Below are 57,671 nucleotides of genomic sequence, written 5' to 3'. Positions count from 1 at the left end.
TGCTCGTCGGCCGCGTGATCCTGGGCATGTCCCTGGGGCTGGTCGGTACAGGTGCGATCAGTTGGGGCATCGGCCGTTTCGGCGCGGAGAATACCGCCCGGGTGATTTCCTGGAACGGCATCGCAGCCTATGGTGGCATCGCCCTGGGGGCGCCCCTGGGCGTACTGATGGTCGCCAACCTCGGCCTGTGGAGTCTTGGCAGCCTGGTCGCCCTGCTCGGTATAGGCGCCCTGTCGCTGGCCCGGGGCAAGACACCCGCGCCGCTCGTACAGGGCCTGCGCATGCCCTTTCGCAATGTATTCCTGACCGTCGCACCGAATGGCGTCGCACTGGGGTTCGGCTCGATCGGCTTCGGCACCCTGGCGACCTTCATCACCCTGTATTACGCCAGCCTCGGCTGGGAGCATGCCGCGTACTGCCTTTCGGCCTTCGGCCTGGCCTTCATCGGTGCCCGGCTGCTGTTGTCCGACGCCATCAAGCGCCACAGCGGCTACCGTGTCGCGGCGATCTGCCTGGCCATCGAGAGCAGCGGCCTGCTCCTGCTGTGGCTGGCCCCAGCCCCGTGGCTCGCGCTCTGCGGCGCGGCGCTGACCGGCGCCGGCCTGTCGCTGGTCTATCCGGCGCTCGGCGTCGAGGTGATCGCACGCATTCCCGCCGCCAGCCGCAGCTCGGCGCTCGGCGCCTATGCGCTGTTCTTCGACCTGGCGCTGGGGCTCGCCGGGCCCTTGATGGGGGTGGTCGCCAGCGCCTTCGGCTATGCCTCGATCTTCCTGGTGGCGGCCCTGCTGGCCTTGGCCGGCATGGCGCTCAGCCTGTACCTGCTGCGCAGGGCTCGCCCCTGAGAAACTGCAGCCAGGGTCGTCGCAGGGTACCGCACGGAAAGCCGGCCGATATGTTGCAAGCCGTGGCCCCCGGAAAGGGATGCCTCTCATTCCCGGCCAAAAATGCTAGATTGCCGCCTCTTCGTGCACAGAGGTGGTGATCATGGGTGAAAAAGACAGGTCCACGGCGCTCAGCCGGCGTGGTTGCCTCGGGCTGTTGCTGGCCGGGCTGGCCTTTATCGCGCTGGTCTATACCGCGATCATCTACATCATGACCAAGCCGCAGGATGAAGCGATCGAGGCCAACGAGCGCCAGGCGATCGAGCTGTGCTGGCAACGCGCCGAGGACACCGAGCGCAGCTTCACCCGCGACAGTTGCAAGGAAATGGAGAAGCAGTTCAAACGCAAGTTCGGACGTGAGCCATGAGCCTGCTGCGCAGTGCCGTGCAGCGGCTGACCTTCAAGCACCTGGTCATCGCGTTGATCCTGCTGATCCTGCTGGCCATCACACTGATCTGGTGGCGTACCGGCGCCGCCTACCTGCGCCCCTACAGCGAACAGGCGGTGTTCTTCCATGGCGAGACGCTGCGCCTGCCGCCCGAACTGGCCGGGCCGGGGCCGATCCGCGTGGTGCATTTCTGGGACCCGGCCTGCAAGCGCTGCAACAAGGAGCCCGATGCCCACCTGCGCTACCTGATCGGTATCTACCGCTTCGCCGGCATCGAGTTCTACAGCGTGCAGAGGCCGGGCAGCAGTGGCGAACTCGCGCCCTTCCTGCAAGGCCATATGAAGGCGCTGCCGGCCATCGAGGGGATGGAGGCGCTGCCAGCGAGCCCGGCGCTGGCGATCTGGGACAAGGACGGCGAGCTGGCCTATGCCGGCCCCTACAGCGAAGGGTTGGTGTGCAACTCCAGCAACAGTTTCGTCGAGCCGGTACTCGATGCGCTGACCTCGGGCCGCAAGCTGTCGCTGTCCAGCAACCTGGCCGTTGGCTGCTACTGCGACTGGGGAACATGATGCGGCACGGGGTCGCAAAGTGCGACGCATTGTCGCATTCGGTACCGCCCATGCAGTCCTACCGCCACCTGGATGACCTCGCCAGGCCCCTACAATTCTACGCCCACAGTCCCCAGGAGGCTTAATCCATTACATTTCAAATGGATATTTACAACTACCAACAATCGATATTGATTTGCACCCGGCGTTTTCCAACATCATCATGTTGCCCCTCGCATGACCCCGACAGGCTTTCAGGCTGACTCGCGTGCAGTCTCCAGGCCTCGACAGGCTTTTTTCACCGGATACCCCAGCGTGTGCCGTGCAAGCGGTCCGCATGAGTCCGGGGTGTGGGACATCACTTTGCTGAAGAGTCGTGAAATGAAAGAAGAGAAGTGCCATCGCTATCTACGCCTGCTCCTGATGACATTCGCCCTGGCTGCCCTGAGCGGTTGTGACTGGGCGCTGTTCGACTCCAAGGGGCAGGTCGGCGCCGAACAGGGCAGGCTGATCCTGATTGCCGTCGGACTGATGCTGATCGTGGTCATCCCCGTGATCATCATGACCTTCGTGTTCGGCTGGCGTTACCGCTCCACCAACAAGGATGCCAGCTACACGCCCGAATGGTCGCATTCGTACAAGATCGAGCTGGTCGTCTGGGGTGTTCCGCTGATCATCGTCGCCATCCTGGCGGTGCTCATCTGGAAGACTTCGCACTCCCTCGACCCCTACCGTCCGCTCGACTCCGACAAGCCGCCGCTGCATGTCGAAGTGGTGTCCCTCGACTGGAAGTGGCTGTTCATCTACCCGGAACAGGGCGTCGCGGTGGTCAATGAGCTGGTGATCCCGGAGAAGACCCCGGTGACCTTCCACATCACCTCCGACACCACCATGAACACCCTGTCGATCCCGCAACTGGGCGGCATGATCTACGCCATGGGCGGCCAGCGCACCCAGCTCAACCTGATCGCCAACGAGCAGGGCGAGTTCTTCGGCCAGTCCGGCAACTACAGCGGTATCGGCTTCTCGGCCATGCGCTTCACCACGCACTCGGTCAGCGACCAGGCCTTCGAAGAGTGGCTCGAGAAGGCCCGTGGCGCGGACGAGACCCTCGACTTCGCCGCCTTCAAGAAACTCGGCGAGCGCGGCGAGATGGTCAACCACCGCTACCCGATCCACCCGGTCAAGTACTACGGCCAGGTCGAACCCAATCTGTTCAAGACGGTCATCGGCCAGTACGTCGTCGGCCTGGACACGAAAGAACCTGAAAGTACGACTGCGCACAGCGAAGCCGGCGCGGAGGAATAGAGATGCTTGGAAAACTGACTCTGGATGCGGTGCCGTATCACGAGCCGATCGTCATGATCACCCTCGCAGTGATTGCGCTGGGTGGCCTGGCGGTGGTCGCGGCGCTGACCTACTTCAAGAAGTGGGGCTACCTGTGGAAAGAATGGTTCACCTCGGTGGACCACAAGAAGATCGGCGTGATGTACATCATCGTCGCCCTGGTCATGCTGGTGCGCGGCTTCGCCGACGCCATCATGATGCGTACCCACCTGGCCATGGCCCACGGTGACAACCAGGGCTACCTGCCGCCCGAGCACTACGACCAGATCTTCACCGCCCACGGCATCATCATGCTGATCTTCGTGGCGATGCCACTGGTCACCGGCCTGATGAACATCGTCGTGCCGCTGCAGATCGGCGCCCGCGACGTCGCCTTCCCCTACCTGAACTCGCTGAGCTTCTGGCTGTTCGTCGGCGGCGCGGTACTGATCAACCTGTCGCTGGGCCTGGGCGAGTTCGCCAAGACCGGCTGGGTCGCCTACCCGCCACTATCGGGGATCGAATACAGTCCCGGGGTGGGGATGGACTACTACATCTGGAGCATGCAGCTATCGGGGCTGGGAACGACCCTGACCGCCGTCAACTTCATCGCCACCATCATGAAGATGCGCGCCCCCGGCATGAGCCTGATGAAGATGCCGATCTTCACCTGGACCATCCTCATCACCTGCGTCCTCATCGCCGGCGCCTTCCCGCCGCTGACCGCTGCGCTGGCCATGCTGACCCTCGACCGCTACCTGGACTTCCACTTCTTCACCAATGAGCTTGGTGGGAATCCGATGATGTACGTCAACCTGTTCTGGATCTGGGGCCACCCCGAGGTGTACATCCTGATCCTGCCGGCGTTCGGCGTGTTCTCGGAAGTGGTCGCCACCTTCTCGCGCAAGAAACTGTTCGGCTACACCTCGATGGTCTGGGCCACCGCCGCCATCGGCGTGCTGTCCTTCGTGGTCTGGCTGCACCACTTCTTCACCATGGGCTCCGGCGCCAACGTCAACGCCTTCTTCGGCATCATGACCTCGATCATCGCCATCCCCACCGGGGTGAAGATCTTCACCTGGCTGTTCACCATCTACCGAGGTCGCTACGAGCTGAACTCGATGACCTGGATGGTGCTGGGCTTCCTGGTCACCTTCTCCATCGGCGGCATGACCGGCGTGTTGCTGGCGGTGCCGGCGGCGGACTTCGTGCTGCACAACAGCCTGTTCCTGATCGCGCACTTCCATAACGTGATCATCGGCGGCGCGGTGTTCGGCTACCTGGTGGGCATCACCTACTGGTTCCCGAAAGCCTTCGGCTTCAAGCTGATCGACCGTTTCGGCCGCTACTCCTTCTGGTGCTGGCTGATCGGCTTCTACTTCGCCTTCATGCCGATGTACGTGCTGGGCTTCATGGGCATGACCCGTCGCCTGAACCACTTCGACAACCCGGACTGGACCCCCTGGGTGCAGGTCGCCGTGGTCGGTGCGGTGCTGATCGGTATCGGTATCGTCTTCACTGTGGTGCAGATCCTCGCCAGTATCGTCAAGCGCAACGAGAACCGCGATGTCACCGGCGACCCGTGGGATGGCCGTACCCTGGAATGGTCGACCTCTTCGCCACCGCCGTTCTACAACTTCGCCGTGATCCCGACCGCCGACAAGATCGACGCCTTCCACGAGGCCAAGAAGGCCGGTGTGGCGCTGGCGCCGGTGCCCGAGCACTACGAGCCGATCCACATGCCGAAGAACACCGGCAATGGCCTGATCGTGGCGCTATTCTGCTCGGCCATGGGTTTCGCGCTGATCTGGCACATCTGGTGGCTGGCCATCGTCGGCCTGGCCGGCGCGGTAATCAGTTTCATCGTGCGTTCCTACGACGACGATATCGATTACTACGTCCAGCCCGACGAGATCGCCCGTATCGAACTGGCTCATCAACAAGCCAAAGCCAACGCAGTCGTAAAGGCATAACCGATGTCCTCTATCGAAACTACTCACAACCACGACGCTCATGGTCACGACCATGAGCATCACCACGACACCAGCGGGATAAAGCTGTTCGGCTTCTGGGTCTACCTGATGACCGACCTGCTGATCTTCGCCACGCTGTTCGCCACCTTCGCGGTGCTGAGCAATGCCTTCGCCGGTGGCCCCACCGCGAAGGAAATGCTCGGCCCGGGCCTGCACCTGGTACTGATCGAGACGTTCGCCCTGCTGTTCTCCAGTATCACCTACGGCATGGCGATGCTCGCCACCTACCGCGGTGACAAGGGAGCGGTACTGCGCTGGCTCGGCGTCACCTTCGTATTCGGGGCGATCTTCCTCAGCATCGAGCTGTACGAGTTCAGCCACCTGATCCACGAAGGCGCCGGTCCCACCACCAGCGCCTACTGGTCGGCGTTCTTCACCCTGGTCGGCACCCACGGCCTGCACGTGACCGCCGGCCTGCTGTGGATGATCGTACTGATGCTGCAAGTCAGCAGCCGTGGCCTGACCGACACCAACAAGGTACGCATCGGCCTGCTCAGCCTGTTCTGGCACTTCCTCGATGTGGTCTGGATCTGCGTATTTACCGTCGTTTACCTGCTGGGAGTGCTGTGATGGCTCACGAACACACCAATTCGGCTGGCGAAAGCCACGGCAGCGCCAAGGAATACCTGATCGGTTTCATCCTGTCGGTGATCCTCACGGTAATCCCGTTCGCGCTGATCATGTACCCGGAACTGCTGAACCTGAGCCGTGGTGCCACCCTGATCACCGTCGTGCTGTTCGGTATCGTGCAGATCCTCGTGCACCTGGTGTACTTCCTGCACATGAACACCGATTCGGAAGGGCGCTGGAACACCATTTCAATGATCTTCACCGTACTGCTCATCGTGTTCCTGGTCGGCCTGTCGATCTGGGTCATGTGGAGCATGCACTACCACATGATGATCAACTGAAGAATGTGGCACATGCTCAAGCGATACCTGCTCCTGGTGAAGCCCGGGATCGTCTTCGGGAACCTGATTTCCGTGGCCGGTGGCTTCTTCCTGGCTTCCCGGGGTGACATCGACCTGGCGCTGTTCATCGCAACCGCGCTGGGCGTGTCGCTGGTGATTGCATCGGGTTGCGTGTTCAACAACTACATCGACCGGGATATCGACCAGAAGATGGAGCGGACCCGCAACCGGGTCATGGTCAAGGGGCTGGTCTCGCCAGCCCATGCCATCGTCTACGCCTGTGTCCTGGGCATTGCCGGCGTCGCCCTGCTCTACCTGGCCACCAACCTGTTGGCGGTCATGCTGGTGCTGATGGGCTTCGTCGTCTATGTCGGTGTCTACAGCCTGTGGATGAAGCGCCACTCGGTCTACGGCACCCTGGTCGGCAGCCTGTCGGGCGCGGCCCCGCCGGTGGTCGGCTACTGCGCCGTCAGCAACGAGTTCGACATGGGCGCGGCGATCCTGCTGCTGATCTTCAGCCTGTGGCAGATGCCGCATTCCTATGCCATCGCGATCTTCCGCTTCAACGACTACCAGGCGGCCAACATCCCGGTACTGCCGGTGATCAAGGGCATCTCGGCGGCCAAGCGGCATATCGTGCTGTACATCGCCGCGTTCATCGTCGCCACCCTGATGCTGACCATCAGCGGCTACGCCGGCTACAATTACTTCGTGGTCGCCGCGCTGAGCGGCGCCTACTGGCTGTGGATGGGCGTGTCGGGCTACAAGGCGGTGGACGACCGGGTGTGGGCGCGCAAGCTGTTCGTGTTCTCCATCGTCACCATCACCATGCTCAGTGTGATGATGTCGGTGGATTTCCAGTCCTCCAACCCGCAACAGGTGCTGGTGACCTCCATCAACCACCTGTGCAACCAGTTCATGGATATCGAGAAAGGATTCTGCTCCGTGGTGGCGGCGCGCATCTGACGCGCAACCGCACGGCAGCACGAAAAAGCCCCGCTCTGGTTCGCCAGGCGGGGCTTTTTCGTCGGATCGCGGCATGCCAGTGCCTGCCCTACGCCCCAGGGCGATTGCGCTATACCGCTATTCACAGGAAAGGGCTTCGATAAAAGCGCTGGAGGCTGGAAAGCTGGACGAAAGACAGCGGTTGCCACGCGCTTTCGTCCAGCCTTCCAGCGCTGTTTTCGGCGTTTTGCCGCGCATAGCGCGATCGCCCTGCCCTACGCCCCTCCACGGTCGACGCCGGTCGGCGATCTGCGCTAGGCTCCCCGGGATTTTCCGGTGGCGCCGCAGGCATATCCCGTCGCGCCCTGCACATGGATTTGCCGAAGGTCTGTCAGCGCCCCCATGAACGACAACGCACTGAAGTTCGCAAGCTACTGGCGCAACAGCCTGGCCGATGCGGAGCGCAACAACGGCACCCTGAACGCCACGGAACTGAAGACATTCCTCCGCCAGCCCGGCAGCGCATTGCACAGCGGCATACTGGACGAACAGGCGGCGGCCCAGTGCTTCGCCGACGAACCGGAACATATCGAGCATGTGCAGGTGTCGCTGCGGCCCTGTCTCTTCTCCGCCAGCCTCGAACATGGTACCGGCTACACGGGGTTGCCACGGCATGTCACACCGGTCGTCACCGAGGCTCTGCTGAGCCGCGACGGCAGGCTCTGGCCCAGCGCCATGACGCACATTCCGCGGGACATCCTGGAGCCGCTCGAAAGCGGCAGCTTCGCGATTTCCACGGTGGCCGCCGTCGATGCCTTCATGGGGCATGAGCGGCAACTGGCCGACCCCGACTGGAGCGAGCCCGAGAACCACGCCAGGCACTGGGCGGACTACCGCGATTACCTGGCGCGCCTGCTGCGTGCCATCTGCGCCGACTGGCCCGGCGAGCACGACGCCTACCGGCACGTACCGGAGCTGCTGCTACAGAAGAAACAGGCAGTCACCGGTGCCAGCCGGCATATCCTCGCGCTGTACGACGACCTCCGCCACTCCCGCCCTGACGCGCCCCTCTTCGATCGCTATGCGGCCCTCGACCATGCCCCGCCGCAAGCTCGCCTGCCGTCCGCGGCCGGCTTCGCCGAGCGCCTGGCGCACAGCCATGCGCAATACCCCCTGGCGGATGCCCAGCGCGACGCGCTGAGCCACCTGCTGCTCTGCCCCGAGGGTGACATACTCGCCGTCAACGGCCCGCCCGGCACGGGCAAGACCACCCTGCTGCTGTCGGTGATCGCCACGCTCTGGGCTAAGGCCGCGCTGGCCGGCCCCGAGGCGGAGCCGCCGGTCATCGTCGCCAGTTCCACCAACAACCAGGCCGTGACCAATATCCTGGATGCCTTCGCCAAGGACTTTTCCAGCGGCAGCGGCCCCTTCGCCGGGCGCTGGCTACCCCAGCCGAAGAGCTTCGGCGCCTATCTGCCGGCCCAGGGCAAGGAAGCGGAAGCCTTCCCGAAATACCAGACCGCCCAGTTCTTCAACGCACTGGAAACCCGCGACGGCCTGGCCGAGGCCAAGGCCCACTACCTGCAAAAAGCCGCCCTGGCGTTCCCGGAAGCCCCGGCGCCGAGCGTGGCGCAGGCCGTCGAATGGTTGCGCCAGCGCATCGTCGATGCCGCCGGCAGCCTACGCGCCCTGGCCAGCGCCTGGGCCGAATTGTCCCAGGCGCGCCAGGCCCTGCAACAGGCGCTCGCGGAGCAGGGCGACAGCGCCGAGCGCAGGCAGCGGCTGAGCCGCCAACGGGACGCCTGCCATGCCCGCCAGGAGCGGCTGCAGCGCTACCTGGCGCAAGAGCCACTGCTGCTCGCACTGTTCGGCTGGCTGCCCGCCATCGCCCGCAAACGCGCCGCGTGCGCACGACTGGCGCTGCACGATGCGGCGCTGCCGGCGCTCGACGCCGACCAGCAAGGCCAGGCAGCGGGCTGGCGGACCCTGGGGGATATCGAAACCGCCCTTGCCACCTGGAGCGCGCACGCCACGTTCGCCCTCGATGCCGAGGCACGGCACCAGCAAAGCCTCGACCAGCTCGCGCAGACGGAACGACTGCGACTCGCCGCCTGGACCCAGGCACTCGAAGCCCTTGGCCCGGACTTCGCCGCACGGGCGGCGGAAATCGACCTGGCCGGTTGCGATGCCATGGCCGATACCCGCCTGCGCTTTCCCATCTTCCTGCTCACCAGCCACTACTGGGAAGGCCGCTGGCTGCTGGAAATGCAGGAAAAGCTCGGCGAGATCGAAGGCTCCGCCGGCAGGACCGGCAAGGCCAGTGTCATTCCGCGCTGGCGGCGCTGGATGAAAATCACCCCCTGCGTGGTTTCCACCTTCTATATGTTGCCGCGCAAGCTCGGCACCAGCCGGCCGCGGGATGGCGGCTGGAAGACCGACTACCTCTACGGCTTCGCCGACCTGCTGATCGTGGACGAAGCGGGCCAGGTACAGCCGGAAGTGGCGGGCGCCTCCTTCGCCCTCGCGCGCAAGGCCCTGGTGATCGGTGATACCGAGCAGATCGAACCGATCTGTTCGAACAATACGGCAGTCGACAAGGGCAACCTGGTCAGTGCCGGGCTGCTCGCCTCGTCCGCCGACGAAGCCGGCTACCAACGGCTCGCCAGCCTCGGCAAGTCCGCCGCCAGCGGCAGCGTGATGCAGATCGCCCAGAGCGCCAGCCGCTATCACTACGACACCCGGCTCGCGCGCGGCATGTACCTCTACGAGCACCGGCGCTGCTACGACGGCATCGTCGACTACTGCAACGACCTCTGCTACCAGGGCCTGTTGCAACCGATGCGCGGCAACCCGCAAGCGCCGGCGTTGCCGACACTGGGCTACCTGCATGTAGCCGGCATCTGCCAGCGTGCCCAGGGACGCAGCCGCCACAACCTGCTGGAGGCCGAGACCATCGCCGCCTGGCTGGCGGAGCAGCGCCCGCAACTGGAAGCGCGCTACGGCAAGGACCTCTCGCGGATCGTCGGTATCGTCACCCCTTTCGGCGCGCAGACCCGCGCCATCGAGGAAGCCTGCGCCGCGCATGGCATCGACACCGGCAAGGGCGAACAATCGGTCACGGTCGGCACCGTGCATGCCCTGCAGGGCGCGGCGCGCCCGCTCATCCTCTTTTCCGCCGTCTACTCCAGGCACGCCGACGGCGGCTTCATCGACCAGCGCCGCAGCATGCTCAACGTCGCCGTGTCCCGCGCCGAGGACAGCTTCCTGGTGTTCGGCGACATGGATCTGTTCAGCCTGGCCCAGCCCGGTTCGCCACGGGCACTGCTGGCGCGCTACCTGTTCGCGCGAGCGGACAACGAACTGCTGTTCGCGCCGTCGCCACGCAGCGACCTGCTGACGCCACGCACGGGCCTCAGCCACCTGCACGATGCAGAGGAACACGACCGTTTCCTGCTCGGCAGCCTCGCCCGGGTCGCCCGCGAGATCCATATCGTCAGCCCCTGGCTGAAGCTGGCGCGCATCAGGGAAACCGGCGCGCTGGCGGCCATGACGGCGGCGGCGCAGCGCCGTGTGCAGGTCCACGTCTACACCGATCGCGCGTTCAACCTGGGCGATGACGAGGAGCGGCTCGAAGCCAGAGCCCAGGCCCTCGAAGAAGCCTTCGCCGCCCTGCGCGACGCCGGTATACGTACCCATGCGCTGCAACGGGTGCACAGCAAGCTGCTGATGGCCGACGACGAGCTGCTTTGCGTGGGCTCGTTCAACTGGTTCAGCGCCAGCCGCCAGCCCGGCTACAGCCGCCACGAAACCTCCATGGTCTACCGTGGCCCGGACGTGGCGGAGGAGATCGAGACCAACCTGGGCAGCCTGGCCAGGCTGATGGCCCCGTAGCAGCGGCTTCGCCCCGACCATGGGCCGGCGTGCCCGAGCCCGGATAGGGCGCATCGGCAACCGCGATGATGGGTATCGCTGCGTATTCTACCGGGGCACATGGGCGCTCGCCCCATCCCTGCGCCCAGCAGGTCCGCTCAGCGCTGCGGCGGGGCCTGCCAGAGCGCGGCGCGCACGTCCACCGCGCGTGGCAGCAGGCGGTTCTGCAGGAACAGGTCGGCGGTGTGCTGCTGGGCGGCGATGATTGCCTCGCTGAGCGGCCCGATTGGCGACGACGGGCGGCGTTCGAAGGTGCGTGCCAGCACCGCCTCGGGCAGGCCGATGAAGGCGGCCAGCAGGCGCAGGCTGCCGGCTTCGTCGCTGCGTGTCAGCGCCTCGGCGCGGTTCAGTTCGTCGATCAACGCGGGGATAAAGGCTGGATGGGCCTCGGCGAACGAGCGCGCCGCCAGGTAGAACGGCCCGCTCAGGTCCAGCCCCCGGCCATCGGCCAGCAGCCGCACGCCGCCTTCCAGCTCCAGCGCGGCGTAGAACGGGTCCCAGATCGCCCAGGCATCCACGCTGCCGCGCTCGAAGGCGGCGCGCGCCTCGGCCGGTGCCAGGTAGATCGGATGGATATCGCTGAACGCCAACCCCTCGCGGGCCAGTGCGCGCAATAGCAGGTTGTGCGCACTGGAACCTTTCTGCAGGGCGACGCGCTTGCCCTTGAGCTCGGCCACCGAACGCAGCGGGCTGGCCTCGGCCACCAGGATCACCTCGGCCTGCGGCTTCGGCGGCTCGGCGCCGATATACAGCAGGTCGGCACCGGCGGCCTGGGCGAAGATCGGCGGGATGTCGCCGGTGGAGCCGATGTCCAGGCTGCCGATGTTCAATGCTTCGAGCATTTGCGGCCCGGCGGGAAATTCGATCCACTGCACCCGGGTGTCGGCAAAGCGCCGCTCCAGCAGGCCGTGCTGCTTGGCCAGCACCAGGGTGGTCGAGCCCTTCTGGTAGCCGATACGCAGGGCTTGCGGGTCGGCGGCCTGGGCCAGGCTGGCGCACAGCACGGCGACGATGAGTAGCAAACGAGCGAGCATGTTCAGTCCTGCCAGTCGGTGGAGGGTTTTTCCCAGAGGTTGATACCGCCTTCGACGGCGTGCTGGTCGATCTCCGCCAGTTCCTCGGCGCTGAAGGCCAGGTTGTCCAGGGCGGCGACGTTCTCGACGATCTGCCCAGGGCGGCTGGCGCCGATCAGCGCAGAGCTCACCCGGGGATCGCGCAGGGTCCAGGCCAGCGCCAGTTGCGCCAGGCTCTGGCCACGACGGCGGGCGATCTCGTTCAACGCCCGGGCGCGCTGCAGGTTCGCCTCGGACAGGTGCTCGGGGCGCAGCGAGGCGCCACCTGGACGGTTGACCCGGGCGTCCTGCGGAATGCCGTTCAGGTATTTATCGCTGAGCAGCCCCTGGGCCAGCGCGGTGAAGACGATGACGCCGGCACCCAGTTCGCCAGTGGCGTCCAGCAGGTCCTGCTCGATCCAGCGGTTGAACAGATTGTAGGCCGGCTGGTGGATCAGCAGCGGCACTTTCAACTCGCGCAACAGGGCGGCGATCTCCCGGGTCTTGCCCGCCGAGTAGGAGGAAATGCCGACGTACAGCGCCTTGCCCTGGCGCACGATATCGGCCAGGGCGATGGCGGTTTCCTCCAGCGGCGTGTCGGCGTCGAAGCGGTGCGAATAGAAGATGTCGACATAGTCCAGGCCCAGCCGCGCGAGGCTCTGGTCGAGACTGGAGATCAGGTATTTGCGCGAGCTGCCGCCCTGCCCGTACGGCCCTGGCCACATGTCCCAGCCGGCCTTGGTGGAAATGATCAGTTCATCGCGATAGGCCGCGAAGTCCTCGCGCAGCAGGCGGCCGAAGTTGCTCTCGGCGCTGCCATAGGGCGGACCGTAGTTGTTGGCCAGGTCGAAGTGGGTGATCCCCAGGTCGAAGGCAGTGCGCAACAGTGCACGCTGGGTATCGACCGGCGTGGCATCGCCGAAGTTGTGCCACAGCCCGAGGGACAGCGCCGGCAGCAGCAGGCCGCTGCGACCGACCCGACGGTAGGGGATGCGTTGGTAGCGGGTGGGGGCGGGGGTGTAGGTCATGGTAAGTCTCCGTTGAGCTGCAAGCTGCAAGCTGCAAGCTGCAAGCTGCAAGCTGCACAGCATGCGGGGACGACAGCGCTTGCGGTCAACGCTTCCACTTGCAGCTTGTCGCTTGCGGCTTGTCGCTAGAAAAATGGATTGCCCGGCCGTTTCAGTCCCAGATGCTCGCGCAGCGTCGTGCCCTGGTATTCGCTGCGGAACAGGCCGCGCCGTTGCAGTTCCGGGACGACCTGGGTGGCGAAGTCTTCCAGGCCGGCCGGCAGGTGCGGTACCAGCACGTTGAAGCCGTCGGCACCGCGCCCTTCGAACCAGGCTTGCAGTTCATCGGCGATCTGCAGCGGGGTGCCGACCAGGGTGTGGTGCCCGCGCCCGCCGGCGATGCGTCGGCCGAGCTGGGCCAGGCTGAGGTTTTCCTGGCCGGCGATCTCGGTCAGCAGCCTCTGCCGGCTCTGCTGGCCGTCCTGGGTCAGCGGCAGTTCGGGCAACGGGCCGTCCAGCGGATAGCCGGACAGGTCGAAGTTGCCGAGCATGCGCCCGAGCAGGGCGACGCCCACCTCGGGCTCCACCAATTGCTGGAACTGCTCGAACTTCTCGCGCGCCTCGGCTTCGCTGTGGCCGACCACCACGAACACGCCGGGCATGATCTTCAGTTCGTCCTCGTGGCGCCCGTACTTGCCCAGGCGGCCCTTGAGGTCGGCGTAGAAGGCCTGGGCGCTGGCCAGCGAGGTCTGCGCGGTGAACACCACCTCGGCGGTGCGCGCCGCCAGCTCGCGGCCGGTTTCCGAGGAGCCGGCCTGCACCAGCACCGGCCGCCCCTGGGGCGAGCGCGCCACGTTGAGCGGGCCCTTCACCCGGAAGTGCTCGCCGACGTGGTCGAGGACGTGCAGCCCGGCCGGGTCGTAGAACTGCCCGCTGGCCTGGTCGCGCACGAAGGCGTCGTCCGCCCAACTGTCCCACAGCCCTTGCACCACCTGCTGGAACTCGCTGGCGCGGGCGTAGCGCTCGGCGTGCGGGATATGCGCCTCGAGGCCGAAGTTCTGCGCCTCGGCGGCGGCATCCGAGGTCACCAGGTTCCAGCCGGCGCGGCCGCCGGACAGGTGGTCGAGGGAGGCGAACTTGCGCGCCACGTGGTACGGCTCGTTGTAGCTGGTGGTGACGGTGCCGACCAGGCCGATGCGCTCGGTCACCGCCGACAGCGCCGACAGCAGCGTGAGCGGTTCGAAGTACACCGAACGGGCGGTGCGGCTGGCAATGGCGTCAGTCGGCGCGGCCACGCTGTCGGCCACGAACAGCGCATCGAAGCAGGCCGCCTCGGCGATCCGCGCGGCGCGCTTGTAGCCGGCCAGGTCCAGCGGGTCCGGGTTGACCTGCGGGTGGCGCCAGGCGGCCACATGGTGACCGGTGGCCATGAGGAAGGCGCCGAGACGGAGTTGACGGGGTTGGCTCATGGGAATCTACCTGGATGGATGACAATACCGCCCGGTCGTTCTGTGTCGGCTCGGGTGGGTTCTGCACGCAGCTCTTGCGCCGGGTGCGCTATGCGCACCACGGCGTCTCCAGCTCAGAAATCCTTGCGCAGTTGTATGCCGAAGTAACGCTCGTCGTCGCGCGGCACGGCGCGGTAGACGTGCCCGCCACCGGTCGCCAGCGCCTGGGCGTAGGACTTGTCGCCGAGGTTCTTGCCCAGCAGTGCCACGCGCCAGCCGGCGTCATAGTCGGCCAGGGCAACGCTGGCGTTCCAGATGCCGTAGGCGTCCTGCACGGTGTCGGCGTTCTGGTCGAGGCTGAACTGCACCGCGTCCTGCCAGCTATAGTCGGTGGACAGTTCCACATCCAGGCCATTGCCCAGCGGGATGCTGTAGTCAGCGCGCACATGGCTCTTCCAGTCCGGGGTGAACGGCAGGCGGCCGCCGTCGATGTCGCAGGTGGCCGCCGCGCCCGCCGGACAGTTGAAGTGGTCGATGCGTGCCTTGGTGTAGGCCAGCGCCGCCGACAGCTTGAACTGGCGGGTGACCTGGAAGGCGGCGTCCAGCTCGACGCCCTGGGTCTTGACGCTGCCGGCGTTGATCAGCCGGGTCACCACCTGGCCCGCCACGGTATCGAAGAAGTTGGCCTGGTAGTCGTCGTAGTCGGTATGGAACAGCGCCAGGTTGGCGCTCAGGCGCTTGTCCAGCGCGGTCGCCTTCAGGCCCAGCTCGTAGGCGTCGGAGGTTTCCGGCTTGAGCGCGCCGGTGTCGCGCGGCTGCATGTTGAAGAAGGTGTTGTAGGCCGGCCCCTTGTAGCCACGCGAGTAGGTCAGGTAGCCGACGAGGTCGTCTGTGAAATCGTACTGCAGGCCGACGCGGCCGCTGAAGCCGTCCTCGTCCACCGAGCCGCTGCTGGAGGTGGAGGGCTGGATGCCGGTGACCGCCACCGCCGAGGTCGAGACGCGGCGGTGCTCGTAGTCCAGTTCGTCGTAGGTCCAGCGCAGGCCGAGGATGCCGCGCAGGTCGTCGGTGAAGTTGAAGGTGTTCTCGCCGAACAGCGCGAAGCTGTCGTTGCGCACACTGTAGTCGGCGCGGCCATGGTCGAGCACGCCGGCATTGGTCGACCAGCGCTGGTAGCGCTCGTCGGAGCGGCCGTGGAAGTAGTAGGCACCGAGCACGTATTCGTTGAACTGCCCTTTCGGCGAAGTCAGGCGGAATTCCTGGGAGAACTGCTCGTAGTCCACCTCGCCCTTGTCGTGGGAAGCAGCCAGCGGCAGCGTGGCCAGGCGGTCGCCATCCTGATACTGGGTGTTGTCCCAGCCGCGCCAGGCGCTGATCGAGGTCAGGGTGAAATCACCGAGGCGCCAGTCGACCTGGCCGGACAGGCCGCTGTTGCGGTCCTCGACGTAGGTCCGGTAGTCAGTGTTGATGCGGCGGTTGTCCGCGCTGGCGACCACCGGGCGCAGGGCGCTGGCGAAGGTGGCGTTGCTGGTCGCGGTGATCACGCCGTTGGGCAGGTCGTCCTCGCCATCCATATGGTCGGCGATCAGGGTCACGCGCAGGTCCTCGTTCGGCTCGAACACCAGCTTGCCGCGCACGCCCTTGCGGTCGTAGCCGTTGACCCGGTGGCCGTTGTGGACGTTCTTCACATTGCCGTCGTAGGCGCCCCACAGGGTGCTCAGGGAGCCTTTCAGGGTGTCCGTCAGGCGCCCGCCGATACCGAAGCGCAGGCGGTGCTCGTTGCCCTTGCCGAAATGCGAGTAGTCGACGTAGCCGCGGGTTTCCTCCGGCACGTCCTGGCTGACGATATTGAGCACCCCGGCCGAGGCGTTCTTGCCGAACAGGGTGCCCTGCGGGCCGCGCAGCACTTCGATGCGCTGCAGGTCGAGCAGGTCCAGGGTGGACTGCCCGGGGCGACCGAACACCACGCCATCGACCACCGTGGCCACGGTCGGCTCGACGCCCGGCGAGGTGGAGATGGTGCCGACGCCGCGCACGAACAGCGAGGTGTCCTTGTTCGAAGCGCCGGCGCGGTAATTCAGGGTCGGCACCTGCTGCACGATGCTCGAGACGTTGTTGCGGTTGTCGCGTTCGAGCTGCTCGCCGTCCACCACCGACACGGCCACCGGCACTTCCTGCAGGCTGGCCTCGCGGCGGGTGGCGGTCACCGTCACGGTGCCCAGGGCGGCGGCGCGGGGCTCGGCGGCCGGCTCGGCGGCGAACAGCGGCTGCCCGAGCGAAGCCAGCACGATGGCGGTGCCCAGCCGCGTGCGGGGCGAAGGTGAATTCTGTATAGGCATGGTCTCTCTGCTCCGTTGAACCAGACACAGGCCGCGGGGGCCTCACGGTTGCCGCTAGTGGTCTGGTCCCGCTCGTGCGAGTGACAGTTGGACATCGCGGCATTGCGCCTTGTTAGCGCTAACATAAGCAATGTTCGATGCCTTCTCTTATCGCGTCAAATACTAAAATATTAGATTCATATTCTATTATCGAATGGTTCAAGCGCCTGGGCACGCGGACAGACGAGAACAGCGTTGGGCTGGCGCTCTTTCATCCAGCCAACGCTTTTATCGGCTTTTCAAGCGCATAGCGCGATCGCCCCGGGCGCTTCTGCTAGCGCTAACAATCAGGTATGTTGCCGCCTTCTAAAGGCTTGGAGTCCGCCATGGCGCAGGACCAGGATCGCCCTCGCAAGCGCCGTGGCGCCGGCCGGGTCACCCTCAACCAGGTGGCGCGCGAGGCCGGTGTGTCGGCTATCAGCGTGTCGCGCCATTTCAACCAGCCGGAACAGGTCTCGGCCGAGCTGCGCGAGCGTATCCAGGCAGTGGTCGAGCGCCTCGGCTATGTGCCCAACCTGGTGGCCGGCGGGCTGGCCTCGGCGCGCGGGCGTATCGTTGGCATGGTCGTGCCGAACATTTCCGGGCCGATCTTCGCCAACACCATCCAGGGCTTCAGCGACACCCTGGCCGGCCACGGCTACCAGTTGCTGCTGGCCTCCAGTTATTTCTCCACGGAACAGGAAGAAAGCGCGGTACGCAGCTTCCTCGGCTGGTCGCCGGCGGCCCTGGCGGTGACCAGCCACTTCCATAGCGAAGGCACCGAGAAGCTGCTCGCCGATGCCGATATCCCGCTGGTGGAGGTCTGGGACTACCAGCCCCGGCGCACACCGATCCAGGTCGGCTTCCTGCACTATGATGTCGGCGTGATGTCCGCCCGCCATCTGCTGGACAAGGGCTACCGGCGCATTGCCTTCGTGCAGAACAGCGCCGCCGGCGACTTCAGCGCCCTCGACCGCCGCGACGGCTATGCCGACACCCTGCGCGAAGCGGGGCTGGAGCCCTGGGTGTTCGTGCCCAGCAGCGACAGCGCCCCCTTCGAGGCCGGCAAGCAGGCGATGCAGCACCTGATGAAGCGTACGCCGTGGCCCGACGCGATCATCTTCGCCAACGACAACCTGGCCGCCGGCGGCCTGCTCGCGGCCCAGCGCGCCGGCCTGCGCATGCCGGAGGATTGCGCGGTGATGGGCTTCGGCGACTATGCCTTCGCCGAGCTGCTGCTGCCCAGCCTGACCACCGTTCGCCCGCCGTCCCGGGAAATCGGCGAGATCGCCGCCCAGCGCGTGCTGCAGAGCCTCGGCGCACTGCCCGCCGAGCAGCCGGTGCAACGCCTGAACCGCCTCGCCTGCAAACTGGTGGAACGGGAAAGCACCTGAGCTGGTCCGCGTAGCGCGGGGACGGCCCGGCGGCTTTGATCGTTGACGCGCACGAGTGTCACGACACGCATCAACTGTCGGCATATGGTCAGCTCTCTTTGAGATGGGGTGCGCCGCGTGCGCACCAGGGGCAGTGGCGTCAAGCGCCCAGGCGCGCATGGCGCACCCTGCGGCGTGCAAGCACATGTCGATATTGGATGTGGGGCGCGGCGCTCGTGCTGCGATCAGGCTCCACAGGTGAAGCGCGGGCGCCTCAGAGGTCCTCTTCCTCGACCAGCCGCACTTCCGTGGCGTCCAGCGCATAGGCGGCGTCGGCCAGGTCGTTGCTGACCTTCTCCACCCGCAGCGGGCCTTCGATCCACAGCGGTGCGTAGATGTCGTCCAACAGGATGCCCCTGGGGTAGCGCACTAGTACGATCTGGTTGGGCGGTGGTGGCGGTACGTGGATGCAGGCGCCGGGGTAGGGCACCAGGAAAAATTCGGTGCTGCGGCCCCGGGCATCGCTTTCCAGTGGTACCGGATAGCCGCCGAGAAGGATGGTCTTGCCATCCAGCGCCTGCACGGTCTTCGCCGAGTACATCACGTCGGGCAGCCCGCCGCCCTGCTTGAGCCCACCCTGGTCGCTGAAGCCGAAGTCTTCCGGCGTGTCGTGTTCGATCTCCGGCATGTTCTCCAGCGCTAAACGGTCCTCCTCCGGCATCAGCTCCAGCCAGTCGAGTTCGGCTTGCGCCGCATGCAGGGGGACACAGAACAACAGAAGCGACAGCAGGATCGGACGCATGGAAGGGCTTCGGGTGGAGGAGTGGGCCGCCGAGGACGGCCCGGCGGGGTCATTTGCGTTTGCTCAACGCACCATATATCAGCAGCAGGATGATCGCACCGATCACTGAGCCGATAAAGCCGGCGCCCTGGCCCGCGTCGTAGAAACCCAGTGCCTGGCCACCGTAGCCGGCCAGCAGCGAACCGCCGATGCCGAGCAGGATGGTCATGATCCAGCCCATGTTGTCATCGCCGGGTTTGATGAAGCGGGCGATGAGTCCGACGATAAGGCCGACGATGATGGTTCCGATGAATCCCATGGTTGATATCTCCTGATTTATCCACAGAACATGGACCGCACAGGCCGCGCAGGGTTCGTTCGTTTCACTCCTGCTCGTCGGCGTAGCCTTCGCGGTAGCTCGGGTAGCGGGGCGTCCAGCCCAGCGCCCGGGCGCGGGCATTGCTGCAGCGCTTGCTGCCGGCGCGGCGCTGGATGGCCGGCCCGTCCGGTGCGTCGATGCCCAGGCGCTGGCGCAGCCAGTCGACCACTTCATGCAGAGGCGCCGGTGCGTCGTCCACGCCGAGGTAGCAGTCTTCCAGCGCGGTTCCGCCCTGCTCTGCCAGCAACAAGGTAGCCAGCAGTGTCGCCGCATCGTCGCGGTGGATGCGGTTGCTGTATTGCGGGGGCTCCTGCTGTGCCTGCATACCGGCTCGCACCTGGCCCTGCAACCAGGGCCGTGACGGGTGGTAGAGGCCCGCCAGGCGCACCAGGGTGGCCGGCAGGCCGCTGGCCAGCGCCAGGCGCTCGGCTTCCAGCATCACCTGGCCGGTGTAGCCGTCGGGTTCGGTGGGGGAGCGTTCGTCCACCCATTCGCCATCGTGTTGCCCATAGACGCCGACGCTGGAGACGAACAGCAGCCGTCGTGGATGCTGGCCGTACAGCGCCAGCCAGGCCAGCACGTTGCGCAGCCCCTCGACATAGGCCAGGCGATAGCCGTCTTCGTCGCGTCGTTGCGGCGAAGCGCTGTAGAGCAGGTAGTCGATAGGGCCTGCCGGCCAGCCATCGGGACAGGCCGGCTGCGTGAAGTCGCCGGGCACTGGCAGGATCGAGGCGGGCAGTGCCGTGGTATCACGGCGCAGGCCATGGATACGCCAATCCGCCAGCAGCGGCTGCGCGGCGAGTCGCAGCCCGAGGTCGCCGCAGCCGGCGATCATCAGAACGGGAGCCGTCATTGCATGGGGTCCATGTATCAAGAGTAGGAGCAGCCGGAAGCTGGAGGCGTAATCCACGCCGGGTGCGCCGGGAGGATAGCGCGTCGCTTGCCAGTACGCATGGCGCCCCTACGACTGCTTCGAGCTTAACCCCAGGCGACGGATACTCATCCGCTACAGCTTCATGTTGAGCGACACATAGGCCGAGCGGCCCGGCGCCGGGGAGAACATCGGCTGGTCGTCGCCGCCCCAGAAGAAGTTGTCGTACCAGACGTATTCGTACTCGCGGTCGGTCAGGTTCTTCAACTGCAGGTCGATGCTGGTGGTGCTGGACAGTTGGTAGCTGGCGTTGGCATCCAGTACCGCGAAGCCGCCATATTTGCCGGCCTCGTTCAGTTCATCGATGTAATAGCTGCCCTGGGCGCGTGCCTGGACACCGAAGCGCCAGCTATCGTTGAAGCGGTAATCGGCGCCGAAGTTGCTGATGTAGCGTGGCGTGGAGAACACCTCCTTGCCGGCCAGGGATTCTCCCGCCGAGGTGAAGGCCTTGATCACCTTGGCCTCCTGGATCGCGTGGGAGCCCCACAGCGTCCACTGGTCATTCAGTTGCGCGGTGATCTGCATGTCGACGCCACGCCGGCGGGTTTCCCCGAGCCCGACGGTGGTGCCGGTGCTGGGCATGTTCGCCACTTCATCGGTGGCATCCTGCTGCCATACGGACAGCCGCGCCTCGGAGCCTTCGAACGGGCGGAATTTCACCCCCAGCTCCTTGCCGGTGTTGATCGACGGGTCGTATCTGCCTTGCCCGGCGGTCATGTAGGCCGGCCCGGTGCTGCCCGTGAGAATCTGGAAGGTCCGCCCCCAGTTGGCATAGACATCGACATTCTGCGTGAGGCTGTAGATGACGCTCAGTTTCGGCTGCCGGATCCAGCCGTAGTCCTGCAGCGATGCCTTCTCGCCACCGAGCAGGTTGGTGTTGCCGGTGAACTTGTCCACGCGCATGGCCGGGATGATCTTCAGTGACTCGGTCGGCTGGATGATCCCCTGGACATAGGCCCCCAGGTTGCGCAGGGTGTAATGATCGTCGTTCTGGATGCGTGTGGGCGCTGCGTCGAAGTCGGTCGGCACGCCATAGGGGTAGCGCTGGCGGCGATAGGCGTTGTCCTGTTCTTCGAAGCTGATGCCGCCATCGAGGGTCAGCAGGTCGTTGGCGCGCCAGGTGAGGTTGCTCAGCACGCCGCTCTGTTGCTCGTCCCACAGGCGGCGCTGACGTGGCGCATCGCCAGCCTGGTAGCTGGTGAAGGTGACGGTGCGATCATCGTTGTAGCTGTTGTAGTAGAGCTTGCTGCTCAGGTTCAAATCGTCGTTGAGCTGCCAGTCCATGTGCAGGCTCAGGTGCTTCATGTCACGGTCGTCGCTGTCGTTGGCATTCTTGGCTGGCGACCGGGTACGGCTGGCGCGCATCTCCTGGCGGGTGAGGAAACCGCCCTCCTCGGCCTGGTGGTGATACAGGCGCGCGATCAGGCCGACGCGGAAGGTTTGCGCATCGTCGCTGACGAACCACTTGCCGCCGAGGGCGTACTTGTTGGAATTGCCATTGTCACGGAAACCGTCCGAGTCCTGCTTGGCCAGCAGGTAGTTCTGGGCGAAGTTGCCTTCTTCATGGCCCACTGCCAGTTGTATCTCGCGGGTATCGAAGCTGCCGTAGGTCAGGCGGCTATCGATGTAGTTACCGCCCTGGCGGGTGGCGTAATTGATATTGCCGCCGATGTTATGCAGGCCGTAGCGCGGATCGTTGGTACCGCGCACCACCTCGATGTAGTCGATATCGAGTGGAAAGACCATGTCGATGAAGCGCTGGTTACCACTGTTGACGTTGCTCGGTACGCCGTCGATCAGCACCTTGATACCGTTGATGTAGCCTTCGCCGTTGAATGCGCGGAAGGTGGCCTTGCCGGACTCGGCGCCCTGGCCGGTTTCGGTGAGCTGGATGCCGGGCATCTGCCCCAGCAGTTGCCAACTGTTCATGACGTTCTTGTCTTCCACCTGGTCGCCGCCCATCACGTCGACGGAAGTCAGCACGTTCTCGGTGCGCAACGCGGTGCCGGACTTTTTCGATACGCGCACCTCGCCCAGGGTAATGGTCGAGTTTCCGGGTTGGGCGGCGTAAAGATCGGTCATGACCATCGCTGTCAAGACAGCGAGAGAGGCCGAGGTGGTTTTCATAAAGACTCCTGAAGTGCGGTACTCAATGCCGAACGGCCGCAGACGTTTCATTGGATGGGAAGCAATGATTCAGCCTGGGGCTGTGCCCAGTGAGCGTGGTTGTCGATCGTATGGCTGGGGCGTGGATCGTAAAAAGTGCATGTTATACCATGTCAAATTAGATGGGCATGCTGTTTTCTCGAGCGGGTATATCTGAGAACCTGTTCACGATTTCGCAAGCTCGAGCGGCGGTGGAGTACGCCATACGCACCCCCGCACAAACCTGCCAATGAGTATTTTCCGGGAAAACGAGTCGTTTGCGCACAGTTGTCTGGAAACGATCATGAACAGCTCATGAGGCCCGATCCTGCTGCCCGCAAGGGAAGCCTCGAAATGGCTGCGAGCGCCGATACCTGTCGTGCTGCGTTACGTGGGCCGAGGTGGCTTTCATGCGCTTGCCCTGGGACGGGGCACGCCATTTGGCTGTGAAACCTGTATGGAATATATTGTTCGAAATTTCTATTTTCACCAGATCCAGGTTCTATGAATAACGCCCCTGCTACCCGGCTGCTCTCCATCGATGCGTTGAGAGGGCTGGTGATTCTTTTCATGCTGCTCGACCATGTACGGGAAACCTTCTACCTGCACATGCAGGTCGGCGACCCGATGGATGTGGCGCAGACCGAGCCCGCGCTGTTTTTCAGCCGTACCCTGGCGCACCTGTGCGCGCCGGTCTTCGTCTTCCTCACCGGCCTGTCGGCCTTCCTGTTCGCCGAGAAGTATCAGGGGGCCGCCCAGGCATCCGCCTTCCTGTTCAAGCGCGGGCTGTTCCTGGTGCTGCTGGAGCTGACCCTGGTCAACTTCGCCTGGACTTTCCAGTTCCCGCCCAGCGTCATCTATCTGCAAGTGATCTGGGCCATCGGCCTGAGCATGCTGGCGCTGTCCGCGCTGGTCTGGCTACCCCGCGTGGCGCTGGCCACCCTCGGCCTGCTGATCGTCGCCGGGCACAACCTGCTCGATGGCCTGCATTTCCCGGTCGATTCGGTCCTGCATATTCCCTGGGCCATCCTGCATGACCGCGGCTGGATCGAAGCGTCCGAGCACCTGCGCTTGCGTACCTCCTATCCCTTGCTGCCGTGGATCGGCATCATCGCCCTCGGTTATGCGGCCGGCCCCTGGTTCGCCCGCTCCGCCAGCGCTCCGCTGCGCCGCCAGCGCCTGCTGAGCGCCGGTTTTGGCATGCTCGCGGGTTTCGTCGCGCTGCGCTTGCTCAATGGTTACGGTGAGAAGCCATGGGCGGGCGGCGAGACCGCCCTGCAGACCCTGATGAGCTTCTTCAACATCACCAAATATCCGCCGTCGCTGCTGTTCATCGCCCTGACCCTGGGGGTCTGCCTGTTGCTGCTGTACCTGTTCGAACGGTTGCAGCAGCGCCGCTGGGTGCAACGGCTCGGGGTTTTCGGTGGCGCGCCGATGTTCTTCTACCTGTTGCACCTTTATGTGCTGAAAATCCTCTACCTGGCCTGCGTGGCGACCTGGGGCCTGAACCAGGGCGAGTATTTCGGTTTCGGCTCGATGCCCGGCATCTGGCTGTGCAGCATCCTGCTGGCCTTCGCCCTCTACCCGCCGGTACGCTGGTTCGCCGCACTCAAGGCACGTCGTCGCGATATCGCCTGGCTCAAGTACCTGTAGCGCGCTTCGCCTGCCCGATGCCCCTGGCGCAGCGCTCGGCAGGCTGGCGGGTACACAACTGCTCCAGTGATCCTGGCGCCCCTCCCGGCCCGGATCGGCATCACCAGGCACATGGCGCAACGGGGGGGCACTGGATGCCGCGGCAGTCCGGCTGCTTCAGGATCACTTCGATCCCATGGTCGATCCTGCCATCGAAGGTCGCCGCGTCCCACGGGAGGAAGGCGGGGATGTTGGCGGCGTTGCGGGTGCCGTGGCTGGCCATTGGCTTCACGTTGTCGCCCGGTACCCGCATCCGCTAAAGGCATATGGGAGTGGTTTGCGCTGTGATTCTGGCTGATTTCCACCCCCTGCTCAGGTACGCTAATGCCTTCGTGAAGGAAAATTAATTTTATTTCTTTAACGAACGATAACTATTTGCGACAATCGGTGCTTGCTCTGGCTCGTCAATTAACCATTCGAGCCACTGTCCGTCCCGCTCAGATCAGGTGTGGCCCGCATGAAATCGATATTCTCCCGTGCCCCGTTCAACAGCGCTGCCTTGCGCATGTTCGTGGCTGTCCTGCTTGCCTTGTCGCTGGTGCCAGCCAGCCAGGCCGATGAAACGACCCCGGCAGTTGCTCCCGCCGCCAGCGAGGCGCCCGATGGTCGGGATCACCATCACCGGAACCATCGCAACGCCAACGGCGAGGCGCCCGTCGCCCCGGCAGGCGAGGGGCTTCCGAGCGATCCAGTGCCAGCGGATGCCCCGTCGGCGGCAGAGGACGCTGAAGGCGCGCCCGAGGATGCTGCGCCGGCCGCAGCGGTCGAAGGCGAGGCCGCCGCCGAAGAGGAACTCGTTGCCGGCTTTGCCCACGACCTCTCTCCATGGGGCATGTACCAGGGCGCGGATATCGTCGTGAAAGCCGTGATGATCGGCCTGGTCATCGCCTCGATCATCACCTGGACCATCTGGGTCGCCAAAGGCCTCGAACTGATTCGCGCCAAGCGTCGCCTGCGGGGCGAAATCGGCGAGCTGAAGCGGGTCAGTACGCTCAAGCAGGCTGCCGACCAGGCCCGTGTCCAGCACAGCTTCAGTACGCTGCTGATCGAGGATGCCCAGGAGGAGTTGAACCTTTCCTCCAAGAGCACCGACAAGGACGCGATCAAGGAGCGGGTCAGTTTCCGCCTCGAGCGTCTGGTGGTCGCCAGCGGTCGTAGCATGAGCCAGGGGACCGGCGTGCTGGCCACCATCGGTTCGACGGCGCCTTTCGTCGGTCTGTTCGGTACCGTGTGGGGGATCATGAACAGCTTCATCGGTATCGCCAAATCCCAGACCACCAACCTGGCAGTGGTCGCCCCGGGTATCGCCGAGGCGCTGTTGGCTACCGCCCTGGGGCTGGTCGCGGCGATTCCGGCAGTGGTCATCTATAACGTATTCGCGCGCTCGATCTCCGGTTACAAGGCCCAGGTCGCCGACGCCTCGGCCCAGGTGCTGCTGCTGGTCAGCCGTGACCTGGACCATCAACCCCCGGCCGAGCGCAACTCGCATCCTCACGTTGCCAAGGTGGGCTGAGCATGGGCATGCATCTGAAAGAAGGGGCCGAGGACGACCTTTCCGAAGCCCATGAGATCAACGTAACGCCGTTCATCGACGTGATGCTGGTGCTGCTGATCATCTTCATGGTCGCGGCCCCGCTGGCGACCGTGGATATCAAGCTCGACCTGCCGGCGTCCACCGCCAAGCCCGCGCCCCGGCCGGACCAGCCGATCTACCTGAGCATCAAGGAAGACAACAGCCTGTTCCTGGGCAACGAGGAAGTGACGCTGGCCACCATGGGCGGCGCGCTCGATGTCCAGACCAAGGGCGACAAGGACCATACGGTCTTCGTGCGTGGCGACACCGCGCTGGAGTACGGGCACCTGATGGAAGTCATGGATGGGCTGCGTGCAGCCGGCTACCTGAAAATCGGCCTCGTGGGCCTGGAGACGGTCGGCGCGCCATGAGTAATCAGCCCTACAAACTGTCGTTGTGGGCTGGCAGTCTCGTGTTGGTACTGGGGCTGCACATCGGCCTGGCGATCTGGTCACTGTACTGGAAGCCGGAAGTCACCGAGGTGGAGATGCCGCCCCTGGCCATGATGATCGAGCTGGCACCGCTGCCCGCGGCGCCCAAGCCCGCGCCACCGACGCCGCCCAAGCCGGTGCAGCCACCCGAGCCGATCGAAGAGCCCGAACCCGAACCGCTGCCCAAGCTGGCCGAAGCGCCCAAGCCGAAGATCGCGGTGCCGCCGCCGCCCAAGCCGAAGCCCAAGAAGGAGCGGCCCAAGCCTCGCCCCGAGATCAAGCCGGAGCCGAAGAAGGAGCCCGAGCCGGAGCAGCCACAGGAGCCGGAAACCCAGGAAGCCTCGCAGTCGCAGCCAAGCGCCAATCGCTTCGACGATCGCCTGGCGACCACCGAGCAGGGCGAGAGCGCACCGATCACCTCGAATGCCGAGCCGACCTGGCAGAGCCGTCTGCTGGCTCACCTGAACCGCTACAAGCGCTATCCCGATGATGCGCGGCGTCGTGGTCATGAGGGTGTGGTCAGGTTGCGTTTCGTGGTCGATGCCAAGGGCAACGTGCTGTCCTACGAACTGGTCGGCAACTCCGGCAGTTCCTCCCTGAACCGGGCGACCGAGCAGATGATCCGCCGCGCACAGCCGCTCCCCGCCCCTCCCGAGGAGCTATTGAAGAACGGTACGCTGGAAGTCCTGGCACCCTTCGTGTACTCGCTGGAGCGGGGAAGGTAATGCCGCGCAAGGCTGCGCAGATCATGCGCAGCCTTGCTGCTTGGTTTCTGCGCAAGACTGCCGCTATGCTTAGCTGTATCTCAATGGATATTGGCTATGACCCTCACCGAACTCCGTTACATCGTCACACTCGCTCAGGAACAGCATTTCGGGCGTGCGGCAGAGCGCTGTCATGTCAGCCAGCCGACCTTGTCGGTCGGTGTGAAGAAGCTCGAGGACGAGCTTGGCATTCTGATTTTCGAACGCACCAAGAGTGCGGTGCGCCTGACCCCGGTCGGCGAAGGCATCGTTACCCAGGCACAGAAGGTGCTGGAGCAGGCCCAGAGCATCCGCGAGCTGGCCCAGGTCGGCAAGAACCAGCTGGCCGCCCCTCTCAAGGTCGGGGCCATCTATACGGTCGGTCCCTATATCTTTCCCCACCTGATTCCTCAACTGCACCGGGTCGCCCCGGACATGCCGCTGTACATCGAGGAAAACTTCACCCATGTACTGCGCGACAAGCTGCGTACCGGCGAACTCGACGCGATCATCATCGCCCTGCCGTTCCAGGAAGCGGATGTCGTGACCAGGACGCTGTACGACGAGCCGTTCTACGTGCTGATGCCGGCCGGGCACCCCTGGACCGCCCTGGAGAGCATCGATCCTGAACAGCTCAATGACAGCAGCCTGCTGCTGCTTGGCGAGGGGCACTGTTTTCGTGATCAGGTGCTGGAGTCCTGCCCGACCACGCGCAAGGGCGAAACGGTCAGCAATACCACGGTGGAAGCCAGTTCGCTGGAGACTATTCGCCATATGGTCGCTTCGGGGCTTGGCGTGTCGGTCCTGCCGCTGTCCGCAGTGGACAGTTACCACTATGCGCCTGGAATACTCGAGGTCAGGCCATTCACTTCCCCGGTCCCCTTTCGTACGGTGGCGATCGCCTGGCGCGTCAGTTTCCCGCGGCCAAAAGCCATCGAGATCCTGGCCGACTCGATCCGCCTCTGCTCGGTTGGCAAGAACGCGGTGAGCTGCTGAGTCGATGACCGAACTGGCCGATATCCCGGTGACGACGCTCAAGGGCGTAGGCGCGGCGCTGGCCGAGAAGCTGGCGCGGGTCGGCCTGGAGACCCTGCAGGATGTGCTTTTCCACCTGCCGCTCCGTTACCAGGACCGTACCCGCATAACGCCGATCGGCGCCTTGCGTCCCGGGCAGGATGCCGTGGTCGAGGGCACGGTGGCCGGTGCCGATGTGATCATGGGACGGCGGCGCAGCCTGCTGGTGCGTCTGCAGGATGGTAGCGGTACCTTGAGCCTGCGCTTCTTCCATTTCAGCCAGGCACAGAAGGACGGCATGAAGCGTGGCAACCAACTGCGTTGCTATGGCGAGGTGCGGCCTGGCGCCACGGGGCTGGAAATCTATCATCCTGAATATCGCAGCCTGCAGGGGCAGGAGAGCCCCGCGGTGGAGCAGACGCTGACCCCGATCTATCCCACCACCGAGGGGTTGACCCAGCAGCGCCTGCGCAACCTCAGTCAGCAGGCGCTGCTGCGGCTCGGGCCGCACAGCCTGCCCGACTGGCTACCCGCGGAGTTGGCTGTGGAATACCGCCTGGGCGCCCTGGACCAGGCCATTCGCTACCTGCACCGGCCGCCAGCGGATGCCGACCTGCAGGAGCTGGCCGAGGGGCGGCACTGGGCCCAGCACCGGCTGGCGTTCGAGGAACTGCTGACCCATCAGTTGTCGTTGCAACGCCTGCGTGAAAGCGTGCGTTCCCAGCAGGCGCCCCCGCTGCCTCCCGCCCGGCGCCTGCCGCAGGCTTTCCTCGACAACCTGGGTTTCCAGCCGACCGGGGCGCAGAAAAGGGTCGCGGCGGAAATCGCCTATGATCTGGCCCAGGCCGAGCCGATGCTGCGTCTGGTGCAGGGTGACGTGGGCGCGGGCAAGACCGTGGTGGCGGCCCTGGCGGCGTTGCAGGCGCTCGAAGCCGGCTACCAGGTGGCGCTGATGGCGCCGACCGAGATATTGGCCGAGCAGCATTTCATCAATTTCGACAAGTGGCTGAACCCGCTGGGCATCGAGGTCGCCTGGCTGGCCGGCAAGCTCAAGGGCAAGGCCCGTGCGACCGCCCTCGAACGTATCGGCGCGGGGGTGCCGATGGTGGTGGGCACCCATGCGCTGTTCCAGGATGAGGTGCGCTTCCAGCGCCTGGCGCTGGTGGTGATCGACGAGCAGCACCGTTTCGGTGTGCAGCAACGCCTGGCGCTGCGGCGCAAGGGCGTGGATGGCCAGTTGTGCCCGCACCAGTTGATCATGACCGCCACGCCCATTCCGCGTACCCTGGCCATGAGTGCCTATGCCGACCTGGACACCTCGATCCTCGATGAGCTGCCTCCGGGGCGTACACCGGTCAATACGCTGCTGGTCGCCGACAGCCGGCGCCTGGAAGTCATCGAGCGGGTGCGCCTGGCCTGCGGGCAGGGGCGGCAGGCCTACTGGGTCTGTACGCTGATCGAAGAGTCCGAGGAGATGACCTGCCAGGCCGCCGAAACCACCTATGCCGACCTTTGCGCGGCCTTGGGCGGCTTGCGCGTGGGGTTGATCCACGGGCGCATGAAGCCGGCGGAAAAGGCGGCGGTGATGCAGGATTTCAAGACCGGCGCATTGCAGTTGCTGGTCGCCACTACGGTGATCGAAGTGGGGGTGGACGTGCCCAATGCCAGCCTTATGATCATTGAGAACCCCGAACGTCTGGGGCTGGCGCAACTTCACCAGTTGCGTGGCCGGGTAGGGCGCGGCAGTGCCGCCAGCCATTGCGTGTTGCTCTATCATCCGCCACTGTCACAGATAGGCCGGGAACGCCTGGGGATCATGCGGGAGACCTGCGATGGTTTCCTGATCGCCGAGAAGGACCTGGAACTGCGTGGCCCGGGCGAAATGCTCGGCGTTCGCCAGACCGGCCTGCTGCAATTCAAGGTGGCCGACCTGATGCGCGACGCCGACCTGCTGCCAGCGGTGCGCGATGCGGCCCAGACACTGCTGGAGCGCTGGCCGCAGCATGTCAGCCCGCTGCTGGCGCGTTGGCTCCGACATGGCCAGCAGTATGGCCAGGTCTGATACTTTGTCGTATCTACGCTCTGCCAGACCGCTGGCTATACTGCAGGGCATGGCTCAAATGGATCCACTCATGAATCTAGCTGTCGGTACTTCTGCCGTTCCCGAACTTCCGCCGTTGATCGCGAAATTGCTGCAGACCCTGGACCTGCCTTACCGGGTGTGCCATGAAAACAACGGTTCCGTACCGGCACAGCGTGTCCAGGCCGTCCTGCTGGACGATCTGATCGGGGCGGTGCTGGTGCTCTACCCACGCGATCACCTGCTCGACCTGGCGCGCCTGGAGGAGTTGACCGGGCGGCAACTGGCGGTGGTCAGGCAGGCGCACCTGCAGCCCATGCTCGACAGGCACGAGCTGCATACGCTGCCGAGCCTGCCGGCGATCACCAGTTCACCCTGCATATACGAGGAAAAGCTGCTCGGGCAGCCATTGCTGCTGCTCGAGTCTGGGGAGCCGGGGCTGCTGCTGGAAGTGAGTGTCGAGGCTTTCCGCAGCCTGCTGAGCAAGGCCAGCGCCGGGCGTTTCGCGGTGCCGCTGGAGAGCATCCGGCCGAACCTGGACCGCCCCGCCGATGACCGTGTGCAAATCGCCAGGGCGGTGCAGTCGTTCACCGCCCGGCGCATCCGCCAGCGCCTCGAGGAAACCATCGAGATACCGCCGTTGGCGCAGACGGCGCAGAAGGTCATCAAGCTGCGCGTCAGCCCCGAGGCGACGATCGAGGACATCACCAGCGTGGTGGAAACCGATCCGGCGCTCGCCGCCCAGGTCATCAGTTGGGCGGCATCGCCGTACTATGCCGCGCCCGGCAAGATCCGCTCGGTCGAGGATGCCATCGTGCGGGTGCTGGGTTTCGACCTGGTGATCAACCTGGCATTGGGCCTGGCCCTCGGCAAGACCCTCAGCCTGCCGAAGGATCAGCCGCAGCAGGCCAAGCCCTATTGGCAGCAGGCGATCTATACCGCGGCGGTCATCGAAGGGTTGACCCGCACCATTCCCCGGGCGCAGCGCCCGGAAATCGGCCTGAGCTACCTGGCCGGGCTGCTGCACAATTTCGGTTATCTGGTGCTCGCTTATGTATTCCCGCCACATTTCTCGTTGATCTGCCGCCATCTGGAAGCCAATCCGCATCTTTCCCACAGCCATGTCGAGCAACACCTGCTGGGGATCACCCGGGAGCAGATCGGTGCCTGGCTGATGCGCTACTGGAGCATGCCGGAGGAGCTCTGCACGGCGCTGCGTTTCCAGCACGACCCGTATTACCAGGGAGAGCACGCCGCCTATGCCAACCTGGTGTGCCTGGCGACGAGCCTGCTGCGCCAGCATGACCAGCATGATGGCCTGAAGGACGAGATTCCCGAGGTGCTGTTCGAGCGCCTGGGCCTGACCCGCAAAAAGGCCGAGGAGGCCGTGAGCAGGGTGCTCGAAGCCGAGGTCTCGCTGCGCGCCCTGGCCCAGCAGTGCAATACAGATCGCTGAACACCGTGGCGACTATGGGACGGGCCGCCTGCGCAGTACCGAATCATCCGTAGGGCGTTCGGTTTCGCCGGTTCTTTCCCGCAGCGCCACCGAGTGTGGTTGTGCGGATGCCTGGCAGCGGCGAAGAGCTACAGGGATGTATCCCGCGTGCTTCGTCCCGCCCACCTGGCATTCGCACAGGGACGATGCCCAGAGGTCTTGCCACACACTCGCAAACTCCAGCGCCTGGCGCATCCGTTCGCTGCGCGACGGCGCTGCGGCAACAGGCCCTGCGGTCAAAGAAGCAGGTTTGTCACTCGAGAGATATTTCTTGTTCGCTGCACGGCCGGCGAGCTGGAGCATGTCATGAGTGCGCCAGCAGGCGCTGGAGCCGTGTCGGGCTCGCCAGGTGCAGCCTGCGCGGAATCGTCAGGTTGACGCGGGCAAGCGAACTTTGCTCAGATGCACGCCTGTTTCAGGTGCCCTGACGCCGCCGTGCCCAGGGTGAAACGGGAAGCCGGTGCGTCATCGATGACCAGTCCGGCGCTGCCCCCGCAACGGTAAGCGAGTGAAGCATCCGAACGACCACTGTGCCTCGGCATGGGAAGGTGGATGCGCCATGACCCTCGCAAGCCCGGAGACCGGCCTGGAATATTTCGTTGGCAACCCGCGGTGGGCGGGCGCAGGCCGGCCTTGCGGGCGCGTCCGTGGGCCTTATTGCGTTGTTCCCTCCGGGATTCATTTCTTCCTGTATCGAGTGGAACGACATGTCCCGTATTCCCCTGTTCGATGCCCTGTCGGGCAAAACCCTTCGTGTGTGCCTGGCGCCTTGCGCGCTGCTGGCCACTACCGCTCAGGCTGTCGACGACGACAGTATCCTGGCGCTGCCCACCACGGCCATTACCAGCACGGTCGATGCCACGGCGCGGCCCGACCTGCACACGGCCACGCCCTCCGGCTCGCGCCTGGGCCTGACGCCACTGCAGACGCCCGCGAGCACTACCAGCCTCAGCGGCCGGCAGGTACGTGGGCGCAACGATTCCCGCGTGCAGGATGCCGTGACCCGCACCGCGGGTATCAGCGATATCGGCGCACCGGGCAACGGCGGCACCGCGCTGTCGGCGCGCGGGTTCACTGGCCACGCTTCGGTGATGACCCTGTTCGACGGTATTCGCATGTACACCGGCATGGGCACCGTGTCCTTCCCGCATGATCCCTGGATGGTCGAGCGCATCGACGTGCTGCGCGGCCCGGCCTCGGTGCTGTACGGCGAAGGCGCCACCGGCGCGGTGGTCAACGTGCTGCCGAAGAAGCCCTTCGAGGGCGCGATCAGGAACCAACTGCGCCTCGGCTACGGTTCCGACGACCGCAACCAGCAGGCGCTGGACAGCGGCGGCTCGCTGAGCGATGCGCTGAGCTACCGGCTCAACCTCAACCGCGAGGCCAGCCACGGCTGGGTCGACCGCGACGATTCGCAGAACCTCGGCCTGAGCGCCGCGCTGCGCTGGCAGGCCAATGACGACCTGGCCTTCACGCTGTCGCATGATCAGGGCAAGCTAAAGCCCGGCGGCTACTTCGGTACGCCGCTGGTCGATGGCAAGCTGCGTGATAGCCTGAGCGAGAAGAACTACAACCTGCAAAACGCCGAGATTCACTACCACGAGCAGTGGACACGGCTGACCACCGACTGGGCGCTGTCCGAGCAGGCCAGCGCCAGCAACCAGCTCTACTACCTCAAGGCCCGCCGCTACTGGCGCAACGCCGAGAACTACACCCAGGCCCCGGGCCTGGGGCAGTTGCAGCGACGTGAGTACCTGGAGATCAAGCACAACCAGGAACAGATAGGCGACCGCCAGACCTTCACCTTCGACCACTCGCTGTTCGGCCTGGCCAGCCGCACGCTGGTCGGCGGCGAGTTCAACCGCATCCGCTTCGACCTGAGCAACAACTCGCCCTACACCGACATCGGCGGCGGCGAGCTTATCGATCCCTGGAACCCGGCGCCCGGTTACTACCAGAGTGCCGACGCCTACCGCCCGCATTCGCGCAGCCAGACCCGTACCTTCGCCCTGTTCGCCGAGAACCAGTTGCAGCTCAGCGAGCGCTGGTCGCTGGTCACCGGTATCCGTCGTGACCAGAACCATATCGACCGCGACGACCTGCGCGCCGGCGGCCGCAGCGACCGCAGCCTGAGCGGCGGCAACTGGCGTGCCGGGCTGGTGTTCGCGATCACCCCGCAACTGTCGCTGTACGGCCAGTACTCGACCAGCGAGGACGGGGTGAGCAACCTCATCACCCTCAACCCGACCCAGCAGCAGATGGACCTCACCGAGTCCAGGCAGACCGAGTTCGGCCTCAAGCAGGCATTCTGGGACGGGCGCGGCGAATGGACCCTGGCGGCCTACCATATCGTCAAGAAGAAGCTGCTCAGCCGCAATTCGGTGAGCGAACCGACCGAGCAGATCGGCCAGCAGTCTTCCGATGGCCTGGAGGCCACCCTGGAACTGGCGCTGGGGCAGGGCTGGCAGGTATCGGCCAATGCGGCCGTGGTGCGCGCCGAATACGACGATTTCATCGAGGCCGGTGGCGACCGTAGCGGCAATCGCCCAACCAACGTGCCCCGGCGTACCGCCAACCTGTGGCTGAACAAGGCGTTCGACCAGCGAGTCGAGGCTGGAGTCGGCGCGCGTTATGTCGATGCCCGCTATGCCGACACGGCCAATACCGTGAAGGTGCCAGGCTACACCGTGGTCGATGCCAATATCGGCTGGCAGGTGCAGCCGGACGTACGCCTGGGCCTGGAACTGAACAACCTGTTCGACCGCACCTATGCGCGTACGCAGATGCACAGCGGCGAGCAGTGGCTGCTGGGCGAGCCGCGCTCGTTCTTCGTCACCGCCGACTACAGCTTCTAGCATGGCCTCACTGCTCATCCGCGGCCTTGGCTGGCGCGCCAGCGATGGCGCGCGGCCCTGGCTGCTGCGCGGGGTCGACCTGGAAGTCGGCGAGGGCGAGTTCGTCGGCCTGATCGGCCCTAACGGTAGCGGCAAGACCAGCCTGCTGCGCTGCGCCTACCGTTTCAACCGCCCCGACGAGGGCTCGGTCAGCCTCGACGGCAGCGACCTCTGGCGCCAGTCGCCGCGCTGGAGCGCTCGCCGTATAGCGGTGGTGCTGCAGGAGTTCCCGCAGGAGTTCGGCCTGTCCGTCGAGGCGCTGGTGGCGATGGGGCGCACGCCGCACAAGGGGTTGTTCGAAGGCGATGACCGGGAGGACGGCGAACGGGTGAGCCAGGCCCTGGAACGGGTCGGCATGGCCCACGCGCGGCTGCGGCCGTTCGCGCCGCTGTCCGGCGGCGAGAAACAGCGTGTGCTACTGGCGCGGGCGCTGGCGCAGCAGCCGGGGCTGCTGATCCTCGACGAGCCGACCAATCACCTCGACCCGCGCTACCAACTGGAGCTGTTGCAACTATTGCGCAAGCTGCGGCTGAGCACCCTGGCCAGCTTCCACGACCTGAACCTGGCAGCGGCCTTCTGCGACCGCCTGTACGTCATCGACGGCGGGCGCATCCTGGCCAGCGGCACGCCCCATGAAGTGCTGAGCGCCGAGCGCCTGCAACAGGTGTTCGGCGTGCACGCGCTGGTCGACCGCCACCCGCTGGCCGATCACCCGCGAATCACCTGGGTCAGCTCGCCATGAACCTTCTTTCGTTGCCCTGTGTGGCCGGCGCTGTACACCTGGGCCGCCGCCATGAGGATGTATCGCCATGAAAGCCCTGAGCCGCCTGCTGCCATGCCTGGGGTTGGCGTTGTGCCTGCCCGCCGTCGCCAGCGACTACCCGCTCACGCTCGACAGTTGCCAGCGCCAGGTGACCTTCGAGCGCTCGCCGCAACGGGCGGTCAGCCACGACGTGAACATGACCGGCATGCTGCTGGCCCTCGGCCTGCGCGAGCGCATGGCCGGCTACACCGGTATCAGCGGCTGGAAGAGCCTGACGCCGGCGATGCGCCAGGCGCTCGACGGCTTGCCGGAGCTGGCCAGCCGCTACCCGTCGCTGGAAACCCTGCTGGAGGCCGAGGCCGATTTCTTCTTCGCCGGCTGGAACTACGGCATGCGCGTCGGCGGCCCGGTAACCCCGGACAGCCTGGCGGCCTTCGGCATCCCGGCCTACGAACTCAGCGAGTCCTGCTCGCACATCATGCCGCAGCGCGAGGCCAGCCTCGACGACCTGTACCGCGACCTGCTCAACCTGGGGCGCATCTTCGCCGTGCAGCCCCGTGCCGGAGCCCTGGTCGAGGACTTGCGCGGCCGTGTCGCAGCGGTCGCGGCACGCCTGGCGCAGGCCACCGAGAGGCCGGGGGTGTTCCTCTACGACAGTGGCGAGGACCGCCCCACCAGCTCCGGCCGCCTCGGCATGCCGCAGGCGCTGATCGCCGCCGCCGGCGGGCGCAACCTGATGGACGATGTATCGGCCAGTTGGACCCAGGTCGGCTGGGAAAGCGTGGTCGAGCGCAATCCGCAGTTGATCGTCATCGTCGACTATGGCCCGCGCAGTTGGCAGCAGAAGCGCGACTTCCTGCTGGCGCATCCGGCCCTGCAAGAGGTCGAGGCGATCCGCCGGCAGCGCTTCGTAGTCCTTTCCTATGAGGCGGTGACGCCCTCCGTGAGCAACGCCGAAGCCATCGAACGCCTCGCCAGCGCCTTGCACCCGGCGCTGTTCGACGAGGCGCGGGAGTGATCCTGGTACGCGGCCGCGCCGCTTACCGGTTGCTGCTGGTGGCGTTGTGCGGCCTGCTGGCGCTGTCCTGCGTGTGTTCCCTGGCCTTTGGCGCGGCCAGCGTACCGCTGGCGCAGGTCTGGGGCATCGTCGGCCAGCGCCTGGGGCTGCTGGAGGCCGGCGACTGGAGCAGTGGCCAGGCCGCTATCGTCTGGTTGATCCGCGCGCCACGGGTGTTGCTGGGGGCGCTGGTGGGGGCCGGGCTGGCGCTGGTCGGCGGCGCCTTGCAGGCGGTGACGCGCAATCCGCTGGCCGATCCGCACCTGCTCGGCGTCAGCTCCGGCGCGGCGCTGGGGGCGGTGCTGGTAGTGTTGCTGCTCGGCGAGTTCGCCGGGCCGCTGAGCCTGCCGCTGGCGGCCTTCGCCGGGGCGCTGGGCAGCATGCTGCTGGTGATCGCCGTGGCCAACCGCCAGGGCCGGCTGGAAAGTGACCGGCTATTGCTGGCCGGGGTCGCGGTGTCCTTCGTGCTGATGGCGTTGGTCAACCTGCTGCTGTACCTCGGCGACCACCATGCCACCGGCTCGGTGCTGTTCTGGATGCTCGGCGGATTGGGGCTGGCGCGCTGGGAACTGCTCGCGCTGCCGGCGGCGTGCCTGCTGGCCGGGCTGGTGTGCCTGCTGGCCCTGGCGCGCGGGCTGAATGCGCTGATGAGCGGTGAACAGACCGCCGTCAGCCTCGGTTTCAGCGTGCGCCGGGTGCGTCTGCAGGTGTTCGTCGTGGCGTCGCTGCTGACCGGGGTGCTGGTGGCGCTGTCCGGCGCCATCGGTTTCGTCGGCCTGATGCTGCCGCACTTCGCCCGGCGCCTGGTGGGTGCCGAGCATCGCCGCCTGTTGCCGGTCTGTGCCCTGCTGGGGGCGCTGTTCCTGGTCTGGGTGGATGTCGCCGCGCGTACCCTGGCGGCCCCGGAGGACCTGCCGATCGGTATCGCCACCGCGGCCATCGGCGGGTTGTTCTTCGTCTTCCTGCTGCGCCGGAGGGCCTGAGCATGGGCTTCCAGTGCTTGCTCTTCGTCGGCCCCGACTTGCGCCACGGCGCTGCTGGCGAGGCGTTCCGCCGCCAACTCCAGGCCCTGAGGGGCGAGGCCGCGCTGGACGACCTGGTCGACACGGCGGGTGGCTTCGACGCGCTGTGGGCGCGGGTCGCGGCTGAACTGCGCGAGGGTGACGGCCGCCTGCTGCTGGTCGACCTCGACCCGAACGCCGACAGCGCTTACCTGGACTGGCTGCGTGGCGAGCTGTGGCGGCTCGCCGAGCCACTGGGCGGGCAGGGGCGCATCCTGCTGAGCGGCAGCCTGCTCGGCCGCCGCCCGCTGGACGCCGCAGCCGCGTGTTCATTGGCGGACAATCCCGGCGAGCAGTTGGACTGCGAGACGCTCGCCGAGATACCGGCGAAGCCGAACTGGTCGCATATTCCGCCCCACCGCCACCAGCTTTTCCTCTGCATCGGCGCCCGCTGTGTGCGGCGTGGCGCGCTGCCGCTGTGGAAGCAATTGCGCCAGCGGCTGGCCGCCGCCGGGCGGATCGAAACGGAAGATGGCGTGTTGATTACCCGCACCTATTGCCAGTACCCCTGCAATCTCGGGCCGATCGCCACGGTCCACCCGGATGGCGCCTGGTACCGTATCGCCTCGGAGGAGGATGTCCGGCGCCTGGTGGACGAACACCTGGTCGGCGGCGCGCCGCTGGACGCGGCCCTGCGCCCGCCCTAGCGGGCCTGCTAGTGTCGCGTCACGCGGACGGCAGCCCTGTGCAGGGGGCGCCGCGCGCACCTGAGCGATCGGCATCGCTATCCCAGGTGTGCACGGCGCCCCCTGCACAAGGCCGCCGTTATCCACGCGACGTTAGAAAGGCACCGCCTGCAGCGCGGCCAGCTTGTCGCAGAGGATGTCGCGGAAACGCTCGGCCTGGGGCGACAGGGGCCGGTAGCTGTTATGGATGACCTCGGCCTGGATGCGCTCGCGGGTTTCCAGGGGGCGCACTTCCAGTTGCGGCAGCAGGTTGTTGGAGATGGTCAGCGCATCGACCACAGCCACCTCGCCGCTGGCCAGGCTGAACAGGCTGGCGATCAGCCCGGAACGCACTTCCACGCCGATGTTCAACTGCTCGATGACCTCGCCGTAGACCTTCTCTTCGCTGATCCCGTACAGCTCCTGCAGCGGCACCGAGATCATCCGGTGGCCGACCAGGTCGGCCGGGCGGATCGTCTCCTGCCGCGCCAGCGGATGGTCCGGGGCCATGATGCAGACCAGCGGGTAGTGATAGCGCGCGTGCACGGTGATGCTCGGGTGGTCGACGCTGAAGTTGGAGATGCCGATATCCACCAGCTTGTCAGCAACCACCTCGATCAGGCCGCTGGGCAGCGGCAGGATGACCTTGACGCGCAACTCCGGGCGCTCCTTCACCGTCGCCGCCACGCTCTGCGGCACCACGGTCATGCCCAAGCTGGGCGAGGCGGCGATATAGAGGCTGCCCTTGTTCGGGTTGGCCAGCTCGCCGGCCAGGCTGTGGACCTTCTCCACGTTGCGCCACAGGCGTTCGATCTCTTCATAGAGTGCGATCGCCTCGCGGGTGGCGACCAGCCGCCCCTTGACCAGTTCGAACAGTTTCAGGCCCATGCGCTGCTGGGTGTGGCTGAGCATCTTGCTCACCGCCGACTGGGAAATGTGCAGCAGTTCCGCCGCCCCGGCGATGCTGCCGGTGAGCATGATGGCGCGGAAGACTTCCATCTGTCGGAGGTTCATAACAAGCGGGGTATCCCGTGGAAAAATCATCCCTGATTCACCGTATATATTCCATTTTGGAATCAATATATGGTCAAAAGCAGGCTTGAGCAAAGGTTGGGGATGGCCTCGAAAGATTCAATTTCGCCCTTGTCGCGGCCTCGCTACATTGTCTGGCACCTCCCTGGCTCTGGCAACAGGAGAGCTTTGCAACGGACGCCTGGCGCCCGTTCCCCCTATTTTCGTCGATGCGCCTCAACGGTGGATTCAGCCGAGCAGGCCGCTCATTCGTCAGGTGTCCAAGCATGCAAGCAGCAGGTAGCACATTCCCCAAAACCCGGTTGGCCGTCGCCTTACTGGGCATCATGGCCGGCACAGGCGTGGCCAGCGCGGACGAGCTCGGCGACAAGCTCAGTACCGTTGTGGTCACCGGAACGCGCGCCGACAATCGCACCGTGGCCGACTCGATGCAGCCGATCCAGGTGGTCTCCGCCAAGACCCTGCAAGACAGCGGCAGCAGCGAACTGTCCGAGGCGCTGTCGCGGCTGATCCCCTCGTTGAACTTCCCGCGCCCGGCCAGCTCCGGCTTCACCGGCGTGATCCGCCCGGCGCAGATGCGCGGCCTGGCGCCGGACCAGGTACTGGTGCTGGTCAATGGCAAGCGCCGCCACACCGGCGCCTTCCTCAATACCAACGTCACCCAGGGCCGTGGCTCGGCCCCGGTCGACCTGAGCGCCATTCCGCTGTCCGCCATCGACCGTGTCGAAGTCCTCGGCGACGGCGCTTCGGCGCGCTATGGCTCCGACGCCATCGCCGGCGTGATCAACGTCATCCTCAAGGCCGACCCCGATGGCGGGCAAGTCACCACCAGCTATGGCCAGTACGCCAAGGGCGACGGCATCCAGCGGCATGTCGATGGCAACACCGGGCTGGCCCTCGGCGAGCGCGGCAGCCTGCACCTGAGTTTCGATGGCAGCTCCAACGACTACACCAGCCGCGCCGGCCGTGACCTGCGCAACCCCGGCGCCCCCGGCTACGGCCAGACCACCTACCGCCTGGGCGACCCGGAGCTGAAGACCGGCAAGCTGATGGTCAACGGCGACTACGCGCTGAACGACGACATCACGTTGTACGGCTTCGCCGGCTACAACCGCACCGAAGGCGACACCTGGGATGCCTTCCGCAATGGCCGTGCCTCGGTCTACGACGCCCAGGCCTACCCCGATGGCTACCGCCCGACCCTCAGCGCCGAAAGCGAGGACCGCTCGATCGTGCTCGGCCTGCGCGGCCTGCTGGGCGGCTGGAAGTGGGATGCCAGCGCCAACTACGGCGAGAACGAGGTGGAATTCAACACCCGCGACTCCCTCAACCGCTACCTCTTCCGCGACACCGGCAGCCGCCAGCAGGACTTCTACGTCGGCCGGCTGGAAAGCACCCAGGCGGTCTACCAGCTAGACCTGTCCAACGAACTGGCGGTGGCCTGGCTACCCAACCCTCTGTCGGTGGCCTTCGGTGCCGAAGGCCAGCACCAGACCTATCGCGAGAGCGCCGGCGAGCCGGCCTCCTACTACGGCACCGGCGCCGAGGGCTACTCGGGTTTCCGCGACAGCGACAGCGGCAGCTACCGCCGCGACCTGCTGGCCTCGTACATCGACCTGGAAACCGACCTGACCGACAAGTGGCGCGCCTCCCTGGCCCTGCGCCATGACCGCTACAGCGACTTCGGCGGCGCCACCACCGGCTCGCTGTCCAGCCGCTACGACTTCACCCCGGCATTCGCCGTGCGCGGCAGCGTTTCCAGCGGCTACCGGGCGCCATCGCTGGCCCAGCAGCACTACTCGGCGACCACCAGCGCCCTCAACACCGCGATCAACGCCTACCAGGACCAGCGCACCGCGCCGGTGGACGACCCGGTGGCGCGCCTGCTCGGCGCCGAGGACCTGAAGGCCGAGAAGTCGCGCAATATCAGCGCCGGTATCGTCTGGCAACCGAGCAAGGCTTTCACCACCACCTTCGACATCTATCACATCAGCATCGACGACCGCATCACCCTGTCGAGCAACCTGAACGTGCAGAGCGCGGCGGCCCAGGCCTACCTGGCGGCCAACGGCATCACCCCCGGCCAGTACCAGTCGGTGCGCTACTTCACCAACGCGGTGGACACCACCACCCAGGGCGCCGAACTGACCGCCCAGCACTACTGGCGCTTCGACCACGGCGGGCGGCTGACCAGCGCCCTCGGCTATGCCTACAACCGCACCCGCGTCACCGATGTCAAGGCCAACCCGGCGGTGCTCAGCCAGAACGGCCTGAACCTGCAGCGCATCGACCGCCGCGACCGCTACGGCGTACTGACCGACAGCGCGCCACGCAGCAAGCTGTCCCTGAGCAACGACTACACCATCGGCAACTGGGGCTTCCACAGCAACCTGGTGCGCTACGGCAGCTTCCTCGCCGTGAGCAACTCCGGGGCGGCCTACGACCAGCGCTACCAGGCCAAGTGGGTGCTCGACCTGTCGACCAGCTACAGCCTGGACAACTGGCAGTTCACCGTCGGCGGCGACAACGTCACCGATGCCTACCCGGACAAGCGCAACAGCCTGAACAATCCGGGGCACCAGAACGTCAACTACATCTCCTACTCGCCGTTCGGCATCAATGGCGCGTTCTACTACGCCAAGGTCAGCTACCAGTGGTAGGAGGCCTGCGCCACGGGCTGGCGGCACTGGTGCTGCTGGCCCTGGCCTGCGCCGTGCCGGCGCAGGCCAGCACGCTGCAACGCATCGCCGAGCGCGGCGTGCTCAAGGTCTGCAGCAACGTGGAGAACCGCCCGTTCGCCTACCTCAGCCCGTCGGGGCAGGCGCAGGGCTTCAACATCGAGCTGTTCGACGACCTGCGCCAGCGCCTGTCGGCACATCTCGGCGTGCCACTGGCCGGCGAGGTGGTGTCCACCAGCGGCGCCAACCGGGTGCCGTTCCTGCAACAGGGGCGCTGCGACCTGATCCTCACCGGCTTCAGCGTGACCGCCGAACGCCAGCGCCTGGTGGACTTCGTCTTCCCCGGCTTCTATGCCTCGGGCGCGGTCCTGCTGGCCCGGCGCGAGCAGGCCGTCGACAGTTGGCAGGGCCTGCGCGGGCAGACCGTGTGCAGCAGCCACGGCTCGGTCTACAACTCGGCCCTGGCCGAACGCTACGGCGTGCGCATCCTGGCCTTCGCCGGCCTGACCGAGAGCGCCCAGGCGTTGCGCGACCGGCGCTGCGTCGGCCAGGTAACGGACGAGGCGGTGGCCTACCTGCGCCTGCGCGACACGCCCGGCTGGGAAGGCTTCGAGATCAAGCTGCCGGCGATCCTCGAAACGCCCTGGAGCATGGCCGTGGCCAAGGGCGACGGCGAATTCCACGCACTGCTCGAAGGCTATGCCCGCGACTGGCGCGACAGCGGCCTGCTGTATCGCCTGGAAGCCCGTTACGGGCTGCCGCACAAGGCGGCGCAGGCGGCGCCGGGAAGCACCCTGGAACTGCTCGACGAGCGCGGCGTGCCCTGGATGTGGCAGCCGCTGGAAAACGGGTTCCGCCAGTTGTACGACGAGCACGGCTGGAACTTCCCGGTGTTCTACGAGGGCTGGACGGCGCGCCAGTTCGCCCAGGGCATCCTCATCACCCTGCAACTGGCGCTGGCGTGCATGCTCGCCTCCAGCCTGATCGGCCTGGCCGGCGCCCTGGCCATGGACGGGCCACGGCCGTTGCGCTGGCTGGTGCGCGGCTATGTCGAGCTGCTGCGCAACACACCGAGCCTGGCCCAGTTGTACTTCCTCTATTTCGGCATCGGCAGCCTGCTGCGCGCCGGCAGCGCTACAGAGCTGCCCTGGTACGCCAGCGCCTTCGGCCTGGCGGCGGTGTGCATCAGCCTGCACTACGGCGCCTTCGCCGTGGAGATCCTGCGCAGCGGCCTGCAGGCCGTCCCCAGGGCCACCCACGACGCCGCCCTGGCCCTCGGCTATGGCCGCTGGAACCGGCTGCGCCACATCACCCTGCCGATCGCCCTGCGCGCCAGCCTGCCGGCGCTGGGCAACAACCTGGTGCAACTGATCAAGGGCACCTCCATCGCCTACGCGGTGGCGGTGCCGGAAGTGCTCTACAGCGCCCAGGAAATCTGGAGCGAGCGCAACAACGTGGTGGAAATGATGCTGCTGGTGCTGCTCAGCTACCTCGGCCTGATGGCCTTGCTGGCCCTGGCCCTCGCCGCCGTGGAACGGCGCCTGCGCATGCCGGGGGTGCAGCTATGAACGCGAGCCTGGAGCTGCTGTGGCCCTGGCTGCCGCTGATGGGCCGTGGCTTCGCCCTGAACCTGGGCATGGGCGTGCTGGCGATGCTGCTGGCGATCCTCTGCGGCACCCTGCTCGGCGCCGCGCAACTGGCCCCGGCGCACTGGCTGCGGCGCTCGGCCGGGCTGCTGACGCAACTGCTGCGCAACTCGCCGTGGCTGGTGGTGATGTTCTTCGTCATGCACCTGCTGCCCTACGAGCTGCGCATCGGCGGCGCGGCCCTGGCGTTGCCGGCCTGGGCCAAGGCGGTACTGGCGCTGGCGCTGCCGGCCACCGGCAACTTCTCGGAGATCGTCCGCGGCGGGCTGCGCACCGTACCGCTGACCCAGTGGGAGGCGGCCACCGCCCTCGGCTATGGCCGTGCCGGGCGCCTGTGGCAGGTGATCCTGCCGCAGGCGCTGCGGCATATGCTGGCACCGGCGCTGGGGCTGTATTGCGTGGTCACCATGTCGACCTCGCTGGCCAGCCTGGTGGGGGTCGGCGAGCTGCTCGGGATCGCCCGCGAGGTGCTGGCCGCCGAGGCGCGCACCGAGCTGCTGCTGCCAGTCTACGGCCTGGTGCTGCTGATGTTCTTCGCCTACATCTTCCCTCTTTCCCTGCTGGCGCGCGCCCTCGAGCGCCGCTGGTCACGCGGCGGACAATCCTCATGAAACGCGAACTGCACGAGCCCTTCATCGAGCTGGAGGGCGTGACCAAGGCTTTCGGCGCCAACCAGGTACTGTGCGGGGTGGACCTGTCGGTCGGGCGCGGCGAGGTGGCCTGCATCATCGGCCCGTCGGGCTCGGGCAAGTCCACCGTGCTGCGCTGCATCAACGCACTGACGCCCATCGACGCGGGGCGCATTCGCGTCGCCGGGCTGCAGGTCGATGCCGCACACCTGGATGCCCAGGCCCTGCGCCAGCGGGTCGGCATCGTGTTCCAGGGCTACAACCTGTTTCCCCATCGCACTGTCTTGCAGAACGTGACGATGGCGCCGCTCCAGGTGCTGCGCAGGCCGCGCGCCGAGGTCGAGGCGCAGGCCCGCGAACTGCTGGCCAGGGTGCGCCTGGAAGACAAGTTGCACGCCTACCCCGGCGAGTTGTCCGGCGGCCAGCAGCAGCGCGTGGCGATCGCCCGCAGCCTGTGCATGCGCCCGCAGGTGATGCTGTTCGACGAAGTGACCGCCGCCCTCGACCCGGAGACGGTCAAGGAAGTGCTGGGGGTGATCCAGGACATCGCCGCCGATGGCATGACCTGCCTGCTGGTCACCCATGAAATGCGCTTCGCCCGCGAAGTCGCCGACCATGTGTACTTCATGGACGGCGGCCGGGTGGTCGAGCATGCGCCGGCCGCGGACTTCTTCGCCGAGCCACGGGACCCACGCACCCGCGCCTTCCTGGACAAAGTGCTGTGAACACCCCGGCAACCCTCTACAACCTCCAGGCAAACCCCGGCCGACCGCCGCTGCGCGTCGACGTGGCGGTGCTCGGCGGCGGCTCCGCCGGGATCGCGGCGGCCCTGGCCGCCGCCGAATGCGCTTGCAGCGTCGCGCTGATCGAGCAGTACGGTTTCTTCGGCGGCACCGCGACCATCGCCGGGGTGCAGTCCTATTGCGGTTTCCTCACCCATGGCGACAGGCCCGAGGCGGCGGTCGGCGGTATCGGCCGCCGCGTGCTCGACGCCCTCGCCGCCAGCGGCCACGAGGTGGCGCCACGGCAGCAGGGCAGCGGCAACTGGATCATCCTGCTCGACCCGGAGCGGCTCAAGCGGGTACTCGATACCCTGGTGCTGGCGGCGGGCGTGCAGCCGCTGCTGCATTGCCGCGCGGTGGCGGTGGAACAACGCGCCGGCCGTATCCGTTCGCTGCTGTGCAGCGACGCGCAGGGCCTGTTCGCGGTCGAGGCGAACCACTATATCGATGCCAGCGGCGATTCCAGCCTGGCGGCCATGGCGGTTCCACAGCGCATCCAGCCGCGCCTGCAGGCGGCGACCCTGACCGTGCGCATCGACGGCGTGGAGCCGGGCCCCGCGCCTGATCGCGAACAACTGCACGCCGCCGTGCTGGACTACCAGCGACGTACCGGGCAGACCCTGGCGCGCAGCAACGGCGGCTTCTTCGTGCGCCTGCCCTGGTCGCAGAGCTACTGGGCGATGATGGTCGACGTGGACCTGCCCGACGCCAGCAGCCCGTCGATCACCCGGGCGGAAATCGAAGCGCGGGAAATCGCCCACGACTACCTGGAATCACTGCGCCGCCAGGTGCCGGCCTTCCGCCAGGCGCGGCTGGAAACCAGCGGCCCCTGCCTGGGCGTGCGTTCCACGCGCCGGGTGCAGTCGCAACAGGACATCCGCGCGGCGGACGCCCTCAGCGCCCGCCGCCGCAGCGACGGCATCGCCCGTTCCGCCTGGCCCTGCGAACTGCACCCGCTGCCGGGCATCACCGAATACCGCTGGATCGCCGACCCCGGCTGGTTCCACGTGCCCTACGGCGCGCTGATCCCGGTGGACAGTTGCAACCTGTGGCTGGCCGGCAGTTGCATCGGCGCCGACGACGAGGCCTTCGGCTCGACCCGGGTGATGGGCTGCGCCTTCGCCACCGGGCAGGCCGCCGGGGTCGCGGCGGCGCTGTCCTGCCGCAGCAGCAAACGCGCCGCGCCGGAACAGGTCCGGCAGGTGTTACTCGAACAAGGAGCCATTCTATGAAGTATCCGATACGCCGGGTCCTGGTGACCGGCGCGGCCAGCGGCATCGGCCGTGCGGTAGCGGCGGCGTTCGTCGCCGAAGGCGCGCAGGTGCTGGGCTGGGATCTGTCGACGGATGACGCAGCGCAAGGCGTCGCGATGCACGCGGTGGATATCCGCGACAGGGCCTCGGTCCAGGCCGCCGCCGCTTCCCTGGAGCGCCTGGACGTACTGGTCAACTGCGCCGGCATCGCCCGGCGCGGCCATGCCGCGCAATTGTCCGAGGCGGACTGGCGGGCGGTGATCGACACCAACCTGAGCGGCACCTTCTTCTGCTGCCAGGCGGCCTTCGCCGCCCTCGCGGCCTCCGGCGACGGGCTGATCATCAACCTCGCCTCCTTCGTCGCGCAACGCTCCGGCCCTGGCCGCGCCAGCTATGCGGCGAGCAAGGCCGGCGTGCTGGCGCTGACCGAGGTGCTGGCGCTGGATTTCGCCGAACACGGCATCCGCGCCCTGGCGGTCAGCCCTGGCTATACCCGCACGGCCATGGTCGAGCGCGCCCTGGCCGCCGGCCGCCTGGACGAACAGCGGCTGCTGGCGAAGATCCCGCTGGGCCGCCTGGCCCGCCCCGAAGAGATCGCCGGGGCCATCGTCGCCCTGGCCGGTCCGGCATTCAAATACGCCAACGGCAGCGACTTCGTGCTGGATGGCGGCACCATGGCCAACGGGGTCGAATGATGGACAGGATCGACGCAATGACGGAAGCAATGACCGACAGGCAATGGGCACAGCGGCACCTGGCATTGCTGCATGAGCCCGTGCCGCCAACGCTGGCGGAGCAGATCGGCCTGCTGCTGGTCGACACCCTGGCGGTGGCCAACCACGCGCGGCGCCAGGGCATCGGCGCGACCCGCATCGACGAGGTACTGGTGACATGCCAGGCGGACGGCAGCGGCAGCCGCATCTGGGGACGCGACTTCAACGCCGCGCCGACCGACGCGGCGCTGCTCAACGCTTGCGCGGCGGAAGCCCTGGACTACCAGGAAGTGCTGATCAACCCGCGCAACAATGGCCATGCCGCAGTGGTCATCGTCCCGGCGCTCATGGCCCTGGCGGAACAGCGTGGCATCGGCGGCGAACGCCTGCTCAAGGCACTGTGGATCGCCTTCGCCGCCAATATCGGGCTGGCCGAGGCGCTTGGCCGCGAACATCGCCGGGGCCAACTGGGCTTTCGCACCACCTCGCTGATCGCACCGATCGCCGCCGCCCTGGGCGGCGCGGCCCTGCTGTTCGACGATGCCGGGCGGGCCGCGCACGCCGTGGCGATCAGCGCCAGCACCCTCAGCGCCGGGCTGCTGGCGGCACTCTCGCCCAGCGTGGGCAGCTACAGCGAAGACAAGGACCTGGCGATCGGCTTCGCCGCGCGCAACGCGGTGCAGGCCGTGCTACTGGCCGAGGCCGGCGCCACCGGCCCGACGGCGACCCTGACCGGCGAACACGGCTGGCTGGCCAGCTTCGGCTTCGCCGCCCAGGAGCCACGACGGCTGTGGCGCGACCCGCGCGAGCAGGACCTCGGCGCCTATGCGATCAAGCCCTACCCGGCCTGCTTCGGCTGCCAGTCGGCGATCCGCGCGGCCATCGAGCTGAGCCGCCGCTACCGCCCGCATGAGGTGTCTCGGCTGTGCGTGGAGGTCAACGGCACCAGTGCGCAGACCCTCTCCACCCGCGTCATCGGCAACCACCTGGCGGCCCGCTTCAGCCTGCCCTACGCGGTGGCCAGCGCCTTCGTGCGCGGCCGTGCGAGCCTCGACGAGTTCGCCCCGGCGGCCCTGGACGACCCCGCGGTGCTGGCCTTCATGGCGCACGTCGAAGTGCTCGGCAGCACCGAGCTGGACCAGGCGCAGGCCGCCAGCGGTGGCTTTCCGGCGCGCCTAGCCGCCTGGCAGGGCACACAGCGGCTGGCCAGCCTGGAGTATGCCGGCCCGCTCGATGGGCTGGCGCCCGAGGCACGCCGGGCGGTGTTCGAGGAAAAGCTGCAACGCCTGGTCTCACCCAGCCTGCGCGAGCGCCTGCTGGAAGTGCTGGCCAATCCCTGGCAGATCGAACGGCTGTTCCGGATGCCGCTATGAAACCTCTGGTGTCGAAGCGCCTGGCATTCGCCCTGGCGCTCCTGTTCGGCGCTGCCGGCGCCCAGGGCGCGCAGCCGTCCGCCGCCGCACTGGCGCTGCACCAGCGCCTGCTGGTGCTCGACAGCCACCTGGACACTCCTCGGCTGCTGGCCCTGCCGGGCTGGGACATCCGCCAGCGCCACGACAGCCGCCGCGAGCTGTCCCAGGTCGACCTGCCGCGCCTGCGCGAGGGTGGCCTGGACGGCGGCTTCTGGGCGATCTACACCGCGCAGGGGCCACGCGATGCGGCCGGGCGCAACGCCGCCAGCAGCCAGGGCCTGGCGACGCTGCTGCGCATCCGCGACCTGGTCGAGCGCCATCCGCAGGATCTCGGCCTGGCGTTGGACGCCGCCGATGCGCGGCGCCTGCAAGGCGAAGGCCGCCATGCGGTGTTCATCTCGATGGAAAACGCCCAGCCGCTGGCCAGCGACCCGGCGCTGCTGGCCACCTACCAGCGCCAGGGCCTGCGCATGCTCGGCCTGGTGCACGGCAGCAACAACGACCTGGCCGACTCGGCCACGGCACTGCCCGAATGGGGCGGCCTCAGCCCCGCCGGGCAGGCGCTGGTGGCGCAAGCCAATTGCCTGGGCATCCTGCTCGACGCCTCGCACGCCTCGGACCAGGTCTTCGACCAGTTGCTGGAGCGCTCGCAGGCACCGATCGTGCTGTCGCATTCGAGCAGCCGGGCGGTCAACGCCCACCCTCGCAATCTCGACGATGCACGTATCCGCCGCCTGGCCGAGCGCGGCGGGGTGATCCAGGTGACGCTGTATGGCGACTACCTGCAACCACAGGCGGCGGACCCACGGCGGCAGGCGGCCCTGCAACCGCTGTACGGGCGACTGCGGCAGATGGCCGGGCTGGCGCCGGGCGAGTTCGCCGAACTGGCACGCGAGATGGCCGAGGTGGAACAACGCTACCCGCGCCCGCGCGCCACCCTGGACGACTTCATGGCGCACCTGCTGCATGTGATAGAAGTGGCCGGCATCGGGCATGTCGGCATCGGCGGCGACTGGGACGGCGGCGGCGGCGTCGAGGGGCTGGATGATGTCGCCGGCCTGCCGCGCATCACCGAACGGCTGCTGCAAGCCGGCTACGACGAAACGCAGATCGCCGCCATCTGGGGCGGCAACCTGCTGCGCCTGCTGGACGAGGTGCAGACCCGCACCGGGACGAACTGCCCAGCACCGTAGGGTGCTCCATGCGCACGAGAACGACCTGTACGCTTGCCTGCGCGCACGGCGCACCCTACCGCGCGCCGCTGGTGGGAGGCTCAGGCCTGGGCGGCCTGGAGTTCGCGCCTCACCTGGGCTTCCAGTTCGCCCTTGAGGGCCGGGTCGAGCTGCAACTGGCGCGCCAGCTCGTCGAGGTAGGCGCGTTCCATGAAGTGCTCCTCGTCGACCATCAGCACACTGGCCACATACATTTCCGCCGCCAGTTCCGGGGTGCTCGCCGCGCGCGCCACGTCCGCCGGGTCCAGCGGCTTGTTCAGTTCGCTATCGAGCCACTGCTGCACCTCGGTATCGCCGGTCAGCCTGCTGAACTCGCCTTCGATCAGCTCGCGCTCGCGGGCATCGATATGCCCGTCGGCCTTGGCCGCCGCCACCAGCGCCTTGAGGATGCCCTGGCTGTGCAGCTCGACCTCGGGCGCCGGCAGGCGGTCCAGGGTGCGCGGCTCGCCCCGGGGCGCACCGGCCTGCTGCGCCTGCCAGTTGCCATAGGCCTTGTAGGCGATCACGCCAAGAGCCGCCAGGCCGCCATAGACCGCCACCTTGCCGCCGATCTTGCGCGCGCGCTTGTTGCCCAGCAACAGGCCCAGCGCCGTGCCGCCGCCGACACCCTTTAGCAGGCTGCCGAGATCGCCGGCGCCCTTGCCGGCATCATTCCCGCCGCCCTTGCCCAGCAGGCCGCCAAGCGCTCCGCCGAGACCGGAAGACACACCACCGGCAGCATTCTTCTGCAGCAACTCCTGACCGGATTTCAGCAACTGGTCGAGCAGGCCACGCGTATTCATGGAAAATCTCCGAAGCGTTCAAGGATGAAAACCTGGCGAATCTACTGCGGGCCTGCGCGACTGTCGTTTACATATTGCGTCAGGATATTGCCCGGTCCGCCATGGAGGCAGCTACCGCCCAGGGCGATCGCGCTATACCGTTATTCACCGCAAAGGAGCTCCGACAAAAGCGCTGGAGGCTGGAAAGCTGGACGAAAAACACCGGTTGCCACGCGCTTTCATCCAGCCTCGAGCCTTCCAGCACTGTTTTCGGCTGTTTGCCGTGCATAGCGCTATTGCCCTGGGCCACCGCCGCCCTACACCCGGAGATAGACCGCGCGCTGGGCGGCAATGTTCAGAATCCCGGGCGCCGGCAGCGCCGCGACCGGCACCTCACTCGATCCGATAGTGGAAGGTATTGCGCACGTTCGCCACCGGCACCGCCTGGCCATCGACCAGCCGTGGCTGATAGCGGAAGCCCCTGGCCGCCGCCAGCGACGGGCGCACGAACAGCGGGTGGCAATCGTCGAGGGCCTCGGGTGCCTGCACACGGCCGCGCGCATCGACCGTATAGGTGACCGTGCAGGTGCCTTCGAGGCGCTGGTCCAGGGCGCGCTGGGGGTAGGCCGGGGCCTTCTTGCTGAGCGGCTGGTAGCGGCGGCTGTCGGCGGCGCGCGCCCGCTCGGCGGCCAGGGCGGCTTCGCGCTCGGCGGCCTGGCGGGCGGCAAGCTGCGCCTGGCGTTGTGCTTCCTGCTGTTGCTGTGCCCGGCGCTGCTGTTCCAGTCGCTCCTGGCGCCGGTGCTCGGCTTCCTGCTCGCGGCGCTGCGTTTCACGCTCGCGCTCGGCGCGCTTGAACGCCAGTTCGGCCTGGTCGGGCCGGACCAGCGGCGGCGGTGCTTCCTCCACCCGGGGCGCTGGCGGCTCGATTTCCGCCACAGGCTCCACGAGCGGCTCCACCAGCGGTTCGGGAACCGGCGCCGGCGGCAGGCTGACCAGCGCGGTCTCCACCATCATCGCCAGGGGCGGCTCCGGCAGGGCCGGCGCCAGCCCGCGCAGCAGCACCAGGGCCAGCAGGCCATGCAACGCCAGCACCAGGCCAGCGCTGCCCAGGCGCCCACGCCAGGGCCGCTGCCCGTCAGCCGGCACGAGCACTGCGCTCATGGCTGCGGCGCCTCGGTCACCAGGCCGATGCGACTGATGCCGCCACGCTGCAACGCGGCGATACCGGCCAGCACCGCGGCGTAGTCCGCGCCCTGGTCGGCGCGCACGTAGACCTGGGTGTCCGCCCGCTCGGCGACCAGCGCCAGCAGGCTGTCGCGCATGACCGCCAGGTCCACCGCCTGGTCGCTCTGGCTGCCCACCGCCAGCTCCGGGCCGACATTCCAATAGTAGTCGCCCTCGGCGGTCACCGAGAGCGTCACCAGTTGCTGCTCGCCGGGCGACGGCAGCGCCTCGGCGGCGACCTTGGGCAGCTCCAGGCTGACGCCCTGCACCAGCATCGGCGCGGTGACCATGAAGATCACCAGCAATACCAGCATCACGTCGATGTAGGGCACCACGTTCATTTCCGCATTTGGCGCATGCTTGCGCGACGATCTGACCAGCATGATCGGCTCCTCAGGCAACGGCGGCGATGGCCGCGCCGCCACTGTGCAGGCGCCGGTGCAGGCGCGCCTGCAATTCGTTGGCGAAGCTGTAGTAGCGCCCGACCAGGGCCTGGCCACGGGCGGCGAAACGGTTGTAGGCGATCACCGCCGGGATCGCCGCGAACAGGCCGATGGCGGTGGCGATCAGCGCCTCGGCGATACCCGGAGCGACGGTGGAAAGGGTCACCTGCTGCACCTGGGACAGCCCCAGGAAGGCATTCATGATGCCCCAGACGGTGCCGAACAGGCCGACGTAGGGGCTGACCGAACCGACCGTGGCCAGCAGCGGCAAGCCGCGCTCGAGGCGCTCTTCCTGCTCGGCGATGGCCACGTACAGGTTGCGCTCGACCCCTTCGAGCACCGCTGCGGGGGCGATGCCGGGCTGGCGCTGCAACTGGCCGAAGGCCTGGTAGCCGCTCTGGAAGATCCGCTGCAGGGCAGCTTCGGCCGGCGGCTCGCGGCCTTTGTCGGCCTGGTACAACTGCGCCAGGTCGAGGTCGCCACTGTTGCGGAAGCGTTGCAGGAAGGCTTGCAACTGGTGCTCGCCACGGCGCAGGGCGGCGCCGCGGCGGATGATCAGGTACCAACTGGCCATCGAGGCCAGCACCAACACCAGCATGACGGCCTGCACCACCGGGCTGGCATCGCTGACCAGGCCCCAGACCGTCATCTGTTCTGTCGCATGTTGCATGGGAAACTCCTGTGGGCGCGCAAGGCGCCGCTGATCGAATAGCTGCTCCGGGTGAAACGCACCGCCATTTCCAGTGGCGGCCCTGGGTTCGTGCTCCTGGGTCCCCACCTGCGCAGGGACGACGGGGCTGCGAGGGCATTCCGAGTGGCCGACTCGCAACCCCGCTTCCCGCCCTTCATTCCCGCGCCGGCGGGAATGAAGGCGATACCCGCGGCACCGTCGCTCCGGCCCGCCTCACTCCAGCCCGAGCGCCTCGGCCACGGCGGACCAGGGCAGGTATTTGTAGTTCTGCGCGCTCTCCGGCATGCGCTTGCGGCCGTCCTGCACCACCAGCAGGCCCTGGCTCCAGGGTCCGCCGAGGTTGGCCGAGGTGACATCCAGGCCATCGGTCTCGGACGCGCCGTCGATGCCGCTCGCGGCGTTCAGGCCGATGCGGAAGGCGCCGCGCAGCCGGTAGGGCGCCCGGGCCTCGAGCACCACGTAGCTGTCGTTGCCCTGGCTGGAGATCACCAGGTAGTCGCGCCGCTTGCCGGCGTACAGGCCCAGCCCCTCGATATCGTCCTTGAGCGGCCCACCCACCGCGATCACCCGCTCCAGGGTCGCCGGCGCGTCCTCGCGGGCATCCAGCGCCCATACCGCAACGTCCTCCTCGCCGACGAACAGGCGTTCGTTACGGTCGTCGGCCACGCAGCCCTCGGGCTGGCTGGCGGTACGGAAACTGCGCACCAGCTCGCCGCGCACCTCGCCGGAAGCACCGTCCAGGCGGTATTGCAGGAAGCGCCCGTCCTTGTCGTTGGCGATCGCGTAGAGCGTGCCCTGGCGGCTCTTGAACATGCACAGGCCATAGATATCGTCCAGCGGCGTGGCGATCTGCCCCAGTTCGCTGACCGCACCGCTGGCCGGCTCGATGGCGAACAGGTGCAGGCTGTTGTGGTCGCGGTTGCTGGCCACCGCCAGGTCGAGGGTACGCTCGCCCAGGCGCAGGCCCTTGCGCACATCGACGTTGTTCAGGCGGCCCACGCGCAGGTCCTGCAATTGCTTGCCGGCCAGGTCGTAGACCAGCAGGCCACCCTGCTTGTCGGTGCCCAGCACCCGGCTGCGCGCCGGCTCGCGCTCGTCGACCCAGATCGCCGGGTCGTCGGCGGCATCGCCCAGGCTCGGCACCGGCTCGGTCTGCACCTGCGCCGGCAACACCGGCAGTGGAGGCGCCGCCTTCGGCGCCTGCGGCCGCCAGGCGAGCGGGCCGCGATGGCTTCCAGCCTCGTCCACCAGCAGCAGCTCCAGGCCCTCGCGGCCATTGCGGGCGCTGATCTGCTCCGGCTCGTCCAGCCCTTGCAGTGGCAACCTGGCCACCGGCTTCCAGCCATCACCATCGGCCTGGTACAGGTGCAGCGCCGGTGCCTGCGGGTCCAGCGCCAGCAAGCCACCGGGCACCAGCGCCATGCCGGCGGCGGCTTCGGCCAGGCCGCCGAATGGCTGGCGGATATCCACCGGGGTGCGCCACAGCGGCGCCTCGGCAGCCGCCGCGTAGCGCCACAGGCCGACTTCTTCCTCGTTCACATAGAGCGCGCCGCTGAGGTCGTCGACCTGGCAGAAGCCGCTCTGCGGCGGCAGGCTCAGGCCGCGCACCCGCAGCGGCGCGGCCAATGGCCGCTCATCCACCGCCACCAGCCACTGTTCGCCCTGGCCCTCTTCGCCAAGCAGGAAGGCGAATGCGTTGTGCGCCTCGTCGCGGTACAGGCACAGGCCTTCCAGCGCCTGCCCCATGCCGGGGATATAGAGCGGCGCGCTCCAGCGGTGCTGCGCGTCCAGTGCCAACAGCACCGCCTGCTGGCGCCGCTTGTCGAGGGTCGCCACCAGCAAGCCGTGCTCGCCGGTGCGATGGTCGAGGCCTTCGTAGCGGCCTTCGAGCAGACTCAGGGTGTTGCCCTTGGCATCCAGCACGTGCAGGCCCCGAGCGTCGATGCGCAGCCGGTCGGCACCCGGCCAGAAGCGATCGTCGGCCAGCAACTGGGCATTTTCCAGCCCCTTGGGCGCCTCCAGCGGCGCCAGGCGCGGGGCGACGATGGGCGCCGCCAGGGCCATCTGGGCGATGGCCATACCGACCAGAATGCCCAACACATTATTTCTGTTCATTCGATCAACCTTGTTCAATATCCAGGGTGCCCACGGCGTACCCTGCGCAGTGCGTATCAGAAGTGCGTCAGGGTCAGCCCCAGGGTGTAGGTCGGGCCGTATTCCTCGTACTGGGCGTTGTAGCTGCGGCGGCCGGTGTACACGTAGTAGGACTCGTCGGTGATGTTCTGCGCCTCGAAGGTCAGTTGCAGTTCCGGGGTGATGTACCAGCCGGCCTTGAAGTCGACGAACAACTGGTCGTCGGCGTAGAGGTCGTGGGCCTTGTCGTCGATGGCCGCCACTTCGGCCAGGTAGGACGACTTGTAGTTGGCCGCCAGGCGCAGGTTGAAGCGCGAGTTCTCCCAGCCGAGCATCAGGTTGCCGACCGTGTCGGACTGGTTCGGCAGGTCGATGCGGCGCTTCAGGCCCTGGCTCTCGATATTCGCCCGCGAGCGGCTGAAGGTGGCATTGGCGCCCACCAGCACGCCGTTCCAGGGCGCCGGCAGCCAGTCGAATTTCTGCGAGTAGCCCAGTTCCAGGCCGTACAGCCTGGCGCTGTCGCCGTTGTCGAAGGTCAGCGCCTCGTCGAAGGCCGCCCACTCGCCGACGCCGGCCAGGTCGGTGTTGTAGATGAAGTTGTCGATGTCCTTGTAGAACACATAGGCCGAGAGCACACCGGCGCGGCCCATGTAGTGCTCGATACCGAGGTCCAGGTTGCTCGACTCCAGCGGCTTGAGGTGCGGGTTGCCGAACGACGCCTCGGCATCGCCAACGTCTATCACGAAGCCCGGCGCCAGTTCGCCGAAGGTCGGCCGCACCACGCTGTTGGTCCAGGCCGCGCGCAACTGGGTATCGGCGCCGAGCTGGTAGCGCAGGTGCAGGCCGGGCAGCCAGTGGTCGTAGCGGTTGTCGCTGCGGGTCGCCTCGAAGGCGCCGTCACGCATGCCGGTGCCCTTGGCCTGGAACTCGGTGCGCTCGTAGCGCAGGCCGGCGATGATGCGCAGGTCGTCGAGGTCCAGGGTGTTCATCAGGTAGGCGGCGTCGATGTCTTCGTTCATCTTGAAGTCATTGATGCGCGACTCTTCCTCGTCGTAGTAGTCCGCCCGGTTCAGGCCGCCGATCAGGCCCTTGATGGCACTGGCGCTGATGCCGTTGCCGAGGCGCCCCAGGCCATAGTCCAGCGAACCGCTCTGCAGGCCGGTGAGATCGACGCCGCTGAAATCGTCGTAGATCCAGATGTCGCTGTCGTTGGTCTTCTCGCGGCGGCTCAGCTTGCCGCCGAACTTGACCTGGGAGGCGTAGCCTTGCAGGTCGTAGTCGCGGGCCAGGTCCAGGCGGATGTTCTTCTCCTGGTCGCGGGTGTAGCTCTTCTCCACCTCGACCTCATCCAGCTCGAAGGACGCCGGATCGTAGAAATCCTCGCCGGCCAGCAGGCGCGGCTTGCGATTGCCGGAAAAGCCGGTGCCGGCGAAATTGCCGACGAACCCGGCGCCGGCAATACCGCCGGGGTTCTTCTCGCTGGAGCGGCTGTAGCCGACCTGTCCGTTGAGGGTCCACAGGCCCAGCAGGCGCTCGCCGCCAAGGACGTAGGACTGGATCTCCTGGGTTTCCTCGCGGGCCTTCAGCTCGCGCCAGCCCTCGGCATCGCCACGCTCGCCGGACGCCTGCGGGTCATCGAACTCCAGACCGGCGGCATTGCGCGTCTCGGTATCCTTGAACTTGCTGTAGAGGGTGCGCAGGTAATAGCTGGAGAGGTCGTCCGGACGATAGTCGAAGTTCAGCCCGAGACCGGTACGCTCACGGGTGATGACATAGTCGCGCTGCTCCAGCTCTTCCAGCCGGGCGCCATTATCGAAGTCCCAGGCGCCGCCGGTTTCCACGTTCTCCGAGCCGAACTTGCGCTTCTGCCAGCTCAGCGCGGCGGCCACACCGAAGTTGTCCACACCGTCGCCCAGGCTGAAACGGTTGCTGAAGGCGCCGGAGAATTTCGGGCTGGTCTTGCCCATCAGGTCATTGTGGCTGGCTTCGCCACTCAGGCTGTAGAACAGGCCGTCATGGTCGAAGGCCGACAGGCTTTCCACCTCGATGGTGCCGCCCAGGGAGTTGGCATCCATGTCCGGTGTCAGGGTCTTGACCACCGACAGCGACTGCACCAGCTCCGCCGGCAACACATCCAGCGCCACCGCGCGGCGACCACTCTCGGGCGCCGGAACCAGGGTGCCATTGATGGTCACACTGTTCAGGTCCGGCCCCAGGCCACGCACGCTGACGAAGCGCCCCTCGCCCTGGTCGCGCTCCACCGACAGGCCGGGAATGCGTTGCAGGGCCTCGGCGGCGTTATCGTCCGGCAGTTGCCCGACCGCATCGGCATGCACCACGCTGCTGATACTGTCGGAACTGCGTTGCGCCCGCAGTGCCTGGTCGAGACTGGCCGCCTGGCCGATCACCTCGACGTGTTCCAGTTGTACGGTGGCGTCATCAGCCATGGCCGGCGCCACGGCGGCGATGGCCAGCGCCAGCAGGCTGATACGGAACCCCATAGGGCGTGATGCTCGGCAGTGCACGGTCATGTCGCTGTCTCCCCTCGAACGGTCGGTCCGGCAAACAGGCCGGGAATGGCTGCGGACGGTAGGAGGGCGATATGGCAATTCTGTGACGGCATGCCGCGAACGGCGGCGAAAGCGGGGATTTTCAACGGGGATCGAGGGGGTTTTGAGCCGATATGACCCCCTTGGGGCAGCGGCAAGCTACAAGCTTCAAGCGCCAAGCAAAGCATCCACGCCCGCTTCTGGCTTGCAGCTTGCGGCTTATAGCTTGTCGCTGCCCTTTTCCTTGAGCCAAATCGACCCCGCGCCTGTCACCCAACCGTCATCCGCCTTTGTTTCCTTGGCTGCCATTCGCGCCATCGCAAGGAATCCATCGCATGCATCACCGCACGCTTCTCGCCGGCCTGATCGCCGCCGCCCTGTTCAGCCACAGCCTGGCCGCCGCCACCCCGGAGCTGCCACGTACGCCTGGCCAGCCCTATCGGGTCAGCGGGCTGGCGGACCGTATCGTACTGACGCCCGGCGCTGATCCGGCCCGGCAGATGGCCATCAGCTACCGCACCGACGCCCGCCAGACACTCAGCGAAATCCAGTTGGCCCCCGCCCTGGACAGCCCGCTGCTGGCCGAGCGC

At 66.7% G+C, this 57,671-nt stretch carries 46 protein-coding genes and 1 riboswitch (2 of these 47 only partly in view); of the genes, 31 read left to right on the top strand and 15 right to left on the bottom strand.

Annotated features, from left to right (window positions below):
- From DNJ95_RS05710 to DNJ95_RS05670, 9 genes are all read left to right on the top strand, one after another.
- Positions 1–842 carry the 3' portion of an MFS transporter gene (locus tag DNJ95_RS05710; RefSeq protein ID WP_131183764.1) on the top strand. It extends 340 nt beyond the left edge of the window, so only the last 842 of its 1,182 coding nucleotides appear in the window; its start codon lies off the left edge, out of view; the stop codon is at positions 840–842.
- Positions 843–984: 142 nt separating this feature from the next.
- Positions 985–1,248 carry a hypothetical protein gene (locus tag DNJ95_RS05705; RefSeq protein ID WP_131183763.1) on the top strand — a complete coding sequence of 88 codons (264 nt, stop codon included), beginning with the start codon at positions 985–987 and terminating at the stop codon, positions 1,246–1,248.
- Positions 1,245–1,838, top strand: a complete 594-nt coding sequence (locus DNJ95_RS05700) for a DUF6436 domain-containing protein (protein WP_131183762.1) — start codon at positions 1,245–1,247, stop codon at positions 1,836–1,838. Before DNJ95_RS05705 ends, DNJ95_RS05700 begins: the two co-directional genes overlap by 4 nt.
- A gap of 360 nt (positions 1,839–2,198) precedes the next feature.
- Positions 2,199–3,125, top strand: a complete 927-nt coding sequence (cyoA, locus tag DNJ95_RS05695) for a ubiquinol oxidase subunit II (protein ID WP_131183761.1) — start codon at positions 2,199–2,201, stop codon at positions 3,123–3,125.
- 2 nt (positions 3,126–3,127) lie between these two features.
- Positions 3,128–5,116, top strand: a complete 1,989-nt coding sequence (cyoB, locus tag DNJ95_RS05690; protein ID WP_131183760.1) for a cytochrome o ubiquinol oxidase subunit I — start codon at positions 3,128–3,130, stop codon at positions 5,114–5,116.
- A gap of 3 nt (positions 5,117–5,119) precedes the next feature.
- A complete protein-coding gene (gene cyoC, locus DNJ95_RS05685; RefSeq protein ID WP_131183759.1) occupies positions 5,120–5,746 on the top strand; it encodes a cytochrome o ubiquinol oxidase subunit III in 627 nt (208 codons plus the stop codon).
- Positions 5,746–6,087, top strand: coding sequence for a cytochrome o ubiquinol oxidase subunit IV (cyoD, locus tag DNJ95_RS05680; protein WP_131183758.1), 342 nt, complete (start codon positions 5,746–5,748; stop codon positions 6,085–6,087). Before cyoC ends, cyoD begins: the two co-directional genes overlap by 1 nt.
- A 12-nt stretch (positions 6,088–6,099) precedes the next feature.
- Positions 6,100–7,053, top strand: a complete 954-nt coding sequence (cyoE, locus tag DNJ95_RS05675; RefSeq protein WP_131183757.1) for a heme o synthase — start codon at positions 6,100–6,102, stop codon at positions 7,051–7,053.
- Positions 7,054–7,434: 381 nt separating this feature from the next.
- On the top strand, positions 7,435–10,923 hold the full coding sequence (locus DNJ95_RS05670; protein WP_131183756.1) for an AAA domain-containing protein: 3,489 nt from the start codon (positions 7,435–7,437) through the stop codon (positions 10,921–10,923).
- Positions 10,924–11,060: 137 nt separating this feature from the next.
- On the opposite strand, the gene DNJ95_RS05665 is transcribed toward DNJ95_RS05670, so the two are convergent.
- The 4 genes from DNJ95_RS05665 to DNJ95_RS05650 all read right to left on the bottom strand — a co-directional run bounded on the left by DNJ95_RS05665 (position 11,061) and on the right by DNJ95_RS05650 (position 16,808).
- Positions 11,061–11,996: an aliphatic sulfonate ABC transporter substrate-binding protein gene (locus DNJ95_RS05665; protein WP_131183755.1), complete on the bottom strand. Its 936-nt coding sequence runs from the start codon at positions 11,994–11,996 to the stop codon at positions 11,061–11,063.
- Between the two features lie 2 nt (positions 11,997–11,998).
- Positions 11,999–13,042: an L-glyceraldehyde 3-phosphate reductase gene (mgrA, locus tag DNJ95_RS05660; protein WP_131183754.1), complete on the bottom strand. Its 1,044-nt coding sequence runs from the start codon at positions 13,040–13,042 to the stop codon at positions 11,999–12,001.
- 125 nt (positions 13,043–13,167) lie between these two features.
- The gene (locus DNJ95_RS05655) at positions 13,168–14,490 is read right to left on the bottom strand and encodes an LLM class flavin-dependent oxidoreductase (RefSeq protein WP_131183753.1); all 1,323 of its coding nucleotides are present in this window, start codon (positions 14,488–14,490) and stop codon (positions 13,168–13,170) included.
- A gap of 113 nt (positions 14,491–14,603) precedes the next feature.
- On the bottom strand, positions 14,604–16,808 hold the full coding sequence (locus DNJ95_RS05650; protein ID WP_131183752.1) for a TonB-dependent receptor: 2,205 nt from the start codon (positions 16,806–16,808) through the stop codon (positions 14,604–14,606).
- 365 nt (positions 16,809–17,173) lie between these two features.
- Here DNJ95_RS05650 and DNJ95_RS05645 point away from each other — a divergent pair, with 365 nt between their 5' ends.
- Positions 17,174–18,220: a LacI family DNA-binding transcriptional regulator gene (locus tag DNJ95_RS05645; RefSeq protein WP_131183751.1), complete on the top strand. Its 1,047-nt coding sequence runs from the start codon at positions 17,174–17,176 to the stop codon at positions 18,218–18,220.
- A gap of 253 nt (positions 18,221–18,473) precedes the next feature.
- Here DNJ95_RS05645 and DNJ95_RS05640 read toward each other — a convergent pair whose 3' ends face one another.
- From DNJ95_RS05640 to DNJ95_RS05625, 4 genes are all read right to left on the bottom strand, one after another.
- Positions 18,474–19,001, bottom strand: coding sequence for a DUF3299 domain-containing protein (locus tag DNJ95_RS05640; RefSeq protein WP_131183750.1), 528 nt, complete (start codon positions 18,999–19,001; stop codon positions 18,474–18,476).
- Positions 19,002–19,050: 49 nt separating this feature from the next.
- Positions 19,051–19,299 (bottom strand): GlsB/YeaQ/YmgE family stress response membrane protein, encoded by a 249-nt coding sequence (locus DNJ95_RS05635; protein ID WP_131183749.1) that lies wholly within the window; start codon positions 19,297–19,299, stop codon positions 19,051–19,053.
- Positions 19,300–19,363: 64 nt separating this feature from the next.
- Entirely contained in the window at positions 19,364–20,212 is an 849-nt protein-coding gene (locus DNJ95_RS05630; RefSeq protein ID WP_131183748.1) for an NAD-dependent epimerase/dehydratase family protein, read from the bottom strand.
- Between the two features lie 153 nt (positions 20,213–20,365).
- Positions 20,366–22,417, bottom strand: a complete 2,052-nt coding sequence (locus DNJ95_RS05625; protein WP_131183747.1) for a TonB-dependent receptor — start codon at positions 22,415–22,417, stop codon at positions 20,366–20,368.
- Between the two features lie 522 nt (positions 22,418–22,939).
- Between DNJ95_RS05625 and DNJ95_RS05620 the strand changes: the two genes are divergently transcribed.
- The 12 genes from DNJ95_RS05620 (at position 22,940) to DNJ95_RS05565 (ending at position 37,885) form a co-directional block, all read left to right on the top strand.
- A complete protein-coding gene (locus tag DNJ95_RS05620) occupies positions 22,940–24,088 on the top strand; it encodes an acetyltransferase domain-containing protein (protein ID WP_131183746.1) in 1,149 nt (382 codons plus the stop codon).
- 496 nt (positions 24,089–24,584) lie between these two features.
- Positions 24,585–25,640 carry a tonB-system energizer ExbB gene (gene exbB / locus DNJ95_RS05615; RefSeq protein WP_420824377.1) on the top strand — a complete coding sequence of 352 codons (1,056 nt, stop codon included), beginning with the start codon at positions 24,585–24,587 and terminating at the stop codon, positions 25,638–25,640.
- Between the two features lie 2 nt (positions 25,641–25,642).
- Complete coding sequence (gene exbD / locus DNJ95_RS05610) at positions 25,643–26,071, top strand: TonB system transport protein ExbD (RefSeq protein ID WP_131183745.1); 429 nt, start codon at positions 25,643–25,645, stop codon at positions 26,069–26,071.
- Entirely contained in the window at positions 26,068–26,856 is a 789-nt protein-coding gene (locus DNJ95_RS05605) for an energy transducer TonB (protein ID WP_131183744.1), read from the top strand. Before exbD ends, DNJ95_RS05605 begins: the two co-directional genes overlap by 4 nt.
- 96 nt (positions 26,857–26,952) lie before the next feature.
- A complete protein-coding gene (locus DNJ95_RS05600) occupies positions 26,953–27,870 on the top strand; it encodes a hydrogen peroxide-inducible genes activator (protein WP_131183743.1) in 918 nt (305 codons plus the stop codon).
- 4 nt (positions 27,871–27,874) lie between these two features.
- Entirely contained in the window at positions 27,875–29,950 is a 2,076-nt protein-coding gene (gene recG, locus DNJ95_RS05595) for an ATP-dependent DNA helicase RecG (RefSeq protein ID WP_131183742.1), read from the top strand.
- A gap of 70 nt (positions 29,951–30,020) precedes the next feature.
- Positions 30,021–31,424 (top strand): aminoacyl-tRNA deacylase and HDOD domain-containing protein, encoded by a 1,404-nt coding sequence (locus DNJ95_RS05590; protein WP_131183741.1) that lies wholly within the window; start codon positions 30,021–30,023, stop codon positions 31,422–31,424.
- Positions 31,425–31,863: 439 nt separating this feature from the next.
- A riboswitch (cobalamin riboswitch) is annotated at positions 31,864–32,067 on the top strand.
- A gap of 112 nt (positions 32,068–32,179) precedes the next feature.
- Entirely contained in the window at positions 32,180–34,318 is a 2,139-nt protein-coding gene (locus tag DNJ95_RS05585; protein WP_420824379.1) for a TonB-dependent receptor, read from the top strand.
- A 1-nt stretch (position 34,319) separates the two neighbouring features.
- Positions 34,320–35,099 carry an ABC transporter ATP-binding protein gene (locus tag DNJ95_RS05580; protein ID WP_131183739.1) on the top strand — a complete coding sequence of 260 codons (780 nt, stop codon included), beginning with the start codon at positions 34,320–34,322 and terminating at the stop codon, positions 35,097–35,099.
- A 67-nt stretch (positions 35,100–35,166) separates the two neighbouring features.
- Entirely contained in the window at positions 35,167–36,138 is a 972-nt protein-coding gene (locus DNJ95_RS05575; protein WP_131183738.1) for an ABC transporter substrate-binding protein, read from the top strand.
- Positions 36,135–37,160: a FecCD family ABC transporter permease gene (locus DNJ95_RS05570; protein WP_242671884.1), complete on the top strand. Its 1,026-nt coding sequence runs from the start codon at positions 36,135–36,137 to the stop codon at positions 37,158–37,160. Before DNJ95_RS05575 ends, DNJ95_RS05570 begins: the two co-directional genes overlap by 4 nt.
- Before the next feature lie 2 nt (positions 37,161–37,162).
- The gene (locus DNJ95_RS05565) at positions 37,163–37,885 is read left to right on the top strand and encodes a (2Fe-2S) ferredoxin domain-containing protein (protein WP_181953377.1); all 723 of its coding nucleotides are present in this window, start codon (positions 37,163–37,165) and stop codon (positions 37,883–37,885) included.
- Positions 37,886–38,017: 132 nt separating this feature from the next.
- Here the strand turns inward: DNJ95_RS05565 and DNJ95_RS05560 are convergent, their stop codons facing one another.
- Positions 38,018–38,917 (bottom strand): LysR family transcriptional regulator, encoded by a 900-nt coding sequence (locus DNJ95_RS05560; RefSeq protein ID WP_165491561.1) that lies wholly within the window; start codon positions 38,915–38,917, stop codon positions 38,018–38,020.
- Between the two features lie 284 nt (positions 38,918–39,201).
- On the opposite strand from DNJ95_RS05560, the gene DNJ95_RS05555 reads away from it, so the two are divergent.
- The 8 genes from DNJ95_RS05555 to DNJ95_RS05520 are packed head-to-tail and all read left to right on the top strand — an operon-like array spanning position 39,202 to position 49,241.
- Positions 39,202–41,595, top strand: coding sequence for a TonB-dependent receptor plug domain-containing protein (locus tag DNJ95_RS05555; protein WP_165491562.1), 2,394 nt, complete (start codon positions 39,202–39,204; stop codon positions 41,593–41,595).
- Entirely contained in the window at positions 41,589–43,181 is a 1,593-nt protein-coding gene (locus DNJ95_RS05550; RefSeq protein WP_131183734.1) for an ABC transporter substrate-binding protein/permease, read from the top strand. Before DNJ95_RS05555 ends, DNJ95_RS05550 begins: the two co-directional genes overlap by 7 nt.
- Positions 43,178–43,870, top strand: a complete 693-nt coding sequence (locus tag DNJ95_RS05545) for an amino acid ABC transporter permease (RefSeq protein ID WP_131183733.1) — start codon at positions 43,178–43,180, stop codon at positions 43,868–43,870. The genes DNJ95_RS05550 and DNJ95_RS05545 overlap by 4 nt, the downstream gene beginning before the upstream one ends.
- Positions 43,867–44,613 carry an amino acid ABC transporter ATP-binding protein gene (locus DNJ95_RS05540; RefSeq protein WP_131183732.1) on the top strand — a complete coding sequence of 249 codons (747 nt, stop codon included), beginning with the start codon at positions 43,867–43,869 and terminating at the stop codon, positions 44,611–44,613. The genes DNJ95_RS05545 and DNJ95_RS05540 overlap by 4 nt, the downstream gene beginning before the upstream one ends.
- On the top strand, positions 44,610–45,902 hold the full coding sequence (locus DNJ95_RS05535) for an FAD-dependent oxidoreductase (RefSeq protein ID WP_131183731.1): 1,293 nt from the start codon (positions 44,610–44,612) through the stop codon (positions 45,900–45,902). The genes DNJ95_RS05540 and DNJ95_RS05535 overlap by 4 nt, the downstream gene beginning before the upstream one ends.
- Positions 45,899–46,618: an SDR family NAD(P)-dependent oxidoreductase gene (locus tag DNJ95_RS05530; protein WP_131183730.1), complete on the top strand. Its 720-nt coding sequence runs from the start codon at positions 45,899–45,901 to the stop codon at positions 46,616–46,618. Before DNJ95_RS05535 ends, DNJ95_RS05530 begins: the two co-directional genes overlap by 4 nt.
- A 17-nt stretch (positions 46,619–46,635) precedes the next feature.
- Positions 46,636–48,009, top strand: coding sequence for an MmgE/PrpD family protein (locus tag DNJ95_RS05525; RefSeq protein ID WP_165491563.1), 1,374 nt, complete (start codon positions 46,636–46,638; stop codon positions 48,007–48,009).
- Complete coding sequence (locus DNJ95_RS05520; protein WP_131183728.1) at positions 48,006–49,241, top strand: dipeptidase; 1,236 nt, start codon at positions 48,006–48,008, stop codon at positions 49,239–49,241. Before DNJ95_RS05525 ends, DNJ95_RS05520 begins: the two co-directional genes overlap by 4 nt.
- A gap of 80 nt (positions 49,242–49,321) precedes the next feature.
- Here the strand turns inward: DNJ95_RS05520 and DNJ95_RS05515 are convergent, their stop codons facing one another.
- The 6 genes from DNJ95_RS05515 to DNJ95_RS05490 all read right to left on the bottom strand — a co-directional run bounded on the left by DNJ95_RS05515 (position 49,322) and on the right by DNJ95_RS05490 (position 57,063).
- Entirely contained in the window at positions 49,322–50,062 is a 741-nt protein-coding gene (locus DNJ95_RS05515; protein ID WP_131183727.1) for a tellurite resistance TerB family protein, read from the bottom strand.
- A gap of 372 nt (positions 50,063–50,434) precedes the next feature.
- Entirely contained in the window at positions 50,435–51,202 is a 768-nt protein-coding gene (locus DNJ95_RS05510; protein WP_131183726.1) for an energy transducer TonB, read from the bottom strand.
- Complete coding sequence (locus DNJ95_RS05505) at positions 51,199–51,648, bottom strand: ExbD/TolR family protein (RefSeq protein ID WP_131183725.1); 450 nt, start codon at positions 51,646–51,648, stop codon at positions 51,199–51,201. The genes DNJ95_RS05510 and DNJ95_RS05505 overlap by 4 nt, the downstream gene beginning before the upstream one ends.
- Before the next feature lie 10 nt (positions 51,649–51,658).
- Positions 51,659–52,378, bottom strand: coding sequence for a protein TolQ (gene tolQ, locus DNJ95_RS05500; RefSeq protein WP_131183724.1), 720 nt, complete (start codon positions 52,376–52,378; stop codon positions 51,659–51,661).
- 234 nt (positions 52,379–52,612) lie between these two features.
- The gene (locus DNJ95_RS05495; protein WP_131183723.1) at positions 52,613–54,514 is read right to left on the bottom strand and encodes a phytase; all 1,902 of its coding nucleotides are present in this window, start codon (positions 54,512–54,514) and stop codon (positions 52,613–52,615) included.
- Between the two features lie 56 nt (positions 54,515–54,570).
- A complete protein-coding gene (locus tag DNJ95_RS05490) occupies positions 54,571–57,063 on the bottom strand; it encodes a TonB-dependent receptor (protein WP_131183722.1) in 2,493 nt (830 codons plus the stop codon).
- A 353-nt stretch (positions 57,064–57,416) separates the two neighbouring features.
- Between DNJ95_RS05490 and DNJ95_RS05485 the strand changes: the two genes are divergently transcribed.
- A protein-coding gene (locus DNJ95_RS05485) for a purple acid phosphatase family protein (RefSeq protein WP_131183721.1) crosses the window boundary here: on the top strand, positions 57,417–57,671 show its beginning. The gene runs 1,152 nt beyond the window's last position; the window shows 255 of its 1,407 coding nt (coding positions 1–255); its start codon is at positions 57,417–57,419; its stop codon lies beyond the right edge, outside the window.

The organism is Stutzerimonas kirkiae, assembly GCF_004327335.1.
GTDB lineage: Bacteria > Pseudomonadota > Gammaproteobacteria > Pseudomonadales > Pseudomonadaceae > Stutzerimonas > Stutzerimonas kirkiae.
Note: the sequence above shows the minus strand (reverse complement) of the source record. Positions and strands in the feature narration are given on the sequence as shown.

Coding starts and splice junctions, on each gene's coding strand:
- DNJ95_RS05520 (WP_131183728.1), top strand. CDS start 48,006: ATGAAACCTCTGGTGTCGAAGCGCCTGGCATTCGCCCTGGCGCTCCTG.
- DNJ95_RS05705 (WP_131183763.1), top strand. CDS start 985: ATGGGTGAAAAAGACAGGTCCACGGCGCTCAGCCGGCGTGGTTGCCTC.
- DNJ95_RS05665 (WP_131183755.1), bottom strand. CDS start 11,996: ATGCTCGCTCGTTTGCTACTCATCGTCGCCGTGCTGTGCGCCAGCCTG.
- mgrA (WP_131183754.1), bottom strand. CDS start 13,042: ATGACCTACACCCCCGCCCCCACCCGCTACCAACGCATCCCCTACCGT.
- DNJ95_RS05510 (WP_131183726.1), bottom strand. CDS start 51,202: ATGAGCGCAGTGCTCGTGCCGGCTGACGGGCAGCGGCCCTGGCGTGGG.
- DNJ95_RS05620 (WP_131183746.1), top strand. CDS start 22,940: ATGAATAACGCCCCTGCTACCCGGCTGCTCTCCATCGATGCGTTGAGA.
- cyoB (WP_131183760.1), top strand. CDS start 3,128: ATGCTTGGAAAACTGACTCTGGATGCGGTGCCGTATCACGAGCCGATC.
- DNJ95_RS05490 (WP_131183722.1), bottom strand. CDS start 57,063: ATGACCGTGCACTGCCGAGCATCACGCCCTATGGGGTTCCGTATCAGC.
- DNJ95_RS05575 (WP_131183738.1), top strand. CDS start 35,167: ATGAAAGCCCTGAGCCGCCTGCTGCCATGCCTGGGGTTGGCGTTGTGC.
- DNJ95_RS05655 (WP_131183753.1), bottom strand. CDS start 14,490: ATGAGCCAACCCCGTCAACTCCGTCTCGGCGCCTTCCTCATGGCCACC.
- DNJ95_RS05650 (WP_131183752.1), bottom strand. CDS start 16,808: ATGCCTATACAGAATTCACCTTCGCCCCGCACGCGGCTGGGCACCGCC.
- DNJ95_RS05525 (WP_165491563.1), top strand. CDS start 46,636: ATGACGGAAGCAATGACCGACAGGCAATGGGCACAGCGGCACCTGGCA.
- DNJ95_RS05540 (WP_131183732.1), top strand. CDS start 43,867: ATGAAACGCGAACTGCACGAGCCCTTCATCGAGCTGGAGGGCGTGACC.
- recG (WP_131183742.1), top strand. CDS start 27,875: ATGACCGAACTGGCCGATATCCCGGTGACGACGCTCAAGGGCGTAGGC.
- exbD (WP_131183745.1), top strand. CDS start 25,643: ATGGGCATGCATCTGAAAGAAGGGGCCGAGGACGACCTTTCCGAAGCC.
- cyoD (WP_131183758.1), top strand. CDS start 5,746: ATGGCTCACGAACACACCAATTCGGCTGGCGAAAGCCACGGCAGCGCC.
- DNJ95_RS05495 (WP_131183723.1), bottom strand. CDS start 54,514: ATGAACAGAAATAATGTGTTGGGCATTCTGGTCGGTATGGCCATCGCC.
- DNJ95_RS05670 (WP_131183756.1), top strand. CDS start 7,435: ATGAACGACAACGCACTGAAGTTCGCAAGCTACTGGCGCAACAGCCTG.
- DNJ95_RS05640 (WP_131183750.1), bottom strand. CDS start 19,001: ATGCGTCCGATCCTGCTGTCGCTTCTGTTGTTCTGTGTCCCCCTGCAT.
- exbB (WP_420824377.1), top strand. CDS start 24,585: ATGAAATCGATATTCTCCCGTGCCCCGTTCAACAGCGCTGCCTTGCGC.
- DNJ95_RS05580 (WP_131183739.1), top strand. CDS start 34,320: ATGGCCTCACTGCTCATCCGCGGCCTTGGCTGGCGCGCCAGCGATGGC.
- cyoA (WP_131183761.1), top strand. CDS start 2,199: ATGAAAGAAGAGAAGTGCCATCGCTATCTACGCCTGCTCCTGATGACA.
- DNJ95_RS05555 (WP_165491562.1), top strand. CDS start 39,202: ATGCAAGCAGCAGGTAGCACATTCCCCAAAACCCGGTTGGCCGTCGCC.
- DNJ95_RS05590 (WP_131183741.1), top strand. CDS start 30,021: ATGAATCTAGCTGTCGGTACTTCTGCCGTTCCCGAACTTCCGCCGTTG.
- DNJ95_RS05600 (WP_131183743.1), top strand. CDS start 26,953: ATGACCCTCACCGAACTCCGTTACATCGTCACACTCGCTCAGGAACAG.
- DNJ95_RS05625 (WP_131183747.1), bottom strand. CDS start 22,417: ATGAAAACCACCTCGGCCTCTCTCGCTGTCTTGACAGCGATGGTCATG.
- tolQ (WP_131183724.1), bottom strand. CDS start 52,378: ATGCAACATGCGACAGAACAGATGACGGTCTGGGGCCTGGTCAGCGAT.
- DNJ95_RS05530 (WP_131183730.1), top strand. CDS start 45,899: ATGAAGTATCCGATACGCCGGGTCCTGGTGACCGGCGCGGCCAGCGGC.
- DNJ95_RS05645 (WP_131183751.1), top strand. CDS start 17,174: ATGGCGCAGGACCAGGATCGCCCTCGCAAGCGCCGTGGCGCCGGCCGG.
- DNJ95_RS05565 (WP_181953377.1), top strand. CDS start 37,163: ATGGGCTTCCAGTGCTTGCTCTTCGTCGGCCCCGACTTGCGCCACGGC.
- DNJ95_RS05700 (WP_131183762.1), top strand. CDS start 1,245: ATGAGCCTGCTGCGCAGTGCCGTGCAGCGGCTGACCTTCAAGCACCTG.
- DNJ95_RS05515 (WP_131183727.1), bottom strand. CDS start 50,062: ATGAATACGCGTGGCCTGCTCGACCAGTTGCTGAAATCCGGTCAGGAG.
- cyoE (WP_131183757.1), top strand. CDS start 6,100: ATGCTCAAGCGATACCTGCTCCTGGTGAAGCCCGGGATCGTCTTCGGG.
- DNJ95_RS05560 (WP_165491561.1), bottom strand. CDS start 38,917: ATGAACCTCCGACAGATGGAAGTCTTCCGCGCCATCATGCTCACCGGC.
- DNJ95_RS05505 (WP_131183725.1), bottom strand. CDS start 51,648: ATGCTGGTCAGATCGTCGCGCAAGCATGCGCCAAATGCGGAAATGAAC.
- DNJ95_RS05605 (WP_131183744.1), top strand. CDS start 26,068: ATGAGTAATCAGCCCTACAAACTGTCGTTGTGGGCTGGCAGTCTCGTG.
- DNJ95_RS05635 (WP_131183749.1), bottom strand. CDS start 19,299: ATGGGATTCATCGGAACCATCATCGTCGGCCTTATCGTCGGACTCATC.
- DNJ95_RS05545 (WP_131183733.1), top strand. CDS start 43,178: ATGAACGCGAGCCTGGAGCTGCTGTGGCCCTGGCTGCCGCTGATGGGC.
- DNJ95_RS05630 (WP_131183748.1), bottom strand. CDS start 20,212: ATGACGGCTCCCGTTCTGATGATCGCCGGCTGCGGCGACCTCGGGCTG.
- cyoC (WP_131183759.1), top strand. CDS start 5,120: ATGTCCTCTATCGAAACTACTCACAACCACGACGCTCATGGTCACGAC.